General features: G+C 57.7%; 60 protein-coding genes and 1 pseudogene (2 of these 61 only partly in view). 39 read left to right on the top strand and 22 right to left on the bottom strand.

Annotated features, from left to right (window positions below):
* From AB4090_RS05300 to istB, 3 genes are all read left to right on the top strand, one after another.
* On the top strand, nt 1–544 hold the 3' portion of the coding sequence (locus tag AB4090_RS05300; protein ID WP_369572823.1) for a hypothetical protein. It extends 212 nt beyond the left edge of the window; only the last 544 of its 756 coding nucleotides appear in the window; its start codon lies off the left edge, out of view; its stop codon occupies nt 542–544.
* A gap of 65 nt (nt 545–609) precedes the next feature.
* On the top strand, nt 610–1,023 hold the full coding sequence (locus AB4090_RS05295) for a hypothetical protein (RefSeq protein WP_369572822.1): 414 nt from the start codon (nt 610–612) through the stop codon (nt 1,021–1,023).
* A gap of 10 nt (nt 1,024–1,033) precedes the next feature.
* Complete coding sequence (gene istB / locus AB4090_RS05290; protein ID WP_369572821.1) at nt 1,034–1,831, top strand: IS21-like element helper ATPase IstB; 798 nt, start codon at nt 1,034–1,036, stop codon at nt 1,829–1,831.
* Nucleotides 1,832–2,360: 529 nt separating this feature from the next.
* Here the strand turns inward: istB and AB4090_RS05285 are convergent.
* The 14 genes and pseudogenes from AB4090_RS05285 to AB4090_RS05220 form a co-directional block, all read right to left on the bottom strand.
* Nucleotides 2,361–2,942 (bottom strand): hypothetical protein, encoded by a 582-nt coding sequence (locus tag AB4090_RS05285; protein WP_369572820.1) that lies wholly within the window; start codon nt 2,940–2,942, stop codon nt 2,361–2,363.
* Nucleotides 2,943–3,153: 211 nt separating this feature from the next.
* Nucleotides 3,154–3,510 carry a hypothetical protein gene (locus AB4090_RS05280; protein WP_369572819.1) on the bottom strand — a complete coding sequence of 119 codons (357 nt, stop codon included), beginning with the start codon at nt 3,508–3,510 and terminating at the stop codon, nt 3,154–3,156.
* Between the two features lie 561 nt (nt 3,511–4,071).
* The gene (locus tag AB4090_RS05275) at nt 4,072–6,255 is read right to left on the bottom strand and encodes a phage/plasmid primase, P4 family (protein ID WP_369572818.1); all 2,184 of its coding nucleotides are present in this window, start codon (nt 6,253–6,255) and stop codon (nt 4,072–4,074) included.
* A gap of 101 nt (nt 6,256–6,356) precedes the next feature.
* Nucleotides 6,357–6,680, bottom strand: a pseudogene (locus tag AB4090_RS05270) (HipA N-terminal domain-containing protein); the annotation flags it as partial.
* Nucleotides 6,681–6,692: 12 nt separating this feature from the next.
* A complete protein-coding gene (locus AB4090_RS05265) occupies nt 6,693–7,064 on the bottom strand; it encodes a helix-turn-helix transcriptional regulator (protein ID WP_369572871.1) in 372 nt (123 codons plus the stop codon).
* A gap of 161 nt (nt 7,065–7,225) precedes the next feature.
* Nucleotides 7,226–7,516 carry an HU family DNA-binding protein gene (locus AB4090_RS05260; RefSeq protein ID WP_369572817.1) on the bottom strand — a complete coding sequence of 97 codons (291 nt, stop codon included), beginning with the start codon at nt 7,514–7,516 and terminating at the stop codon, nt 7,226–7,228.
* 78 nt (nt 7,517–7,594) lie between these two features.
* Nucleotides 7,595–8,464 carry a hypothetical protein gene (locus tag AB4090_RS05255; protein WP_369572816.1) on the bottom strand — a complete coding sequence of 290 codons (870 nt, stop codon included), beginning with the start codon at nt 8,462–8,464 and terminating at the stop codon, nt 7,595–7,597.
* 150 nt (nt 8,465–8,614) lie between these two features.
* On the bottom strand, nt 8,615–8,845 hold the full coding sequence (locus AB4090_RS05250) for a hypothetical protein (protein WP_369572815.1): 231 nt from the start codon (nt 8,843–8,845) through the stop codon (nt 8,615–8,617).
* Nucleotides 8,842–9,864: a hypothetical protein gene (locus tag AB4090_RS05245; RefSeq protein ID WP_369572814.1), complete on the bottom strand. Its 1,023-nt coding sequence runs from the start codon at nt 9,862–9,864 to the stop codon at nt 8,842–8,844. Before AB4090_RS05245 ends, AB4090_RS05250 begins: the two co-directional genes overlap by 4 nt.
* Entirely contained in the window at nt 9,861–11,348 is a 1,488-nt protein-coding gene (locus tag AB4090_RS05240) for a YqaJ viral recombinase family protein (RefSeq protein ID WP_369572813.1), read from the bottom strand. The genes AB4090_RS05245 and AB4090_RS05240 overlap by 4 nt, the downstream gene beginning before the upstream one ends.
* 3 nt (nt 11,349–11,351) lie before the next feature.
* On the bottom strand, nt 11,352–12,077 hold the full coding sequence (locus AB4090_RS05235) for an acyltransferase (RefSeq protein WP_369572812.1): 726 nt from the start codon (nt 12,075–12,077) through the stop codon (nt 11,352–11,354).
* A gap of 14 nt (nt 12,078–12,091) precedes the next feature.
* The gene (locus tag AB4090_RS05230; protein WP_369572811.1) at nt 12,092–12,823 is read right to left on the bottom strand and encodes a hypothetical protein; all 732 of its coding nucleotides are present in this window, start codon (nt 12,821–12,823) and stop codon (nt 12,092–12,094) included.
* 58 nt (nt 12,824–12,881) lie between these two features.
* A complete protein-coding gene (locus AB4090_RS05225) occupies nt 12,882–15,566 on the bottom strand; it encodes an AAA family ATPase (protein ID WP_369572810.1) in 2,685 nt (894 codons plus the stop codon).
* Nucleotides 15,557–16,408 (bottom strand): hypothetical protein, encoded by an 852-nt coding sequence (locus AB4090_RS05220; protein ID WP_369572809.1) that lies wholly within the window; start codon nt 16,406–16,408, stop codon nt 15,557–15,559. Before AB4090_RS05220 ends, AB4090_RS05225 begins: the two co-directional genes overlap by 10 nt.
* Before the next feature lie 83 nt (nt 16,409–16,491).
* Here AB4090_RS05220 and AB4090_RS05215 point away from each other — a divergent pair, with 83 nt between their 5' ends.
* The 17 genes from AB4090_RS05215 (at nt 16,492) to AB4090_RS05135 (ending at nt 35,353) form a co-directional block, all read left to right on the top strand.
* Nucleotides 16,492–17,145, top strand: coding sequence for a hypothetical protein (locus AB4090_RS05215; RefSeq protein ID WP_369572808.1), 654 nt, complete (start codon nt 16,492–16,494; stop codon nt 17,143–17,145).
* A gap of 1,109 nt (nt 17,146–18,254) precedes the next feature.
* Nucleotides 18,255–20,150 carry a hypothetical protein gene (locus AB4090_RS05210; protein ID WP_369572807.1) on the top strand — a complete coding sequence of 632 codons (1,896 nt, stop codon included), beginning with the start codon at nt 18,255–18,257 and terminating at the stop codon, nt 20,148–20,150.
* A gap of 20 nt (nt 20,151–20,170) precedes the next feature.
* A complete protein-coding gene (locus tag AB4090_RS05205) occupies nt 20,171–21,103 on the top strand; it encodes a hypothetical protein (RefSeq protein WP_369572806.1) in 933 nt (310 codons plus the stop codon).
* A gap of 36 nt (nt 21,104–21,139) precedes the next feature.
* Nucleotides 21,140–21,640 carry a hypothetical protein gene (locus AB4090_RS05200; protein ID WP_369572805.1) on the top strand — a complete coding sequence of 167 codons (501 nt, stop codon included), beginning with the start codon at nt 21,140–21,142 and terminating at the stop codon, nt 21,638–21,640.
* A 76-nt stretch (nt 21,641–21,716) separates the two neighbouring features.
* Nucleotides 21,717–22,994, top strand: a complete 1,278-nt coding sequence (locus tag AB4090_RS05195; protein WP_369572804.1) for a DotH/IcmK family type IV secretion protein — start codon at nt 21,717–21,719, stop codon at nt 22,992–22,994.
* On the top strand, nt 22,994–24,202 hold the full coding sequence (locus AB4090_RS05190) for a DotG/IcmE/VirB10 family protein (protein WP_369572803.1): 1,209 nt from the start codon (nt 22,994–22,996) through the stop codon (nt 24,200–24,202). The genes AB4090_RS05195 and AB4090_RS05190 overlap by 1 nt, the downstream gene beginning before the upstream one ends.
* Nucleotides 24,199–25,335, top strand: coding sequence for a hypothetical protein (locus AB4090_RS05185; protein WP_369572802.1), 1,137 nt, complete (start codon nt 24,199–24,201; stop codon nt 25,333–25,335). Before AB4090_RS05190 ends, AB4090_RS05185 begins: the two co-directional genes overlap by 4 nt.
* Before the next feature lie 16 nt (nt 25,336–25,351).
* On the top strand, nt 25,352–25,885 hold the full coding sequence (locus AB4090_RS05180) for a hypothetical protein (protein ID WP_369572801.1): 534 nt from the start codon (nt 25,352–25,354) through the stop codon (nt 25,883–25,885).
* 28 nt (nt 25,886–25,913) lie between these two features.
* Nucleotides 25,914–26,291 (top strand): DUF6750 family protein, encoded by a 378-nt coding sequence (locus AB4090_RS05175; RefSeq protein WP_369572800.1) that lies wholly within the window; start codon nt 25,914–25,916, stop codon nt 26,289–26,291.
* Nucleotides 26,292–26,294: 3 nt separating this feature from the next.
* On the top strand, nt 26,295–27,065 hold the full coding sequence (locus tag AB4090_RS05170) for a hypothetical protein (protein ID WP_369572799.1): 771 nt from the start codon (nt 26,295–26,297) through the stop codon (nt 27,063–27,065).
* On the top strand, nt 27,062–28,513 hold the full coding sequence (locus AB4090_RS05165; protein WP_369572798.1) for a hypothetical protein: 1,452 nt from the start codon (nt 27,062–27,064) through the stop codon (nt 28,511–28,513). The genes AB4090_RS05170 and AB4090_RS05165 overlap by 4 nt, the downstream gene beginning before the upstream one ends.
* Nucleotides 28,506–29,168, top strand: coding sequence for a DotI/IcmL family type IV secretion protein (locus AB4090_RS05160; RefSeq protein ID WP_369572797.1), 663 nt, complete (start codon nt 28,506–28,508; stop codon nt 29,166–29,168). Before AB4090_RS05165 ends, AB4090_RS05160 begins: the two co-directional genes overlap by 8 nt.
* A gap of 59 nt (nt 29,169–29,227) precedes the next feature.
* Complete coding sequence (locus tag AB4090_RS05155; protein ID WP_369572796.1) at nt 29,228–32,254, top strand: hypothetical protein; 3,027 nt, start codon at nt 29,228–29,230, stop codon at nt 32,252–32,254.
* 297 nt (nt 32,255–32,551) lie between these two features.
* The gene (iscB, locus tag AB4090_RS05150; RefSeq protein ID WP_369572795.1) at nt 32,552–33,964 is read left to right on the top strand and encodes an RNA-guided endonuclease IscB; all 1,413 of its coding nucleotides are present in this window, start codon (nt 32,552–32,554) and stop codon (nt 33,962–33,964) included.
* Nucleotides 33,964–34,239, top strand: a complete 276-nt coding sequence (locus AB4090_RS05145) for a hypothetical protein (protein ID WP_369572794.1) — start codon at nt 33,964–33,966, stop codon at nt 34,237–34,239. Before iscB (AB4090_RS05150) ends, AB4090_RS05145 begins: the two co-directional genes overlap by 1 nt.
* A 102-nt stretch (nt 34,240–34,341) precedes the next feature.
* Entirely contained in the window at nt 34,342–34,833 is a 492-nt protein-coding gene (locus AB4090_RS05140; RefSeq protein ID WP_369572793.1) for a hypothetical protein, read from the top strand.
* A gap of 19 nt (nt 34,834–34,852) precedes the next feature.
* The gene (locus AB4090_RS05135; RefSeq protein WP_369572792.1) at nt 34,853–35,353 is read left to right on the top strand and encodes a hypothetical protein; all 501 of its coding nucleotides are present in this window, start codon (nt 34,853–34,855) and stop codon (nt 35,351–35,353) included.
* Nucleotides 35,354–35,396: 43 nt separating this feature from the next.
* Here AB4090_RS05135 and AB4090_RS05130 read toward each other — a convergent pair whose 3' ends face one another.
* Entirely contained in the window at nt 35,397–37,520 is a 2,124-nt protein-coding gene (locus AB4090_RS05130) for a hypothetical protein (protein WP_369572791.1), read from the bottom strand.
* Between the two features lie 287 nt (nt 37,521–37,807).
* On the opposite strand from AB4090_RS05130, the gene AB4090_RS05125 reads away from it, so the two are divergent.
* The 8 genes from AB4090_RS05125 to AB4090_RS05090 all read left to right on the top strand — a co-directional run bounded on the left by AB4090_RS05125 (nt 37,808) and on the right by AB4090_RS05090 (nt 42,619).
* The gene (locus tag AB4090_RS05125; RefSeq protein ID WP_369572790.1) at nt 37,808–38,266 is read left to right on the top strand and encodes a hypothetical protein; all 459 of its coding nucleotides are present in this window, start codon (nt 37,808–37,810) and stop codon (nt 38,264–38,266) included.
* A 6-nt stretch (nt 38,267–38,272) separates the two neighbouring features.
* Entirely contained in the window at nt 38,273–38,611 is a 339-nt protein-coding gene (locus AB4090_RS05120) for a nucleotidyltransferase domain-containing protein (protein ID WP_369572789.1), read from the top strand.
* Nucleotides 38,612–38,705: 94 nt separating this feature from the next.
* Nucleotides 38,706–39,014, top strand: a complete 309-nt coding sequence (locus AB4090_RS05115; protein ID WP_369572788.1) for a helix-turn-helix transcriptional regulator — start codon at nt 38,706–38,708, stop codon at nt 39,012–39,014.
* Nucleotides 38,998–40,326, top strand: a complete 1,329-nt coding sequence (locus AB4090_RS05110; RefSeq protein WP_369572787.1) for a type II toxin-antitoxin system HipA family toxin — start codon at nt 38,998–39,000, stop codon at nt 40,324–40,326. Before AB4090_RS05115 ends, AB4090_RS05110 begins: the two co-directional genes overlap by 17 nt.
* A 343-nt stretch (nt 40,327–40,669) precedes the next feature.
* Complete coding sequence (locus AB4090_RS05105) at nt 40,670–40,894, top strand: hypothetical protein (RefSeq protein ID WP_369572786.1); 225 nt, start codon at nt 40,670–40,672, stop codon at nt 40,892–40,894.
* Between the two features lie 172 nt (nt 40,895–41,066).
* Nucleotides 41,067–41,606, top strand: coding sequence for an HNH/ENDO VII family nuclease (locus AB4090_RS05100; RefSeq protein WP_369572785.1), 540 nt, complete (start codon nt 41,067–41,069; stop codon nt 41,604–41,606).
* A 3-nt stretch (nt 41,607–41,609) separates the two neighbouring features.
* The gene (locus AB4090_RS05095; protein ID WP_369572784.1) at nt 41,610–42,092 is read left to right on the top strand and encodes an SMI1/KNR4 family protein; all 483 of its coding nucleotides are present in this window, start codon (nt 41,610–41,612) and stop codon (nt 42,090–42,092) included.
* A 176-nt stretch (nt 42,093–42,268) separates the two neighbouring features.
* Nucleotides 42,269–42,619, top strand: a complete 351-nt coding sequence (locus AB4090_RS05090; RefSeq protein WP_369572783.1) for a hypothetical protein — start codon at nt 42,269–42,271, stop codon at nt 42,617–42,619.
* A gap of 339 nt (nt 42,620–42,958) precedes the next feature.
* On the opposite strand, the gene AB4090_RS05085 is transcribed toward AB4090_RS05090, so the two are convergent.
* The 6 genes from AB4090_RS05085 to iscB (AB4090_RS05060) form a co-directional block, all read right to left on the bottom strand.
* The gene (locus tag AB4090_RS05085; RefSeq protein ID WP_369572782.1) at nt 42,959–43,399 is read right to left on the bottom strand and encodes a hypothetical protein; all 441 of its coding nucleotides are present in this window, start codon (nt 43,397–43,399) and stop codon (nt 42,959–42,961) included.
* On the bottom strand, nt 43,396–44,166 hold the full coding sequence (locus tag AB4090_RS05080; RefSeq protein ID WP_369572781.1) for a hypothetical protein: 771 nt from the start codon (nt 44,164–44,166) through the stop codon (nt 43,396–43,398). The genes AB4090_RS05085 and AB4090_RS05080 overlap by 4 nt, the downstream gene beginning before the upstream one ends.
* Nucleotides 44,167–44,237: 71 nt before the next feature.
* Complete coding sequence (locus tag AB4090_RS05075) at nt 44,238–45,182, bottom strand: nucleotidyl transferase AbiEii/AbiGii toxin family protein (RefSeq protein ID WP_369572780.1); 945 nt, start codon at nt 45,180–45,182, stop codon at nt 44,238–44,240.
* 61 nt (nt 45,183–45,243) lie between these two features.
* Nucleotides 45,244–45,684: a DUF6088 family protein gene (locus AB4090_RS05070; RefSeq protein WP_369572779.1), complete on the bottom strand. Its 441-nt coding sequence runs from the start codon at nt 45,682–45,684 to the stop codon at nt 45,244–45,246.
* Between the two features lie 82 nt (nt 45,685–45,766).
* Nucleotides 45,767–46,900, bottom strand: coding sequence for a hypothetical protein (locus AB4090_RS05065; RefSeq protein ID WP_369572778.1), 1,134 nt, complete (start codon nt 46,898–46,900; stop codon nt 45,767–45,769).
* Nucleotides 46,887–48,134, bottom strand: a complete 1,248-nt coding sequence (iscB, locus tag AB4090_RS05060; protein WP_369572870.1) for an RNA-guided endonuclease IscB — start codon at nt 48,132–48,134, stop codon at nt 46,887–46,889. The genes AB4090_RS05065 and iscB (AB4090_RS05060) overlap by 14 nt, the downstream gene beginning before the upstream one ends.
* Between iscB (AB4090_RS05060) and AB4090_RS05055 the strand changes: the two genes are divergently transcribed.
* From AB4090_RS05055 to AB4090_RS05010, 10 genes are all read left to right on the top strand, one after another.
* Nucleotides 48,123–48,350, top strand: a complete 228-nt coding sequence (locus AB4090_RS05055; protein ID WP_369572872.1) for a hypothetical protein — start codon at nt 48,123–48,125, stop codon at nt 48,348–48,350. The genes iscB (AB4090_RS05060) and AB4090_RS05055 overlap by 12 nt on opposite strands.
* A gap of 516 nt (nt 48,351–48,866) precedes the next feature.
* Nucleotides 48,867–49,913: a hypothetical protein gene (locus AB4090_RS05050; protein ID WP_369572777.1), complete on the top strand. Its 1,047-nt coding sequence runs from the start codon at nt 48,867–48,869 to the stop codon at nt 49,911–49,913.
* Nucleotides 49,910–50,485 (top strand): hypothetical protein, encoded by a 576-nt coding sequence (locus AB4090_RS05045; protein ID WP_369572776.1) that lies wholly within the window; start codon nt 49,910–49,912, stop codon nt 50,483–50,485. Before AB4090_RS05050 ends, AB4090_RS05045 begins: the two co-directional genes overlap by 4 nt.
* Nucleotides 50,486–50,555: 70 nt before the next feature.
* Entirely contained in the window at nt 50,556–51,146 is a 591-nt protein-coding gene (locus tag AB4090_RS05040) for a DotD/TraH family lipoprotein (RefSeq protein WP_369572775.1), read from the top strand.
* Entirely contained in the window at nt 51,146–52,099 is a 954-nt protein-coding gene (locus AB4090_RS05035; RefSeq protein WP_369572774.1) for a type IV secretory system conjugative DNA transfer family protein, read from the top strand. Before AB4090_RS05040 ends, AB4090_RS05035 begins: the two co-directional genes overlap by 1 nt.
* 66 nt (nt 52,100–52,165) lie before the next feature.
* A complete protein-coding gene (locus AB4090_RS05030; RefSeq protein ID WP_369572773.1) occupies nt 52,166–53,392 on the top strand; it encodes a type IV pilus twitching motility protein PilT in 1,227 nt (408 codons plus the stop codon).
* On the top strand, nt 53,392–53,676 hold the full coding sequence (gene icmT / locus AB4090_RS05025) for an IcmT/TraK family protein (RefSeq protein ID WP_369572772.1): 285 nt from the start codon (nt 53,392–53,394) through the stop codon (nt 53,674–53,676). Before AB4090_RS05030 ends, icmT begins: the two co-directional genes overlap by 1 nt.
* Before the next feature lie 73 nt (nt 53,677–53,749).
* On the top strand, nt 53,750–54,598 hold the full coding sequence (locus AB4090_RS05020; RefSeq protein WP_369572771.1) for a toxin co-regulated pilus biosynthesis Q family protein: 849 nt from the start codon (nt 53,750–53,752) through the stop codon (nt 54,596–54,598).
* The gene (locus AB4090_RS05015) at nt 54,595–54,729 is read left to right on the top strand and encodes a hypothetical protein (protein WP_369572770.1); all 135 of its coding nucleotides are present in this window, start codon (nt 54,595–54,597) and stop codon (nt 54,727–54,729) included. The genes AB4090_RS05020 and AB4090_RS05015 overlap by 4 nt, the downstream gene beginning before the upstream one ends.
* The gene (locus AB4090_RS05010; protein WP_369572769.1) at nt 54,722–55,135 is read left to right on the top strand and encodes a hypothetical protein; all 414 of its coding nucleotides are present in this window, start codon (nt 54,722–54,724) and stop codon (nt 55,133–55,135) included. The genes AB4090_RS05015 and AB4090_RS05010 overlap by 8 nt, the downstream gene beginning before the upstream one ends.
* Here the strand turns inward: AB4090_RS05010 and AB4090_RS05005 are convergent, their stop codons facing one another.
* Entirely contained in the window at nt 55,136–55,540 is a 405-nt protein-coding gene (locus tag AB4090_RS05005; RefSeq protein ID WP_369572768.1) for a hypothetical protein, read from the bottom strand.
* Nucleotides 55,541–55,630: 90 nt separating this feature from the next.
* Here AB4090_RS05005 and AB4090_RS05000 point away from each other — a divergent pair, with 90 nt between their 5' ends.
* On the top strand, nt 55,631–55,704 hold the 5' end (the start) of the coding sequence (locus AB4090_RS05000; RefSeq protein WP_369572767.1) for a transglycosylase SLT domain-containing protein. The gene runs 637 nt beyond the window's last position; the window shows 74 of its 711 coding nt (coding positions 1–74); its start codon is at nt 55,631–55,633; the stop codon falls past the right edge of the window.

Below are 55,704 nucleotides of genomic sequence, written 5' to 3'. Positions count from 1 at the left end.
TGGTTTGCGGATCGATGTCACCAGCCAGACGACGCTGTTCGGACAACTGGATATCCGTGATATCGAAAAAGACGCACAGGTCATGGAAAATGTCGAGGTGGAGATGGACGGGAAATCCTTCTCGATCGACATCGCCGCCATCAGCCCGGAGACCCTTTTCGTCATCAAGGCCAACACCATGCGGGAGAAGGACCGGGATGACCTGCCGGCAATCCTGGAGAAGACCTCGCCGGAACAGGTGTTTCAGCGTCTGGAGGTGCTGTTGTCCCATGCCAGCTCCTGGGGCGCCCGCCGGGATCTCCTGCTGAATGTCGCAAACGAGATGCAAATCGTCAGCTCCAGGAGTGGGTTCTGCAGGTCGGCAACCGGGTGCATGGCACCACCCAACAGCGTCCCCTCAACCAGTTCACGACGGTCGAGAAGGCGCTATTGCAGCCCTTGCCGGATGCCCCGGTCCATCTCTCCGAATGGACCAAGCCCAAGGTTCATCGAGACGCCCACGTCCAGTACGCCAAGAGCTATTACTCCGTCCCCTACCGACTGATCGGGCAGACTCTGTGGCTCCGGTCGACCGACACCACCATCCGGATTTACCAGGAGCACGCGCTGGTGGCCACCCATCCCCGCCTGTCTCAACCCGGAACGTTCTCGACCGTCGCAGACCACCTACCGCCGGAAGGACAAGCCTGGCAGAGCCATGACCTGCAATGGTGTCTGCAGATGGCCCAGGCCATCGGACCGCACTGTCATGGCGTCGTCCACCAACTCTTTATCGACCGCGTGCTGGTGAACCTGCGCACCGTGCAGAACATCCTCCGCCTGCGGGAGAAGTACACCCCGCAGCGTCTGGAGGCCGCCTGTGAACGGGCCCTGCGCTTCGGGAATCCGCGCTATGGCACGATCGCCCAGATCCTGAAGAAGGGGCTCGACCAGGAGGCTTTGGCGCCCGTCGGTCCAGAAAACGGGAGTGTCTACACCCGAGACGGCCGCTTCCTGCACGACACCGCCAAGTTGTTCCATTGAGGATTTCCCCATGCATACCCAAGAACTCAGCAACACCCTGCGCGCTCTGCGCCTATCCGGTATTCTCGACTCCCTGGAAGCCCGCAACCGGCAGGCCGTCGATGGCCAGTTGGCCTATACCGAGTTCCTCGCCTTGCTCCTGCAGGACGAGGTCGCCCGCCGGGATCAGCGCAAGTTCGATACGCTGATGCGCCAGGCCCAGTTCCGCAGTCACAAGACGCTGGAGGACTTTGCCTTCGATCGGCTGCCCGGACTCAATCGCTCGCTCGTGCATGACCTGGCAACGGGACGTTATCTCCAGGAGAAGGCGCCGGTCCTCATCGTCGGTCCCTGTGGGACTGGCAAGAGCCATCTGGCGCAAGCCCTGGGTCACTGTGCCATCCGCCAGGGAGCGGACGTGCTCTTCACTTCGCAGAGCGATCTGGTGGGCTCCCTGCACGCCGCACGCGCCACGGGCAGCCATGACCGTCGCTTCCGGCAGTTGGCCAAGGTCACGCTATTGATCGTCGATGACTTCGGGCTCAAGCCCTTGCGCCCGCCCCATGATGAGGATTTCCACGATCTCATCGCCGAGCGGTATGAACGGGTGACCACCATGATGACCAGCAATCTGGACTTCACGGAATGGGGGGATGTCTTCCCGGCGAACCGCATGCTGGGGGCGGCGACGCTCGATCGCCTACGCCACGGTGCCTACCGTCTCATCCTCGAAGGAGAGAGTTACAGAGCCCCCAGACCGCTTCCAGAAGGGCCACAAAACACCCCAAAAACTGGGGTTGCGAAAGGGGGTAAAATCGCCCATTCTTGACCCCGTTCGAGAGCCCATTTCAGGCAGTTTGAAGTGGCGCCATTATGCCGACCCTGGGTGGCGCCATTAGGGTGGCCCGTGACACCTGCGGTATTTGGCTTATAATACCGGAATCCGATACCCCCCGGCTTCCTGTAGTACACAAGTTTTACCGGGAGCTTGGCGGCGTCCACTACCTTGTCTTGACTTCTATATTTTGCGAGGAACAGAACGCAAGTGTTTTGCTTATCAGGATTGTCTATGCGCCCCACCAAACGCTCCAGCTTTCTGATGATGTGCTGCGCGGGTCCGCTCTCGTCGAATAGTGCAACGAAAATAAATAATCGGTTGTCAAACTCACAAAATATCGGTACCCGCATGTGCTCACATTGTAGCGTGCTGAAGTCTATTGTCTGACAAAATCGAGAAAGGTTGTAAATCTCGCTCATGATGACTGCCCCTTCGTAGGATATAACACCGCGCAATTTCTCTCGTTGCTGCGCGTGGCTGGCACACAATGTGCAGCCTACCTACGTGTATAGCGGCTACGCTACTGAACACATTCACCTCTCAAGATGTCCTCAAAGTACGGCGTTTTCACCGTGGCATAGCCCATCGCCTCCGCGACCGGCTCTGGCAGAGCTATACGAACGCGCGGCATGGGGTCGTCGTCGATGATGAACCACAAATAAACCCCTTGTTCAACTACACAATTCTTGAATTGGCGGCGCGCGGATGGGCTTTGCTCGGTCAAGCTGGAGAAATAATCAAACGCCGCCGCGGCAATTTGCAAGGGTGCACCTTTTTCAAAGATGTCCCGGTACCCTCCTGGCCGCTTGTCTGGTGGGGTGTGGTCGTCGTCCGGGTCGGTGGCGGGTATCCAAGGGGCGTCGACGCGGAACGTGCTTCGGGAGAGGTCCAGTCCGGTGAACTCCAGATTTATTTCTGCAGAAGCTAAAAGTTCCTCTCCGATTTTTTGGATATGGTCTGGGGAGCTTGTACGTGCGGTGAGTGGCCAGTCACCCTCATCGCTGATGGTCCACTCAAGCTGTTTGATGAGTAGGCCTGCCCAGGGGAGAGGGAATACTTCGCGGGCAAGCGGAAGTGCTTGCAGTTGCGCTTTTTTGGACATGACGGTTGCTCCTTCTGTTTCGTCGACAACTGTGTATAGCGCGGGTCCGTGCAAAGCCGCCCCGGCACTACCTGTGCAACCTCTCTCGGTGAAGGATGGGTTACGGGCATAAAAAAGCCCGCACGAGGCGGGCGAGGATGAGAGGTGAGAGAGTAGCGGGGAAGCCACTCGAAGGGTAATAGCTAGTGCGGCGGAGATGTGCAGCCAGCGGCTATCTGTGGTGCATAAACCACCGGAGCAATGCGGGGTTCCCGACTATCTTGAGGTTGCAGCTCCTGCGAATGACGCGGCCACTACGATAAAACTCCTGCGGACGGAACCCGGGGACCGCGTCGGGCAGGGCATCCCAAAACGAAAGCACGCTTTTCACTGGGATAGAGCCACGCTCCTGCGCCCATCGAGAATAGCTGCCATACGCGACACTGATAGGCGTGAGGGCGTCAACAGGAAGCGCGGTGATGCCCTCATCGGAAATCCAAAGCTGCAAAGTCGCCACCAAATTTCTGCGCCGGGTTTCCGCTGCTTTCATCGCCTTGGGGCTGCGGCTGCGCTCGACTGGTTTTGCCATTGGAAGCTCCTATGAGATAGAAAGTTATATCGAATTATGCCGGAAATATCAGGGAAAGGCAACTGTAAACAATGGGTTGGCTAGAGAATGTGGCGGGTTGTGGCCAACTGTATGCGGGGCATGAGTATAAGCATGTGCTAATATACAAGACAGGTAAGACAACCCACCTGCGAGCCTGTCTTGTCCCTGTCTTGTTATATCCTATTGTTTATGCTGGCGTTTTTTCTTACAAGACAGGCAAGACAGGTAAGACAGGGTTTTTATTATCGCGTAGAAAAAAAATAGTTGGTGGTCCTCCTCCATTTTTCTAGTATAAAGTGCTCAAGAGCTTGTCTTACCTGTCTTGCCTGTCTTGTTTCCAAAATAAGATTATGAATCAATGAGATACTCTGGCTTTTGGACAAGACAGGTTCCCCAAGGGGCTGTCTTACCTGTCTTGTATATTAGAGACTTCTAATAGTGTGCACTGCTATTGGCGAGCTGCGGTTGCATTCTGGAAGGGACCGGGACAAAAAAAGCCGGTTCTGTGACCGGCTTGTTCCGCTTGGAAAGTGGCGCTATCTATCGTGCTGGCGGGAGGGCGAGCCGAACAACGGACGCGCAGCGCTCCTGGCTGGCCTGTCCCGCACCGTCTGCATCCATCACCCTATCCCCAAAGACGACATTCGCAACGCGGACCTGCTTCGACATCCCGGTAGTCTCATCCGCCCGGTAGATGCGGGTGCGCTCCACGCCGGGCAGGTGCATAGACAACTGCGCCCAGAATTTTTCAACAGCAACTGGGAAGTAGTTGGATTCATCACACCAGTCTGCATATGCTTTGTACACCCGTACTACTTCCTGGAAATCCTCCTGCCTACTGACAACCTGAACTTCGCAGTTGGATATCCATGCCAGCAGAGAGTTGGTCTCTGTCCGCATCTTCTGCATGCGCTCTTCCATCGCCTGTGGGATTTCCACAAAGCCCCCTGCTCGCAGCAAATCTGACAAGTGATGCAGAATCTGGAACACCACGCCAGACAACTCTTCTTTGATGATTTTTCGGGATAGAAAAGGGTCGCGCTCTTCCACTGGAATGGTTTGCTGGAAATCCACCACTTGCAATCGCCGCCAGAACCCATCACTCTGGTCTGAAACACTTGGGGCGCTGTTGCCCAACAAAACCCACTTTGCTGTTGGGCGTACCGTGGTTACAGCCTTAAATTTACGGTTAATCGCCACATTACCGCCGCTCACCATCTTTTTGAATGGTTGTTCGTCAATTTTGCTCGGCACCTCATCGACGTGGACGAGGCTTGCCCCGATTAGTGATTCCACCTCAAAGCCATGCAGCTTGTCGAGGTCCAGTGATACTACTCGGGAATGCAGGGCGCAGACCACCTCTGCCAACGCACTCTTCCCGTTGGCCCCACTACCAATCCAGAATTGGCAAGTTTGGAACCTGGTATCGGGAGATAAAGTATACCCGATATATTGCAAAACTGCCCGGCGAACGTCATCTTCCGGCAAAATACGCTGCAAAAACCTATCCCAGAGCTCCGTCGGTTGTTCCCTATCTGCCCAATTTGCGTTGATTTTATGTCGCAAACCGTGGTGGCGGTCACTCGGCACAGCTCTTATTTCTCCGCCTGGGCTTACTTCCACCACGGCATCCTGCAACGCCACGCGCACTAAACCATCATCAGGAACATCTGGAATATTGAAAATTTCTGAATCACTCAGTAGTACACGGTAACAGCTCTTGAAAATCCGCTCTCCAAGCTTGGCTTCTGCCACGCTCTTGATAAATGCAGAGATTGCGATATCTACTTGAATGTCGGGAACCACCTCCCACGCCGTATTTTTCCAGAAATATAACGTGTTCTCATAGCGCCCGACGCTCTCGCAATCGATGAGCTGCACAAATGCGGCCTCCGGGGCTTTATCCGCTTTGTGCAGCGTGTTCGGGTCTGCCCTTGCACCAAAAAGCTGAGATGCTTCAAGCAGGTCACACATCTTATAGAGATTGCTTCCCAGTGCCTGCACCCCGCTCTTCACCACGCTTGCCCCTGCCTGCACAATCCAATCATCAAGTCCCTGCTTATAGAGCTTGACCAGATTTTTAGTCTTCCCCTTCTCGTCTTTGTGTTCCTCTTCTTCCTCGTGGAATGGACAGTAAGCATCGGCGACGGGCAGGCGCAGTTCACTATCGAGCTGTCTGCGCAAACTCTCTGCCAGGCTCCACCCAGCGGAACGGACGTTTACGTTCAGAACATACATCTTCTCTTTGGTTGCGCGGTGTATGAGTACTTGCAAGTCGCTTTTATTGCGGGGCAAAACGATTTCGCCTTTCTCTATGCCTCTCCTTTGCGCTTCAGAGAACTCAAGTCCGTCGCAGTCAAAAAGAACGAGCACACCGACCAAAGCAGGCCGCAATTTTTTTGCTTTCTCGACGATGGAGAGGAGTTCCTTAGCAACCGGGATTTCATTGTTGTTTGCAAGCGTTCGCTGGATATCATGCTCATTATAGCCCTGTTCGGCCAGGCTCTTTTTTATGTGTTCTTTGGCTGCTTGGTCACGGAACATCCAGATGCCAGGCAGCACAACGCAAGGAATCCCCGCCTTGCAGGCTGCTTCGGCTTTCTTCTCACCCTCTGTGACGACGATAAAAGGTATTTCCGATTCCCGCAGCACCTGCTCGAATCTTTGCGGCACATACACATGCACACCGCCTGCGGGGTCGTTCGGCGATGTCCAATAGCGCATCCCCGCCTCTTTTGGGTCGGAAAAGCGGAGCGGGCATCCTGCAAAATGGCATCACGAATCGACACCGGTGCCATGGACCTTTTTCCGCCGAATGTCACCCGCCCGACGCCGTTACGCCCAACCAGTCTGAGCAAATCGAACGGATCATCCAGGTTGAAATCCTTTTTATACAGGCGTCGCAATCGTTCCAGCACCACGCCTTCTGGCAGAGAAACCTGGAACGCCGCCGGAAGCAACCCGAATTCCATATACGCATCCGGATCCCCGATGACGGGCATAGACAGGCTGACAGCCTGACCGGAGTCTGCCGCATCGTAATACCGGAAGCCGAAAAACTGCTCTTCGTCCCGATGCAATACACCAACAGGCACATCGTTCACGAAGACTTCCAGCGGATCCCCTCTCTCTCCAACAGAAAATATCATCGCGGCAAAACTTCAGACAGGCAAAGACGGAAGTCCGTCCACGGCAACCCGCGCCCGCTGGGCACGCTGCTCTTGCCGAATCCGGGCCTGATTCATCAACTGCCGGATATTGGGGCGCTCTCCGGGAACCGGAAGATCCATGCTCCGCTCACGGGCAATGGAACCTTTCTCCCTCCGCGGCAAGTCCTCCGGCTCCAGGGTCAGCTGCATCCGCAGCGTCGCGGCAATGCGCCGCAAGGAAGAAAGGCGACATTCCCCGGTAGACTCCAGGGAAACGATGCTCTGCCGGGAGACACCAGAACGCAGAGCCAGAACCGCCTGGGTCATACCCAACGCTTCCCGCCGGGATCGAATGTTTTCCGCCAGATCCATCAATGCCACCACCTTTATCAACCAATCTCCGACTCAGGATAGCATCACTGACACCAAAATGTCAAGTTATCCTTACACCGCATCCCCATACAGGACGGGGCGACTGACAATCGCCCCGCGCTGTATGGTATAGCGGATACGGCGGCATCCAGCCACCTACCCGCCGCGCACCGTCAGGCCAGACGCGCTTTCACCGAAGCGCTGGCGCGGAAACGGATCTTGCGCTTGGCCGGAATATCGATCTGCTCGCCCGTCGCCGGATTCCGCCCGGTGCGCGCGGCAGACTCCACCACATCAAAGGTTCCCAGATCCGACAGACGCACCACGTCGCCTTCCAGCAGGCAATCCCGCAAAAAGCCCGTCAGGCTGGCGATCACCCGCGAAGCCTGCGCCTTCGTCATACCCTGATCTTCCGCCAGGAAATCCACCAGAATCCCCTGCCCCACCACTTTCTTTTCAGACATGAAAACCTCCAGAGAAAAACAAAACCCCCAGAGAGATTACCTCTCCGGGGGGTTGACCGCATTATACCCAATTACCGCTCAATCCCAGTCGGCGCCAGCCACCTGATCGGCGCTGGGGAGGGCGGCTTCCTCTTCGCCCAGATCATCCATGAACCCAGGCGCCTCTTCCTCTTCAGCGGCTTGCGCAGCCTTGGGAGCATTCTCCGCTTCCTCGGCATGCTCCGCCTTGCGGGCCGCCTTGTACGCCTCACAACGCTGGGTAATCACCTCGATCTGCGGCAAGGTCTTCTTGTATTCTTCCTTGAGAATCGCCTTGGCAATATCCTCGGGCTCTTCCCCTTCCGCCTTCATTTTCTCCCGGATAGCCTTTTTCTCATCCAGGGTAAGAGGGTACACCGCCTCGACCTTTTCCCCATTCTGCGACAGCCCCACGGTATGATTGGCATACACCTGCCCATTCGCCTTGACCTCGCCCATCTGGGCAAACATCGACAACTTGGTTTCTTCCCCGAACTTCGCATTCACAAACTTGTGAACCAGGTTCAACCCCTCCTGGCTGCGCAACGGAACCGACAGGAACACCATCGTCTCGCGAGCAGGAGCGCCTTCCTTGTTCACGCCGCCTTCCGGGACTTCCGTGCGGATGCCAACATTGACGTATTCCCGCTCAATATCCTTGCCGTCCTTGTGCTTGGTTACGGCAAAATGGCCCAGCTTCCCTTCCAGGGAACTGGAATACAGCGCATTGACAGCATCCAGATCTGCCTTGAGAGCGCGAGACCCGCGATCCGTGAAACCTTCCCGCTTCATTTCATCCGGGAGGTTTCCCATAATCTTCTTGACATCATCTTCATTGCTGCCATTGGTAATGTAGATCTGACCCAACGCCTTGCTGTACTTCGCATTGTACGCCTTGCCACCACCGCGACGACCACCGAAAACCGCCATGATTCACCTCACTTGCAAGAGATACCGGGTTGACAGCCTCTCTGTCATCCTCGATAAGATATACTATACCGTTCTTTTCCTCGCGGACGAAATTTCCTTTCCTTTCCTTTCCTCCCCGCATACACGGGGTTGGGAGATTCAGCCCGCGGGCTACAGCAACACCGACTCCGCCTGCCCCAGAATTGCCTGGAGGTCTTCCAGTGCGCCGCCTTTCTCCCGCTCCTTCTGGACCAGCGCCAGCACCTTCGTGACCTGTGCGGGCTTGCAGTCAAAACGCCCCGCCACCCCCTTGACCGACTCTTTCAACTGCTCCTGCATCCGGGCAATCTTTTCCTTCTGCACCAGCAGATCCTGCATGGCATCCCGAAATTCCTTGCTCACTTTGCCTCCTTGTGGGGCTTCCACCCCGCTTGAAACGACTCCAGTATCCGGTTGAACCCATCGGCATTCGGATACCCGCTCAGGTAATACACATGCCCATTCGCCGCCTTCCAGACCAGCAACGGCGTCGCCACCGCAATATCGTTCGCCAGGGAAATCTTCTGCATCCACTGGGTATTGGCGTTGGCCAGGGAAATATTCAGATGACTCGCACCCTGATCCGGCAAGCCACCCTCTTCCGTATCCACATTGAAATGGTCTTCGTCCTTCCGCAGGGCCTGCCACCCACCCGCAATCTCCAGCGCGGCTTTCTGGATGGACGACTGCTTCAGAATCGCCACCGGAACATACTCCACACGCACACCGGCTTTCCGCAACGCCCCCAGGTTCTCCCGAACCTCCTGATACAGGCGATGACAGAAAATGCAGTTGGGATCAACAAAGGCATACAGCACATGCGTCCCCGAAGCGGTGTCCGGATCGGCGATCGTCGAAGCCGGCGGATTCTCCACAAACTGGCGCAACACCGTTTCCCCATCGGACGCGGAGGTGGTGTCGGCAACCGGTGTCGCCTGGGCAACCGGCGCTGCCTGGGCAGGCGCCACGGTCGGGGCCGCACTCCCACCACCCTTGCCGTCACCGCCGCCCACCACCCGATCCATCGCCGTGTTCCGCAGCACCCGGGAAGCCTCGATCCGGCTCAGGTTCTCATTCTTCCGGTTGATGACATCCCCGATGATGATCGCGGAGCCGCTGTCGGTCATCCACGCCAGCATCGGTCCCCGGCTCCCCTGAATGACGATCCCGGTCAAACCGGCAGGGCCGGGAAACACTTTCGACACCTTTGCCCGATGGTCCGTCAAGCGGGACACCATCTGACTCGCATCAGACAGGGAAACCGCGGAAGGCGCGGAAAACCACCAGGAAAACCCACCACCCAACACCGCTCCAGCTACCACCATGCCGGATCCATACAGCACCATGGGCCGTCGCGCGAACTTCTCCAGGAAACGCTTCACACAACCTCCAGCCCGGCAACACCGGGAATATCGTCAAAATCATCCAATTCTTCCCACTCCTCTCTTTCATCCCCGCATACGCGAGAGAAACGATCATGCCGTCCATCCTTTTGCTCACCCGCCTGGACGTCCGCAGGCGCATCCGGCAACGCCTCTTCCGTCCACGGCGATTCCTTCTCCCGCCAGGGATTGTGAATCTCTTCCGGACTCAGCTTCGCCGGCACCACAAACGTCAACGATGGCTGCACCATCTTCTGCTCCACCAGATAAGACAGGACTTCCGGATCCCGTTCCGCCCAAGCGGACAAATTGACGCCCTGTGGCACTTCAAAATCTTTCAGCGAGCTTCCGTGCGCCTCCAGAAATGCGGCGATCTTCTCCATGTCGGGCTTTCTCTCCACCACCTGTTGCAGAGACTCTTCGTCAAGCGTTTGCCGGGCAACCTCCAGCAATGCCTCGCCTTCCCCTTTCGCAGCCTTGTAAGTGGTGCGCACGGAAACCTCCAGGCCCCACGTATCCCCCGAAGCCTTCTCTCCAGGGGACAGCAGCGGCAGGGAAAGCGCCGCCATCGACTCCCGAACCGCCTTGATCTCCCCGTCCAGATCCTTCTGCCGCACGGACAGATCCACCAGACGAACCTGCTCGTCCGCGATCTTCTCCAGAATGCCCCGGACCTCTTCCGGAGTCTTTCCCGGAATCTCCGGTAATGGACGGATACCCTCGTGCAATTTTTCGACAAACGCCTGACAGTCTGCATAAATGGCATCCGTCAGGTCGTCATCCTTTTCGATATCGAAGACCACCAGCGTTTCCGATACCGGACGCGCAAGATTCCCCGGATGATCCAGATAGCACAACCGCATATCTGTTACCGGAATCCCGGCATCCAGGCAGACGGATGCGCCATGGTGCAGCTGTACCACATAGGAAAACTTCGGCACGTCCGGCTCCCCGCGAAGACCCGGAACCTTCCCGGCCCATGGCGACTTGTAATCCACCAGCAGACTGGACAGCACTTCTCCCCGCTCCCCCTTCCGGACAAACAGGTCATCCGGAGAAAACGCCATGGCCCCCTCGTTTTTCTGCAGATGAGCGCGCAAGATCTCCAGCCCTTCCGCATCCCGTTCGTACCCCTTTGCGGCCATGCGCTCCTCATACAGCCGCCGGGCATCCGGCTCATGCTCGTGCCCGAACGCCATGGCCACATTGCTGGACAGGGGAACCCGCATCATCTTCCGGTCAAAAAGGGCGGACGGCGTTTCCCCAAAAGGTGCCGGTTCCCCATACCGTCCCGCCACCAGGATGGCGGATTCCGAAGCTCCGACCCGAGAAAGACGGGACAGGTGCCAGTCCTCATCGTTCACCGGATCGGCATCCAGGGATTTCCACCAGGCTTCGGCATCCTCTTTCCGGATATGCGGAGCCTGCGGCAGGAGGTCTTCCACCTTTTTCCAGAAATCCGCAAAATTCTTGCTGGTACGCATACATCACCTCATGAAAACCGAATGCGATACAGTATAGCGTATTTTCTTTCCGGCGACCGAATCCTCCCAGCTTTCCAGCACCTGCTGCAAACCGGATACCAGCACCTGAATCCCCTGCCAGTTGGGATGGACCCCATCCCCCCAGAAGTACGCCATGTTCTCCCGCCCATCCGGCAGATCACTCAGACGGTTCCAGTATTCCAGACGGATATTCGGATACTCGCCAGGCAACCGGGAATACAGGCTCTGCACCTCCCCTGCCCAGGGTCTTGGAACCTGCGGCACGATGAACACCACCCGCCGCTGCCCGGCCAGTGCCATGAACTCCCTGATTTGCCGAGGATATACCGGGCCATTGGTACCCAGTTCCACGACCACCGTCTGGATGGACCGGATGCCCGGATACCGCAGCAATCCGCGGTAAACCGGAATGGCGGAAGAAAACTGACGCCCCACCCGCGCATCGATGACTGCACGCGGGAACACCCGCAGAAGATACCCGGACCAGCCGTCAAAGATGGAATCCCCCAGGATCAGCAGATCCGGATGCCAGCTGCGATACCGAAGGCAATAGGGGCGGTCCCAGGCATAGTCCGCCTGGGGCGCGGCTTCCCGATTCTGCGCGATCCGGCGCATCGCAACCGCGTCGCTCGTGGCGCCGGCACCCCACGCCGGAAGCGACAACGCCAGAAGGAATGCCGCCGGGAAAGCCTTTTCCCTCCACCGCACGGCGCGATCCCCGATCAGGAGGAGTATCCAGCCGTGCGGCGTACCGCGCGAACATTCAGGGAACGAATGCGAAACCGGGGAGAATGCCGGCTCTCGACATGCTTGCCGCTCCCGTCACGCACCATCGAGAACACCTGCCCGGACTCCTGCGCCTCCTGCTCCCCAATGAACCGCTCCGCCACACGATGCTCTTCCTTCTGCGTCTCCAGAAGGGTCAGCATGTCCCCAATGGCATGGCGCCAGACCGGAATCAGGCGATAGGCGGCACTCATGGACTGGGACCAGTCCGACATGCTGGAACGCACGGCGGAAACGGATTCCTGACACCGCTTCAGGAGATCCCGCCGCTTGCGGGCAGACTGACCGGGACGAAAAATCCGGGTTGCCAGGGGATCCTGAAAATCCGCGAGCTTCGCCATCTCCACATCCATCCGCATGCGGGAGTCGAAGAACACCTGCTGCGAATGCTCGATCTCTTTCACCGTCCGCAAAAACCGCTGACCCAGGTCTTCGATGTTCTTGCGATGAATGTCCAGCGCCACCTGCACCCCCGCCCGACGCGACTCCGGCACCTGCTCCAGATAGGAGTTGGCCATCGCCATCATCACCCGCTGCTGGCGGCGCAGAGAAGAAAACTCCTCCCCCAGCGCCTCGATGTCCTTGTTGCGAGCCCGGAAAAACAGATCGTAATCATCGTTGTCCACCAGGGACGAGGGTCCATCACCCAACCCCATCGCTTTCGCCATGTTACCCCCCAAAGATTCAACAGCCACGCCAACGAGTATAACATGGCGTTACCATCTGTCAAGAGGCATGCCGCAAAAAGTGGCGCAACAGGGTCAGGCGACGATTGCCGGGATTGCGCGCCGCCTGCCGTACCGCCTTGCTGGCGCCCAGCACCAGCAGCCCCTTCTTCGCGCGCGTCATGCCCGTATACAAAAGAGGGCGATCACAAAGAATCCAGTGCTGCGTGTGCAACACCAGAATCACATACGGATACTCGGACCCCTGCGTCTTGTGGATGGTCAGCGCATACGCGGGCTCCAGATCCCCGATGCTGTCACGATTGAACGCCATCAGCACACACGGTTTCCCTTGCGCATCCCGCGCCGGCAGGCTTTGTGATTCGGGTAGGGACTCCAACACGTTCAGCCAGTCCTGCTCCCCCATCGGCACCGCGAAACGCACCAGCACAAAGGGAGAAAAGTTGTCCCGCGTCATACCCAGATGTCCGGCGACAACCGGCGGTACCCGGTCCCACCTGGGATACAGCCCGACCACCGTTCCCGCGTCGCCGTTGAACACCTGAAAATCCCGGTAATTCCGACGCAGAATCAGCCGATCCCCCATCCGCCAGGTCCACGGCTCCACCCCGTTGCGCGCTTTTCCCAGCGCAAGCCCCGGCCCTTGCATTCCGGACGCATTCAGGATCGGTTGCAGGATGCGGTTCAGATCCTCGACCCCCAGCGCGTGACGACGCATGGGCGACAGAACCTGCAAGTCTCCAGGGTCGACCCCCCGCGCCAGCGCATGACGGACGATCTCCCCCAGCTCATGGGCAGTCACATTGGCATCCAGGGCATCCCCCTCATGATCCGTCGCATACCCATGATACCCGGCGAAGCTGTCTGGCTTTCTGCCGGGCGCCCAGGGTTCCAGCACCCCTTCCAGGATACCGCTGCTGACCCGGTGCGCCGCATCCGGAATCTGACCGGCTACCGGATCTTCCCGCTGCCGGAAATTCTCCGTCAGGATACCCACCCGGAAACGCCGGGACCGCACCAGATCGGACAGCACCTGACCAGGCCCCACGGACGGCAGCTGCCAAACGTCGCCAACCAGCAGCAGACAGGCATCATCCGGCAACGCCTGCAGAAGATCCGCCATCAATACGGTATCGACCATGGACACCTCGTCCACGACGAACAGTTGCGCGGGGTACGGATTCTCCCGGTTGTGGACCGCCGCACAGCCAGGACGCTTGCCAATCAGGGAATGAATGGTGCTCGCCGGCATCTCCGCAACCAGCTTCAGGCGGCTGGCGGCCTTGCCGGTCGGCGCACAGAGCGCGACCGACACCCCCTGTCGCGCCGCCGCGCGCAACACCGACTTCATGCAGGTGGTCTTGCCCGTCCCCGGCCCGCCGGTCAGCACCCCTACCCGTCCCCGCAACGCTTCCGCCAATGCCTTGCGCTGCAGGAAAGACAATCCGTCCCGCGTTGCAACCTCTTCCACGAGAGACAGCGGCAACATGGGCGAGGAACCAGACAGGGACAAACTCCGCAATCGCTCGACAATCTGTTTCTCCGCCTGGAAGATTTTCCGATCCGCAACATAGCGAACCGGCTGCCCGGTCTCCTCGGTGCCCTCCCAGACGGACACCTTGCGATCCGCCACGAGCTGATCCATCGCCACCTGCAACGCCTTGCGGAACCTGGGCTGCTCGTCTTCCGATGCGTTCAGCACGACTTTCCCCAGGGCGACCTCCGGCCATTCCGAAAAAGGAATCGCGGTATCGCCCTGATCCAGCACCTTTTCCGCCAGAACGAAGCGCAAGGCATTGCGCATCCGCACCTGGCTGTCCGGGCTCATGCCGGAACGCAGCGCCATCGCATCGACCAGGAGAAACCCCAACCCGCGCACCTCCAGCATCCGGTACGGGTTTTGCCGGTACCGGGCGACGATCGCCGCAACGTCCCATTTCCCCGGCTCGAAAACCGCATCGTAATGCCGGATAATATAGCGGATGATTCCCTGCCCGCCACCCAGGCGGGAGATGAACCAGTACAACGGCTCAAACCGTCCGCGCGCAAGATAGGCGCTGACCAGGTTCTCCGCATGTGCCCTGGGCAGCTTCGGGAAAACCTCCAGAATCCCCTGAACCTCCCCCATCTTCTCCCGCAACCGCGGACCATGCGCTTCCCACAGCCTGGCAAAACGCTTCTCCGTCAAATGCGGCAGGGAGCGCAACGAAGCGAACACCCGTTGCGGGTCATCCCATGCAGTGGCTTCCAGCATCGTCTCGGTCAACAGGCGGGCATCGAATTGCAGGCCATATTTTGGATCCCGGATAAATTGTCCGAAGCCTGTGACATCCATTCCCACGCGGGCATTTTCCAGCACTCCGCGAACCGTGTGCAAGGCATCCTGCGCATCCCGCAGAAGAAAAATACCCCAGCAGGAATCTTCCTTGTAATGGCGGATGGTCTCCAGAACCCCACTCAGGGAAACAGAATCCGGCTCATTTTCCACGTCCAGCTTTTTTACCAGATTCCCTTCAACGAAAGAAAGGGAACCCTGTTGTTTTGCGGCAGCCTTTTTCTTCGTGCCACCACCAGACCGCTTCTTGTGCTCCATAACTTTACGCGCCTCCTGGGCCGGCGGGCGAACCCCGAAAACCGCACGCGCCACCTCTGGCTTTTCCCTGGAAACCGGTTCCGCAAAGCTCATCTTCTTCCCCCATTCCCCGTCCTGCAGGGTTACACCCATGGCAGATAAAACCGCCCTTTTTCTTCTTCCGAAAGATTGGACCACCGCTTCTCCGGAAGTTTCAATTGCACTTCCGCATTCAGTTTACCATATCCCGGAAAAAATACCTCCACAGATTCTACAACGGAAAGATGACAAAAGGACACAGCACTCAATCGCGGGTATTCCTTGCTGAAAGCCGCGGTATCCCAGGATATCAGCCGCAGGTTCGGCAGCGCCAGAAATGCGGTCTCACCAATCAACCCGGGATCTTCCAGAAACAGATCCCGGAAATTGACATTCCCCAAAAGGGATTTCGACAACCCCTCCGCCAAACGGGGATGCTCGCGGGAAATTCGCGCCAACTGCTGACGAAAAACCTCGACCAGAAAAAACCGGTTTTCGACATTCATCCCCTCCACCGCCAGGAATTCTACGGACTCCCATTCCTGGAAGGTTTTCAGAATGGGAAGATAATGCGTCAGCCTGGCGCTGCAACTGATCTGCACCATCAGAGTTTCCCACCCACGTTTTCGGCCTTCGACAATGGCGCGTTTGGCAAAACCATTCCGCACATTGAGATCCCCGCCATCCTGCAGTATCCAGAAACCGAGGTCCGGGCCGCCACCCGGAACCTCGACCGGAAGCACGACCAGAGGCATCTCCGGGCTCCAGGCGCGGGGATCGACCCAGCACCAGACCACGCCACGCAGGGTATCCGACACCCCACGCTCCGGCATACCCTGCGCAACATCCTTATTAACTTCCTGATTTTTCAAAGATTTTTTTTTGCCAGCCCGTCCGGGATTTGTGGTTTTTCCCGCAGCGCCACGAGACGCCCGCTTCCCTGTTTCCTTCTCCATTCCACCCTCGCGCATTGCAAGACAATATAATGCTATGTTATATAACTTACCTTCGCTTTGCAATTTTTGAACGAGGTATTCCTGTGTCTGACGAAAAAACCTCCTGGCTGCGCCCGAAAATCCTGCGCACCACGGATCTGCAGGCGTTGCGATACAGTCTTGGCATCCCCTTTCGGGAGATGTTTTATCTGCTGGGGTTTCCCAAGGCGCTGGAACGAAGCAGGGTGTCGTCCACCCATGAGGAAGGCCCCACCCTGGCGCCCTCGCTGGCGATCCTCGTGCGGATGCTCTGGGAGCATCCGGAAGACAACCCCTTCCCCACCGAGCCCGATTTTCAGGAGATCCGGAAAATGTTTGCCACCGTCTGCGACCGGCGGGGAAGGGACGGTCTCGCATCACAGGGATGGCTCTCCGTCCTCCTGGGCTTTCGCAAGAACAATGGGAACGAATGGGCCAACGGCAACATTCCGTCCCCGGTGACCCGCCGCGCCTTTCTGCTGCTGCAATACTACCTGGAACGGCACGGCGCGGAAGAAGCAATGCGGCGCTGGGAGAAGGCGGCAGAAGAGGAAGCCCGTGCGCGGGGAACCACCATCGAGGAGGTCTTCAAAACCGGACGATGGCCCCGCACCTCCGAAGAGAAAATCGCCGGCGGAAGCAAGGAGCATCCTGGCCGGTACAACAAGGGGCGGAGGAAGATCAGGCCGCCGGAAGAGGCGGAAGACGACGGGGAATAACGGTTAGCGAAACGGTTTGCGAAACCGTTTCCGCAACCACCTGGCACCCACCAGAAAACAGATCCCTCCCGCCACAACCGGGGTTCCCGAAACCGTTTCCATAACCCAGGCAACGGGAACCTCGACAACGAGCGGAGACGAGCGGAGGAAGGTCAGACCACAGGAAAGGACGGAAGGCGACGGAGAGTGAGCGGGCCGGAACGGTTCCCGAAACCGTTTCCACAACTCCGAACAGCAGACTCCGCACCACGGGCTTCGCAGTATCCGAAACCGTTTCCACAACCACCAGGCGCCCACCAGAAAACAACTTCCGCCCTCCACCAACTGCGGTTCCCGAAACCGTTTCCACAACCAGCTACGTTCCCTCTCCCGCCACCACTCACCACGCACCCTGCGTTGCCGGAAACATCGGATCGGAGCCGTTGTCGCCTTCCAGCTTCCGCATCGACATCAAACACGAATCTGCACTTTTTCCCGCTTTTCTGCACTTTTCCCGTTCCGGCACCGCCTCCTATATATATACTATATCGTTTTTATCCTATCCTATTTTTTTTAAGTTAAACCAAGAAAAGTATCAGTCTACTGGTAGAGTATCAGTCTACTGGTAGAGTATCAGTCTACTGGTAGAGTATCAGTCTACTGGTGGAGTATCAGTTCATCCGAAGGATCCCAGTTCATCCGAAAGATCCCAGTTCATCCGAAAGATCCCAGTTCATCCGAAAGATCCCAGTTCATCCGAAAGGTCGTGGTTCATGGGAGAGGTCCAGTGTCACAGAACTTGCCAGATTCATCAGATTCCGCCCAGGGGCAACGGGATGAAGCGTTCGCGCTCAAGCCCACAGCCTCCGCAGCCTGTTTCCGTGAACGCCAGACGCGCAGCGATCTGTCCGCATTCGATGACTGGCTGGCAGCCCGGACACCGCCACGCTGAAAGGCGATGAGCCAGACTGACCCGCTTGGCTCGCAAGAAGTTTTGTGGTTGAATGGTGGGTACGGGCCATGGTAGCGTGGGCTTGACATGGTAACGCCATGTTATGTATTATCTCGTACATACGGAAGGACGGCATGGCAGAATTTTTTTCATCTTCTTGTTTTCTGGGGGGTTTTATATGAGCGCCAAACTTCGCAAATCCGTTTCCGCCAAGCCGTCCTACCGCTCGGCTTCTCTTCCGGCCAAGATGATTCAGCTGTATCTGGAAACCTTGCCGGTGCCTGCCGGCGGCATCCAGAAACTCTCCTGGGGCATGTTGCTGGAAGAGCTTTCCATCCCCCTGCCCTGGCTACGGGTGGCGTTGCGGGAAATCTCGGATTCCGGCGTCCTTCCCCTGTCGGGGCTGTTCACCTTTCTGCCCAAGGGGCTGGACCGGGTCAATAATCCCAACATGGTGAAATCCGCCGTGCGCCGGATCGACCGGCTGGATGCGCAGTCCGGACCCATCCCGGCGCCGGTCTGGGAGCAGGCCATCGCCCATGCCCGCACCCTCCTGGAGGAAAAGCCCTACCTGCGGGAATACCTGGACTTCTGCGTTGAACGGCGGCAGTCCGCGCCGGAAAGCGTCGAGGACTGGGATGCCGGACTGGACTGGCAGGACCGGGATCGCTGGGCGCCCCTGTTTGCCGGAAACCCGGCGGCTACAGGGTTGGACCAGGAGCAGATCGTGGCGATTGTGGAAAGCGTGTTACGGGCGACCTTCCCCGCGTTGATCGAGCCGTTATTAACCACGCTGCGGCAGATGGCCCCCTCCATCGCCGCGGCGTGTCCCGTGCCGCCCGGTAGCACACGGGAAGCCACTGAATCCGCTCCACCCACACGGGTAGACGCTCCCGCACAGGATGCCGCAACGGCGCCCACGCCAAAGCAGGGAGGTCAACAGGGAATCCTTTTTTTTCCCGTCACGAAGGACAGCAAGGGCGACCAGATGCCGTTGTCCGCATCGTTCATTGACAACCTCTCCGCGCGTTTTCCCGACTTGGACATCCCCCAGGAAATCCGTGCCATGGTGCGCTACCTGAAAACGCACACCCGCAAAATCCCCGCGCGCAGCAAGGCTGCCCAATACATCAGCAAGTGGATGAACCGCAAGGACGAGCAGAATCGTGGTATCCGGTCGATGGATGACAAGCCGGACGAAACGGTACGGAAGGTAACGCAAACGGATACCACGTCCCGTACACCATTCGGGGTGAAGCCTGCTGTGGCAAAGCCGGTGGAGGTGACCCAGCCACCGCTGCAGAATGCGCCGGAGGAACCGGTCCCCGCAATGGCGCCGGAAACGGCTGCGGAAGATGCCACTGTGAAAGCCTCGACGAGACCAGAGGATGGCAGCGATCTGGACTTCCTGTTCTTTGGGGATGATCCGCAAGAACGCAACGAAGCGGATCTTCCGCCGGAGGATCTGCTGGCGGAGGAGGCGGAAAAAACGGAAGAAGGTGCGGATGCCGGCGAAACTGTGGAAGCACAGGAAGTACAGGAAGCGTCCGGGTACCGGGCGAAGCCACGCGCCACCGTGAAGACCGACGAAATGACGCCGGGCTTCATCCGCTTCTGGGAAGCGTATCCCCGCCGCGAGGCGCGCAAGACGGCGCTGCAGTCCTGGCACCGGAACGGCTGCGAAGAACAGATTGAAGCGATACTGCAGGATGTTGAATGGAAAAAGAAACACCAGTGGAAGGAAGTCAAATATATTCCCATGCCCACCACCTACCTGAACCAGGAACGCTGGACGGATGAGAAGTCCGACGTGAAGAGAATCGGCGCAAAGAGAGCCGACGAGGTCACAAAGGAAGAAATGGATGCCATCCTGGAAAAAGAACGTCAAAGAGAAATTGAGAGGGAAGCGCGGCTGGAAAAGCTGAGGGAGGAATATGGCCCGCAATTTGGCCGCAAACCGCAGGAATATGGACCTTTCGTGCAGGCGAACATTATTGACGTAACTCCCCCACGGCAAGGAGGCGGAATGGTCGAACCCCCTCTGGTCATGTTGGGTCACCACCATCTTTCATAGCTAACGTAAAGGAGACCGCGATGTTTTGGTCCAATGAAGATAGATTGGCATTTTCTGATGAATTGGTAAAAATGATGCGGGATGTGTACCGGATCGCGGAGTTCGATTCGGGCTACGCATCCACATGGATGTCCTCTCTGATGTCTCGCCTGTCGTTCAATGCGGCGATCGAGGCATTGGAAGCGCACCCTGCCAGCCCTCATGGTCGCTTCCCCCCCAAGCCCATCGATCTGATAGAGATCGTGGAAGCCTTGAATGGTGGCGGCAAAAAGGATCAGGAAGAACTCCTGAAGCAGCGAATCGCCGCGTTCCCCACGCCGGACATGGCCTGGTCGTATGCGCAGCGGGCATTCAATGAAGAAGACTCCATTCTCTGGACGGACGAGATCCGCAGGGCGTATGGAGAGGTTCGGCACATGGACGACCGGATTGCCCAGCGTCGCGCTTTCCTGGATTTTTATACCGCGGCGGTTCGGCAGAGCGCGCTTTCCGGACGGATGCCGCGTTGGGACGTTTCCCTGGGCTGGGATCGCAGCCTGCAACGGGAGCGTCTGCGCGAGGCGTTGCAAGGCGGGCTTCTGGAGCGTCGCGACCTGAACGCTGCCCAGCTTCAGGTTCTGGAAGACGGGCAGCCGATGTCACAACCCATGTCCAACCTGCTGGATGCGATGAGTGGCGAGGCTCGCCTGACGGACACGGCTTCGCCGCGTGCGGCATCTGGTGATCGGGAGGCGGATCGGGATGAGGCCATGGAAACCCGCAACTGGAAGGCTTACAGCTACCAGGAAAATCTGGAGTTTTTTGCTCGGTGGATGCGGAAGATGCAGGCATCCGGGGAGCAGGTGGCGCCCCTGAGCGGGAAGCAAAAGCGGGAGATCGCACAGGCGGAGATGCTGCGCCGTGTGCGCGCGCATCAGGAGAAGATCGCAGCGGAATCAAGTAACTCGTACTAATTTTTTGATTTTCCGTTTTGTCAGGAGAGGTTTTTCATGGTTCGCAATAAAACAGATTTATTGGCCGCATTCTTTCTGTCCGGCGAGTTCGCTACCGAAGAGCAGGTGCAGTCCCTGTACCTGCAGGTCTATGGGAGAAACGATCAGTGTGCCGATGTGATGGAAGGCGCTGAAGAGCGGCTTGCGGACCCGTCATGTTCCAGGGAAATGCTGGCCTGCTGCCAGCGCGGTATCCGTCTTGCCATGCGGCGCGCGGGCTGGTTCGGCTGGCGGTTCGGCGAAGCCTATGAAGACTGGTTGGGGCAAACCTGGGAGCCGTTGATGGACGAGGAAAATGGCTATGCCATGCGTTGCGGGGAGGAGATGGTGTTGCCGCAGGTCACGAATATCGCGGAAGACTGGGATGAATCCTGGCTTGCGGCGTTTCTTTCCGGGTTTCTGCGCGCCACGCAGGAACTGAAAGCCATGCGCCTCCCGCCGCAGCCACGGGAGATCTCCTGGCCGCCTGCGCGAAACCTTGCGGATACCGCGGCCTGATCTGCCGGCTGAACTCGAAACTGCCCGTGAATCGGGCAGTTTTGTTTGCGTTGGATATCCTGCTATCATATCAAATATGGCGTTATTGAATGGGAGTCGTATGGATCGCTTACCCCTGAACCGCAAAGGTGTGGTGGTGATGGTTTCCCTGTTTTGCGGGGGGGTGTTGACGGGTATCGAACCCGCCTTCGCCGGGGTGGTGACCGCGGACACGTCGTCATCGCAAGGTGGGGGGAAGGCTGCCACTGCGGATGCCCGGGGAGAACCACAGGTATCCCCGGAGCGCGCGCAGACCTCCCTGGATGGTGGTCAGGGCATCTATTTTCTGCCGCCGCTTCCCGGGCGCCCAAAGGATGTCCGTCCGGGTGTCGATATGGAATACCAGTCGGCTTCTCCGCTGTCCACCAGGGAGATCCAGTGGGTGAAACAGCAGATGGCGGACTCGCAGTATGCGATGCACGAAACGAGCCCCCTGCGGATCGACAACCCCATCCTGACGGTCAACGTGGGGCCGGGGAGCCAGGTTCCGGTGATCCGGCTGGCGCGTGGGTACGTCACCACCCTGTCGGTTGTCGATGCAAGCGGCAACCCCTGGCCGGTGACCGCGTATGTCGTGGGTGGCAACGATGGCTCCGGGTCCGCCGGATCCGGGATGTTCGCCATCCAGGCGGCTGGCAATGTTTCCCTGAAGGTGGCTGCGACAACCGCGAAGAGCGGAGCGAATCAGGAAAGTGACGCAACGCTTCCCCCCAATCTCATGACGATTTCTCCCAGATTTTTTGGCGCGGCTTCCAATATGGTCGTTACTCTGAAAGGCATGAGTACGCCGATCATGCTGGATCTGCGTACCGGCAAGCCTGACGGTAAATCCGTGGATGGCATGGTGACGTTGCGGATTGACCGGATGGGGCCGGACAGCCCGACCCCGGTCATGCAGGCGCCGCCGCCCAGCCCGGTGGAATCCAGCCTGCTGCTGTTCCTCGCGCAGACCCCGCCGAAGGGGGCGGTGGACCTGCATGCGAGTGGTGGCTATGGAGTGGTTGCCTGGAAGTGGAACGGCAAAACCATCGTGCGCTCCCGGATACCTCTCGCCATGCCGGCATGGACGGCAGAGATATCCCAGGACGGTGTTCGGGTGTATAGCCTCCCGGAGACACGGCAACTGTTGTTGCGCGCGCCCTCCGGAATGGAGCCGGTGACGCTGAACGAAGCGGGGGAAGAATGGCGGAATCCTGATGCCAACTATCTGTTGTCCACTCCCGCGAAGCCCACGCCACAATCTCCGCCGCCTGCCCCTGCACAAAAGTCCTCGGCTCGCATCGTCAAGTTGAATCTTGCAAAAGGAAATTCCTGATGGCGCAGAATTCCGGTACCGGAAAAAGCTTTGCCGGGCTCACCCTGCACCTGTCTGGTGCGCGCTGGGTCATGGTGGGCGCGGCGGTTCTGGTAATCGCCGGAGCGGTGACGTTCATCCTCGTCCGGGACTCTTCCGGCAGCCAGTATCAGGGAGCATCCGTGAATACGCAGGCGCCCAGCGTTCACAACACTCCCGGCAAAAGCTCTCCGCAGTACGCGAAGGAAGTGGATTCCTATAACCAGCGGCAGGGACAGGCGGCGGAGAATTCCGGAAAATCCTTTTTCGCCGTGCCTGTGACCTCCGTTACGTCCGCATCCTTTTCCTCATCGGCGCCGGCAACGGCGAAAACGGATTCCTCGCAACGGGCGCAACAACAGGCGGCGATGAACCGGTATAACCAGTCGTTCTCCGGCCCTGCACGGAACCCGGCGCAGCCCGCGCCAGAGGACGCCGCGGTGGCACAGGAGATCAAGCTGATTGGCGAGACCTTTGCCAGGGGTGGCGGTTCTCCGGCGCTGGTTCCCGTGATGCAGCAGCAGGGGGGGATGGCAGGCGGTGCGGGAAAGCTGAACTGGCAGGGTGCCGGGCAGGCTTCCGCCGGGCAGGCTTCCAGCCCCAGCAAAAAGAAAACCTATGCTGTACCGGATGCCGGTGACATCATTTATGGGGTGATGGATATGGAAGCGGACAGTTCCGTGACCGAAGCCCCGGTGATGGCAACGCTGTTACAGGCCCCCTTCCTGAAAGAGAAAGTTCTGGGGAAGATTACCAAGCCCAAGGGTGTCAACCGGCTGGTGATCCGTTTCAACACCCTGGTGCTTCCGGGCGGGCAGACGCAGGGCATCGATGCGTATGCGGTGGCTCCCAAAACCACGTTGCCGGAGATGGCGACCAGTGTGAACGAGCATATCCTGGCGCGCACCGGTGCTTTTCTGGGGTCCGTGTTCCTGTCCGGTGTGGAAGGCTACGGCCAGGCGGTTGCGCAGCAGGGGGAAACGGTGAACAACGGGTTGATCGGGACATCCACCACGTACAATTCCAATCTCTCCCCTGCCCAGTTGAACGCAATCGCGGCGGGCTCCGCGGCAAAGGATTTGCAGCCATTGAACCAGGCATTCTCCAACACGCTGACGGAGCCGAATACGGTCAAGGTGGCGGCGGGAACCCCTTTTGATCTCTTTGTGGTGAAAGGAGCAGGCAAGTGAGTCAGTATCCAGAGGAAAACGGATGGGTAGAGGGGGACGGTGACTCCGGGCAGAAAGAAAAGCCTGCCTCCGGAAAGTCGCGGGTTGCGCCGGAAAGCTCTGAACCAACTCCGAAAGACGGCATGGACCGGGTCGAGCCGGTCTTTCTGGTGGACGCCGAAGTAGCTGACGTGGCTGACGGGAAAAAGGGAAAGCGGCAGAAGAAGCCAGGGAAGCCCTCCTCTGGTGGCGGCTTGTCTACCCGAAAGATTCTTCTTGCCATGGGTGGAGTCTTTTTGCTGGGTGGTGTTGGCCTGGGTGGCTTCTGGTACCTGCATCAGCCTGCCGGAGTGGAATACCAGCAGCCTGACCAGCAAGCGTCGGGCGGACCTCGCGGGTACCCGGCGGGTGGCCGGGAAATGACCATGCAGCACCATTCATCCGGCGATGCCATTCCCATGGATCACGGGGATCAGACTCCGCCCATGGCTTCGACGGTGTCGCCAAAGGCTCCGGATTCCGCAGGTGGTTCTGACGAGGTTTCCGGGATTTCCGGAATACCGATGCCCTCCCTGTCCGGTGTTACGGCGTCTTCCGGATCGGCTGCCAACGCTGCCGCTTCCCTGCCGGACCTGCCGCCTGCCACGGGCGCTTCCGGGTCGGCGTCTGCGGTATCGTCGTCCGTGGCGTCTTCTGTGGCGGCGCCGGTGACATCGGGTTCCGCCGTGCCGGCTTCCGCTTCCGCTCCGGCAACGTCTGCGGTGGCACCAGCGGCAGAAAGCTCTTCCGGCGAACGGAAGGCGGCACTGATGAAAAAGCTGGCCCAGACCCGGCAGGAACTGGCGCAGACGGAAAAGGAACTGGCGAGCCTGCGCGCGTCGGAAAAAACGCAGGACGCCGCCACACCAGCGCCTCGGGTGATCTATCGCACGGTGGTACGCACCATCTACCGGAACCCACCGCATCCGCCTGCGGGCAAAGCTCCGGCGCCTTCCGGGGCATCCGGGATGCCGGACGGCTATCGCATCGTCGGTGGTGCCGGGGACCGTGCGGTGTTGCGGACTCCATCCGGTGCGTTCCTGACCATCCAGGCGGGGGACCGCGTGGATGGGCGCATCGTGCAGTCCGTCCGTAACGGACAGGTAACCTGGTAAGCGCCGGGACTGCAGGATGAACTCGTCCGCACAGGATCAGATGATCTCGAACCTGACCGGCATGGTCACTTCGTTGTGGCCGCTGCTCATTTACGTGATCATCTTTACCGGCATCCTCCTGTGTGGCTGGTCGATCTGGATGTTCATCCAGGCGCAGCGGGGCGGGAACGGAGGGAAAGGATACGTTGCGACGTTTTTTGCCGGGGTGTTCATGACGAACATCAACGCGATGCTGAATACGGCTTCGGAGTCGTTTTTCAACACCAGTTCCCCGGCGTCGCTGACCCTGCACATGACCTCTGGCGCCAGTGGAGAGTATGGGCAGGTGGTTTCCCTGCTCTTCGATTTTCTGGCGCTGATCGGGCTGTATGCGTATTACAGGGCGTTCCTGCTGCTGCGGGAAGCGGGAGAGGATCGTCATGCCATCGGGCCTGCCCTGTGGCATTTTGCCGGTGGGGTGGCGATGGTCAATGCCCAGACCCTGCTGCAGGTTCTGGGGGTCAGTGTGGGTGGGCTGTTTCAACAGGTGGTACAACATATCCTGGGTTGATTTTCTTTGGAATGGAAGGAGTAACGTAATGGAATATCGCAAGAAGTCATTCTGCGGCAAGGTGGCGCTTTCTGGCTGGGGTGCGGGGATCGTCGCGATGCTGGCGCCAGCCCTTGCCCAGGCAACGGTGAGCTTTTCGCAAATCGCGAACAACGGGCAGAGCACGGTGCAGTCGTTCAGTTCTCTGGCCGTGTATTTCTTCATCTTCATCGGCATCGTCATGGTGGGTGGCGGCATCGTGATGTGGATTCTGGCGCACAAGCGGCAGCAGCCCACCTGGCCCGGCATTGCCATGATCATCGGTGGCGTGTTGCTGGTTTCCCTCACCGCGTTCATCTCTTCTGGAAGTGACACGGTGTTTGGCAGCGACCAGAGTCAGATGTCCACCGTGGTCAGCGGGGGGTAAGCGATGCTGCTGGGCGTTAAGCACGGGCTTTTTCGCATTCACGATCCGCAGGTGGAGGAAGCCGACCAGGAATACCAGACGATCCGGTATTCCGTGTTTCGGCGGGACCGGTATACCTGCAGGTTCTGCGGCATGCGCACGGTACCGGCTTCGCCCAGCAGTTTTTCCGGATTTTTCGAGATCCATCATGCCGATGATGATCACCGCAACAACGATGCGGATAACCTTTTGACCGTCTGTCCGTTCTGCCATTCGGTTTTCCATTGTGGAAACGCGGGGCACCGGGAGTCCGGCAGCATCATCTGGCTGCCAGTCGTCCGGCAGGAAGATCTTAACCTGGCGGTGCATGTTCTCTTCATTCTCCTGTCCTACGGGGAAGAAGGGAATTCGTTGCTGGAGAACGCGAGGAAGGCCAACAACCAGAACTTTGTCGATCAGGCACTGAATATGGCGTCCCGGGCTGCGGAGCTGTACGAAACCCTGCGGCAGTTGATGGACGATGCGGATCGGGAAATCGGCATGGGAATGTCGAACGCTGCGGTTTTGGGGGAGTCGCTGACCATGCTGTATCGGGATGACCCAAAGCTGTATGACCAGCGTGCCGCATTCCTCCACGGAGCGCGGTTCCTGCCGGATTACGACTATTACCGGCAGGCGAGCGCCTATTGGGCCGCGGCCAATACGCACAAGAATGGCGGCGGCGAGGTCATCTCCCCACAAATGCTGGTTTCTCATTTTCAGCAGTTACAGCGAGTGATTGGGAAAACTTCATGACGAAGAACGGGTTCGTCCTCTTTGATGACGAAACGGCCCATGATACGGGGTGGGTGCTGGCGGAAGGAGAACCGTTACAGCGCATCTCCGGAACGGCGGAACTGTCATCGGACACGGTCTGGTGGACCAACCTGTCTTACGAGACTGCCAACCTTTCCGGTTTGCAGGGAGCGCGGTTTCGCCGGGGCACCTATTTCTCTCACGACATCCACCGGATCTGGCAGGAGCTTGGAGTGGATGAGGGTCCAGAGCAACCGATCCGGGTGCGCTGCGACAGCGTTTTTGATGGAGCTTGTGAAAGCAGCCTGCATCTGCGCCTCCATCTGGCCAACTGGGTTTTCCGCAAAACGATGGAAGTGACCAGCGACTTTCTGCCGTTGACCGTGCCGCCGCTGAACGATCTGGCCCATGGCATCCGGGAGCGCATCTTCCCGGACTGGAACCGCTTTTTTGTGGATGAACCACCGCCTGAGTTCTATCGGGATGCCCTGGAAGCCGCCAACAAGGCATATCAGCCGGTCCCCCGCATGGTGATGCAGGAATCCGGGGAATCGATCCTGCCGAAGACGCTGCGGCTTCCGGTGGACCGCGCGTATCATGCCTGGATGCTGTTGCACATGCCGGTCCCGATTGGTGGCTGGCGCAACCTGCAGGATGGGGTGCGGATCCTGAATCGCAAACCCGATGGATTTGTCCGCCAATGGTTGCTGGAGAACCCCGGCGCACTGTTGCGGGTGACGATGAAGCGATGTTCCGAAGAGATGGAGCCCATCGTCAATTATGGTGCCAATATCGACCGGAATGCCCGATCCGGACACTGGCTGACTTCGGTGGAACTGGAATCCCTGATGGACCATTGCGAGTTCAACCTGCACGAAGGGGTGCTGGCGGAAAAGGTGCTGTCACCTCTGGACTTCCTGGAAAAACAGGGTCTGCGACCGGAGCATCTGACGGAAGAGATTCTGGCGGCGCGGGCGCCTTCCTATCCGTTCCACCTCTTCATGGACAACCTCTGGCGCGCCTTCTGTGGCCCCATACCGCGGGCGCCGAAGGGGCAGAAAAACCCCTTTGCGGCCTTTCTCCGCTCCGCGGATCGCATGGTGCTCATGCAGCGGGCCGCGATTCTGCACCGGAAGGGAATCCAGGTGGTCGGTTATGGCTCTGGCGGCGTGTTGATTCAACCGCCGAAGTCCGACCCCAGGAACTGGGTGGCCGATATCCTGTCGGCAGGGTTGTTGCCACCACTTTTCCCTGCCGGGACTTTCGCGCTGGAGGAAGTGGAGGACATGGTGGACCTGTACCAGCCGGAGACCGGGCTGTTCTCCAACACCTCTTTTTTACAGACCTGCCTGTTGATGGGCGACCTCAACAGTCTGGTGTATCTGGGCGAGGAACTGTCGCTGTTCCTGCCAGAAGTTCAACCTATCGAGGAAACCGCCAATGGATGATCAGACAGGAAAACAGGACAGGGAAAAACCGGAAGGTGGCGGCGTCGTATTGATTGAGGAGTCGCGGGGATTTTATCGGGATGGCTACCGGAAAATCCTCCGCCTGCTGACCATCAGCGCCACGCTGAATCTGGGGCAGATCGTGGTGCTGGCGCTGGTCATCTATTCGGCGATGCACGTCAAGCCAATGGTCGTTGCCGTGAACCCGTCCATGCAGGTGCAGCCGGTGGTGCCCCTGTCGGAACCGTATGTGTCCGATGCAGGGGTGTCCGCATGGGTCACGCGGGCGTTGCAGAACACCATGGACATCTCCTTTTCGCAATGGCAGCAGAACCTGAGCGCCGCGTCGAAATACTATCAGCCGGATGCCTTCAAGGCGTTGATTGCCGGGCTGAAAGCCAATGGAACGCTGCCGAAGATCGTCAACAACCGGCTGAACACCGTGTTGATGCCGATGTCGGCTGCCTATGTGCTGAAGTCCGGAAGAATCGACGGCGTGCCGGCCTGGATTGTCCGCGGGAAGTTTCAGATCACCTATCAGGGGGCGACCGGTAACGAGGCCACGCAGATCATGGATACGCAGGTGATCGTGCAGCGGGCATCCCTCCTGCAGCACCCATCCGGGCTGGTCATCCGCAGTGTGGTCATGAAATAAGGGGGCAGCATTTGGGCATGATCGATTTTCTGGAAGAGGTTTCCCGCACCTTTTCCGATATGACGAAAACGGGGTATACGAAATACCTGACTGACCTGGAAACCGCGGATGACGACACGACCTTCGCGCTCAATGACAGTTCTCTCAGCACGCTGATTGAAGTATCCGGGTTGATGACCCTGGCGGGACGGGAGGAATTCCAGAATATCTCCCGCATCCTGACGGAATCCCTGTCCCTGCTCATGAAGACGCAGGGGATTACGGTGGCATTCTACTTCCAGTATGACCCACAGGATAAAAGTCTGGTCCACAAGAATTTCGAGGGAATGCGCAATACCGCGAAAAGCCTGCAATTCGATATGGATGACGTATTCTCGGACTGGGAGCGTGCGATGTCGAGGTATGTACACGGGGAATCCGTATACATCGCGCTGACCACACGCCTGTCGAAGCTAGTCGGTTATCAGAAGAAAAAGGCGAAGGCCGCGATCCAGGAGCAACAACGCAAAACCCTGCCTCTGCGGGAGTCGGTATGGGCCTCGCAATCCATGGACAAAGGGGCGGTGGAGCTTCGCAACAGCCATGCGGCCATGGTGGCTTCTTTTGTGCAGAATCTGGGGCGGGCAAGGATTTCCGCCCGCCCCTGTGAGGTGCATGATGCCATCCGGATCATGCGTGGCGCCCTGTTTCCGGTCGGAGAGCAGTATCGCGCCCTGCTCCCCGGAGACCGGCTTTCTGTCCGGTTCAAGGACAAGCTGGGCACGATGTATGGGCCAAAGGATACACTGGAGATTCACTATCCCTCGTTGCACAGCCAGATTTTTCGGCAATCCATGGAGCTGGAGGGAGGCGCCATCCGGATTGGAGACCGCTGGTTTCAGGGGATCACCATGTCGGTTCCCCCGGAAAACCTCTCTTCCATGACGTTTAACACACTGTTGCAGCGGATCAACGGCGCGCCGGACCCCTTTCCCTGGCGAATGGCGATTCATCTGGATAGCGGTGGTCTGGATCTGCTGGGCATGCGGGACACTCTGGCAACCTTGTTCGCAGGCACGTCATCCGTCAACCGGAGATACAACCGGGCGGTGAAAGAACTGCGCTCGCTGTATGAGGTGGAAGGTACGGCCATCGTGCGGTTTCGTTGCACGTTCTCCGTGGAGGCGTCCTCGCGGGAGGAACTGGCGGATCGCTCCAGCCGCATGATTGCCGCCATCAACGACTGGGGTAACGCCGATGCCGCGAAACCGTTGGGCATGGGGCAACCGCTGGCGCTTTGCGCGACCATTCCGGGGCTTCTGTCGAAAAGTCCGGCCCCCAGTGCCGCAGCGCCCCTGTCGGATATTCCCCGTTTCGTGCCCCTGCTGCGTCCCGGACAAAACTGGGAGGACGGTATGCCGCTCCGCAGCCCGGATGGATGTTTCCTGCCGTATCGCGAGGGGTCCAGCAAGCAGGCTTCGTTCATCGAGGTGGGGATTGGGCCATTGGGATCGGGCAAATCCGCTACCCTCAACGTGATCAACCTGTCATTCCTGATGGCAGCCGGATTGCCGCGCATGCCCTATCTTTCGGTGGTGGATATCGGCCCCAGCTCCAAGGGTGTCGTGAGCCTGATTCAGTCCGGGTTGCCGGAAGACCAGCAACATCTGGCGGTGTACAAGCGCATCCAGATGACCCGGGAGTACGCGGCAAATCCGTTCGATACCTGGACGGGATTCCGCTATCCGACATCGTCACAGAAATCCTTTCTGGTGGGGCTGGTTACCCTGATTGGCACCCCTGTCGGGTATGACCAGGCGCCGAAGCATCTTCCGGACCTTGCCAACCTTCTGGTGGAAAAAGCCTACAGCCGGTACGCTGATGACAAGGATAACGCACAACCCAAACTGTACCGCCCGATGGTGGAGGCGGACAACTATGATGTCGAGGTTCTGGACAAGGCCATCCAGGAAGAGGGGATTCCGGTAGACAGCAAAACGACCTGGTGGGAACTGGTGGACGCATTCTTTCTCAAAGGCATGCGGCACGAGGCGGAAATCGCCAACCGGTACGCGGTCCCTACCCTGAAAGATATCGCCGCGCTTACCAGTGAGCAGGATGTCGTGGCCTTTTTTGGAGAAGAACTGACTCGCGCGCTGCGGACCTCACTGATGGGCGCCATCAGCCAGTATGTTATCCTGTCGGAGCCGACCCGCTTTACGTTGCAGGGAGCCAAAGTGGTGGCGCTGGATCTGGATGAGGTGGCGAAGAAAGGCAGCGCGGTGAGTGACCGTCAAACGGCTGTGGTATACATGCTGGCGCGTCATATCGTGTTGAGCCGTTTCTTCTTTGAGGAAGGGGATATCCGGGGCGCGCCCAAAGACAGGGCATACCAGGAATATTACCAGAAATTCTATGAGGATTTACGCATCGATCCCAAGCGCATCTGTTTTGATGAGTTGCACCGGATCACCAAAAACTCCACGGTGGCCGGACAGATCGTCTCGGATGTCGAAACCGTGATCCGGGAATCCCGAAAGTGGAACATTCATATTGGACTCTACTCCCAGTCTCACGAAGATATACCCAAGATTATGCGGGATCTGGCAACCACGGTGTTCATCTTTGGCGCGAATGATGCGAAGGTGGCGTCGGAGTCCGCGGAATGTTTCTCCATGGGAGATACCGCAGCGGAACGCATGCCTGGCGACTTGCGAAAACCTTCCAGGGAAGGCGCAACGATGATGGTCAAGTTTGTGCTGGATGACGGAGTATCCATACAGTCGCTGATGAATACCGTGGGGCCGATCACCCTGTGGGCGATCTCCAGCACGTCGGAAGACAGCAGCCTGCGTTCGCGCCTGTATCGGGATCTTGGGCAGCGTCCCGCGCGGGCGATCCTCGCGAAGATGTATCCTGGTGGCACGGTGAAGGACACCAAGGAGTCCCTGCAGCGCAGTCTGGCGGACCCCAGGCATATCTGGGGGGAACGGTGGGACGAACACTACCGGAAAGCGAGAGCCATCGCCGGAGGAGACGCCGTCGATGTGATGGAGATGATTTATCTGGATGTCATGAAACGCGCGCGGGCGGAAGGGTTGGTCTGATGGGTCAACTACCCCGCCCTGAAGGGCGGAGCTTGCAAGGTGGTACGCAGGCTGGGTTGACCAGGGGGCACGGGTAGCACTGTGCAGACGTTTGTGACAGGTCGGTAAGACGCACCGGCGAATGCTTCCTCAGTTCGCCGCTCTGCAAGGCCGGGATCATGCTGGGCAAAGGGAAAGGCCCGAAGGTTCCGGTCGCTGCGGGAAACCGCAGGAGCCGGTTGCAAACCGCCCCGAGGGGAGATGGGCAGAAATGCCCACGTCACAAGTGGTCCGTAAGGGCCGGGTAAGGAGGTAAGGATGGCGGTATTTGTGTTGGACAAGCGAAAAAAGCCACTGATGCCATGCTCGGAGAAACGGGCGCGGTTGCTGCTGGAACGGGGACGGGCGCGCATCCATCGGGTGGTGCCATTCACCATCCGGCTCATCGACCGCAAGCGCGAGGATTCTGTGGTGCAGGATTGCCGGGTAAAGTTGGACCCAGGCAGTAAAACTACGGGCATCGCCGTGGTGCGGGAGAAAGAAACGGTGGATGCGGCTACAGGCGAAATCCTCCGCACTCTCACGGTGCTGATGCTGCTGGAACTGAAGCACCGGGGGCGCGCGATCCGCGATGCCCTCACCCAGCGCCTGGCGTTTCGACGTCGGCGTCGCGGGAAGCTGCGGTATCGTCCAGCCCGTTTCAACAACCGCACGAGGCCGGAAGGCTGGCTGGCGCCGTCCCTGCTACATCGCGTCGATACGGTGCTGGCATGGGTAAACCGGTTGATGCGTCTGGCGCCGGTGACGGCGCTGTCGCAGGAACTGGTGCGGTTTGACACCCATGCCCTGCACAATCCGGAAATCGCAGGCAGCGAGTACCAACAAGGCACCTTGGCCGGATACGAGGTCCGCGAGTACCTGCTGGAGAAGTGGGGCCGCCAGTGCGCCTATTGCGGAGCGGAAAACGTGCCGCTCGAAATCGACCACATCCACCCCAAAAGCCGTGGCGGCAGCAACCGTGTGAGCAACCTCACCATCGCCTGTCGCGACTGCAATCAGGCCAAAGGCAATATGCCATTGGAACAGTTTCTGGCGAAGGCTCCGGATCGAGTCCGCAAGATACTGGCCCAGGCCAAAGCGCCGTTAAAAGATGCGGCGGCGGTGAACAGCACTCGCTGGGCACTGTTCCAACGCCTTAAAGCAACGGGTCTGGACGTGGAAGTCGCCAGTGGCGGCAGAACGAAGTGGAACCGACACCAGATGTCCATTCCCAAAGCCCATTGTCTCGATGCGGCTTGCGTGGGGTGTGTTGACGCCATCCAAAACTGGCAGCAACCAGTTCTCGGCATTAAAGCCACCGGACGCGGCAGCTATCAGCGCACGCGGCTGACGAAACACGGTTTTCCGCGCGGGTACTTGACCCGAAGCAAAAGCGTCTTTGGTTTCCAGACGGGTGATCTGGTGAAAGCCATCGTCACGACCGGAAAGAAAACGGGCACCTATCTGGGCCGCGTCGCTATCCGTGCCAGTGGCAGTTTCAACCTCCAGATCGGAAACGGTCTGGTGCAGGGTATCCATCACCGCTTTTGCGCGCCGATTCAGCGGGCGGACGGTTATGGATATTTGTGGACCAAGATAGCACTCGACAGAGGAGATGCGGGACTGGGGCAGGCTACGCCTGCCGCGCTATCCCTCCCCGGCAGGAATGCCGGGGTTTCCCGCGCAAACTGATGGATGAGGAAAACCAGAAAGCGGAACGGGTTCTCGTTTTGGGAATGCTGGACGAGGACGGCGAGAACAGCGTCGTGCTGAACCTGTTCTCCTCCAGCCTGTCTCGCGTCGTGGCTGCTGCGGAGTGGGCAAAAGCGCACCCGGAGGTCGAGCATGTCGAAATTGTCCTGCACGGCGAAGAGCCGGACGTGTTGACCCTCATCATTCCGCGCGCCAGCTTGCTGGTAATCGTTGCGGATATGGACCCAGACGGGCGCGGCGTCACGCTGCAGTGAGCCGCTGTTTGACATACTGCTAAAGTAACGCTATATTATAGTTTATACGATTCGCTCCCGGGTGAGATGGGCTCATCCAGTCGGAGGAACCAGGGGGAACCAATGCTTCTCTATCGGCGCGCACCGGATGGTGCGGAATATCACTATCAGTTTGTCTCCATTGTCGGGAACCGGATTCGGTTACATAACCGGTATGGCGGGGAGAGCGAAAGCGATCTCGCGAAGGCCGTTGCGTCCGGGTATGTCCTGCGCTATTGCGAGGGGGAGTCTCCGGATCTGGATTGGCCTGGAGATGTGGAGCGGGTAGCGTCCCCGGAAGAGGCTTTTCTGGAAGTGCCGGCATCCTTCCTGCCGGCGCCGGAAGAACATGGCCTGCCGCCAGAAGAAGGAATGCAGGGCGCGGGGATGTCAGCATCGGTTCTTCTCGACAAATTTCGTGATATCCATGGTGGCGATTGCGAGGTAACCGTGGTGGATGTTGGCAGATCGACGTTTGCGCCGGATTCCGGGACAGAAGAGAAGCTGGACGCTGGAACAGAGAAGCCAGAACGGAAACCCGATAATGGGTCGGATCTGGATTATTTGTTTTTCTAATGCTGGATAGGGGGTTCATGTGTTGAGTATCGAGGAACGGGAAGCGCGGCTGGATGAAAAAATGGCTTCTCTGCAGGCGGCCTTCGCGAAGAAGATCCAGAAATACCAGGGGCAGGTGGAAGCCTTGCAGGAAGAAAAGCGTCGCCTTCGGGATGCGGAGCGGTCCGGGGAAATCGAGGCATTGGCCCGCGCCGTTCGGGAAAATGTCCCTGCGGACATTCCGGTTGTGCAACTGATGGGCGCGATTCTGAATTTTCGTGATCGGTATCCGCAATCCAGCCAGGAGCAGCGGGACGGGATGCGGGACAAGGGGCAGGAGTTGTTGCGGAAATACCTGGGAGGCGGTTCCGGGAAGGATGCCGTGACCGGGAAAGAACCTGCGGAAGCGCCGCTGGAAACGGAAGCGGAAAAGGATTCCCGGGAAAAACATCTGGCTGCCGTTCCCGTGGACGACGACGGATTTGATGACCTGGCGCCTGCAGAAAACCAGATCGGTTCCGCTGGTGAAGAAAGCTGGTAACGGGAATATCTTGCGTACAGGTTTAGATAGGATCATCCATGAATTAAGGATTCGGAAAGCTGTCACTGTTTTCCATTGCGCTGCTTTCCGTCTTTTCAGGATCCAGACACGTTGCCCACTGTGATGCCAGATACTCTTGCACAGCTTTCTTGGGAAGTACCAGTTTGCCTACACCAGGGATGCTGGCAAACGCTGTAACATCATCAGGCAACGGTTCCGACTCGGGTAGTACGCGCACCGAGTCTTTGATCGGCAGATAAAACAGTCCGTCGATCTGTTCATGGTCCATGCGGCAATCGATGTTTTTGGCACGGAGCGCCGCCGTCAAATCGCAAGCGGTATCCTGTCCCTGACGCTGCAATTCCCTGACAAGCGTTTCCATTTCCGCCTGAGTCGCCGATGGCTTGTCGATCTGATACTCGGAAAACTGCAATTCTGCTTTTTTCATTGCCGATGGCAAATCGCTGGAACTGTCGATGGCCAGCGCAGCTTTCAGGAAAGTCTGGAATCTCTTGTCTTTCAGAGAAATCCACTGCCCATTATCTTCATTGCACAGTCTTTGGTAAACGGCGACACCTTTCTTGTAACTCCCTATGGTGCGGTATCCTTGCTGTATTTTCTGCAAAACGCAATCCTTTGCAGAAATCGACTGGTCATCGGAAACCTGCACATAGAAACTGGATAAATCCGAAAAAGCCTTTTGCAAATTTTCCCGCAGCGACTGAGCCCGCGCCTGTTCCTCCTGCGCTTCGCGTTTTGCCTGGATCGCCTCGACGGCATCCGTGCCAACCCAGTCTTTCAGTTGTTGCAAGCGTTTCTTTTCGGTATTCCCCAGGTTAATCCCAGTCAATCGGGAAAACGCTTCTTGGGTAGCTACGTTGCTCTTATTAAGCACCCATTGTTCCAGCGTTTCGTAATCCCGGTTTTCAACGGCCTGCAGTATCTTGTCGATCATGGGGCCGGCATGGATACCGTGTTTCCAGTAGCAGGCCGCAACCAGTTTTCGCTGGTCCAGCTTGTCTGCGTTTTCAGGCTGTAACAGTTCCTGCCCCTTCTTGCGCAGGTTGGTCTCAATAATCTCCTTGTTGATCTTCCGCATGCCCGCTTCCAATATTTTGCGTTCCTCCTGGATGACGCGCAATCCCTCCTGTTGAACGCTATCCTTTTGTTCGTCTGTCAAACCGTTTGATTCTTCCAGACTCTTATAAACCTCCGGCATCAGGGGATGTTCATCGGACAAGCCCATTGTTGCTCTTGCCTGCGCCTTGGATTCCTTGACGGCCTCGGCGAAAGCTATCTCGTCCGTGGGGTCCAGAACCGTGAAGCGATTTTCCATCTGCTGCAAGAAACCGGCAACCTTTTCCGGAAGCTCCTCGTGGAAGCTCTGAAACGCTTCCTCTGCGCTTTGCTGTGTTTTCCTCACAAATCCGTTGGCCTGCTCCAGCGGGACTGCCCGGAAGTCGTTCTCCCGCCCATAAAATGTCGCCTCCATTCCCTCATCAGGCCCTGTCTGTGCTCGCAAGTGATACCGGAAATCTCCGCCGCTGGTATCCAGCTTGGCGATGACGCGGCCAGCAAACGGCGTGCGCAAGTGGTCATCCCCTCTGGGGTCGGCACGAACCAGATCACCGATCTCCGGATTCCGGGCACGCTCCACGGCTTTCGTCATGTCGTTCGCCATGCGGGTCAGTATGTCCGGGGAAATTCCGGTTTCCCCGGAGTACGCCTGCACGGCATCACGCAAGGCGTTTGCCCAGCGTTCTCCCTTTTCTGGATCACGCATCACCTCTTGACGAGTGAACTCCTCTGATCGAGTAATTTCCGCCCCGCCACTGTGCCGGATCTCCTGACGTTTCTTGAGGTGTTCCAAAAGATCAGGTTCTGTTACATTCGACAACTGTCCTGTTATCTGTGTCTGGGATTGCAAAGACCGATCAATGTCCACCCAACGCAAGGGAATCTCTTTTACAGGACTTTTCTCCCAGGGAATTGCCCAGCTTTCTCCTTGGTTGGCTCGAAAGGGAATCACCTGTAGCCTGGCACCCACCTGCATCGCCAGGGATTCCGAAACGGTTTCCAGCAAGGGTACGGATTCGCCGCTGCGATGGATGCGCAACTGTGCCAGTTGTTCTTTGGTGAGTCCTGCGAAAACGTCCGGGAGAAACATGGCAATCACCTGTATCCATTGCAACGGTATAGTGGATACTATAGCAGGAAATCGGCTACTTGCCGAACGCGCCCCCTTGACAAAACACGCCAACGGAGATATGATAACGTCTCATCATGCGGAAACGGGAGCCATCGTGTGCCCCAGGAATACCTGATCGAAGTGGCTGAAAGGTATCGGGTATCCGCAGCGGTTTTTTGCTAAACTGATCGCCAGAGGTGATCATCAGCACTGCATTGTACCGCTGAAAAAGAGTATTACCACCGTACTGCCCAAAAGGAGTCATCATGCGTCAGATTCTGGCATTGGTAACAACGGCTTTTGTTCTGGCTCCGGCAGTCTCCCTGGCGGGGATTCCTGCGGGAACCTATGTGGGTGGCGGTGATGGCGCGATCACCGTCCTCCATGTCACGCCACAACAGTGGGTTATTCTGGGCGCCTTCGGGCAGATGGGTTCCTCTGGGGGTTCGGTACAGTCCGCCCTCGCGCCGGACAACGACCCATTCCATGGTGTCCTGCGTTCCCTGGGTGCGGACCAGTACGAGATCCGGTTTTCCGTCCCGTATGATCACACCCACCCCTATTGCAAGGTGCGGGTACGCTATGACGCGCAGAAGCGGGCCATCCTGTCGGTGCCGCCCAATCATCCGGTGTCGCAGGCCAGCATGGCGGCCTGTGTGCAGATGCACGGTGCCAACTGGGGATATGGCTTCTCTTCTACCTCGACGTATGTTTTGCGGAAATAGAGATAGATGAAGCACATTGACCACGACACCGAGGAAGCCGTCTATCGCTTTCTTGCTTTGGTTGCCAATCGTTACGACATGGACAGAGCCATTGTCTATGGCAGCCGTGCGCGTGGCACGCACCGACCGGATAGCGATGCGGATGTGGCTGTGCTGTTGCGTGGTGAGCATCAGCGCTTCCTGTCCGCAAAGTTGGACATGGCAGATATCGCCTTCGATGTGCTGCTCGAAACGGGCATTCTCATTTCGCCGCTGCCAATTTGGCTTGCTGAATGGGAGCACCCGGAGAATTACTCGAATCCAGCATTGTTGCGCAACATCGACCGGGAAGGAGTCCGTCTTTAAGCAATCACCAGCTTCACCTGCGGGCTGAGGATCTGGCACGCCATAATGTCCGCCAATCTGGACATTTTATCGAAAAATCGGTAAAATGTCCGCCATGACAGACAGAAACGGCAATACACCTTCGCCATTCCCCCTGTTCACCACGCAAGATTGGGGAGAAGCCATCCGCAAGGAACGCCGGGCGCGTGGTTGGTCCCAGGCGGAGTTTGCGCGGATGTGCGGACGGCGAAGGCAGACCATCATCGATCTGGAAAAGGGGCGGAATGTCAGTCTGTATACTTTTCGCATTGCGCTGATCACTCTGGGGAAAGGCATTCGTATCGAAACGATAGGCCGCGTGGAGCTGGAAAGGCTTGCGGAGATTCTGCGGGACGATGATGACGAAGATGACCTCGAAAGTTAAAGAGCTTTTGGTTCACACCCCGCAAGGGTATGCGGGGCTACTTGCCAAGGAAAGCCGTTACGCCTTCACTTACGACAGGGGCGCACTCCTGGCATCGGAAGTTTCTCTGGTGATGCCGTTTCGTGCGGAGAGCTATGCCGGCAGCGTAATGCCGGCAATTTTCGCGATGAATCGCCCGGAAGGGTGGTTGGAACAGGAGTTGTTGCGTCGCATGGCGCGGCATGGGCCGGTGGATGAGATGCGGCTTCTGTCGCTGACAGGGGAACACCAGATCGGGCGACTTTCTTTCTCCCGTCCGGAGGGCGAGGAGAGGAAAACTCCACAGCGCATCGCCTTGCGGGAAATCCTGCAGGGACACTCATCCGCGGAAGTCTTTGCTTTTTTGGTGGATCAGTACCTGGAATCGGGAATCTCTGGAGTGCAACCCAAGGTTCTGGTTCCTGACGCGGAGAATAGCCGCTATACCGGGCAGCTCCCGGATTTGATCGTGAAATCTGGCGGTGATGAGTACCCCGGTCTCGCGGTCAACGAATTCCTCTGCCTGTCGGTTGCCCGGAAGTCCGGACTGGCTACGCCGGTGTTTCACCTGTCAGAGGATCAAAACCTTCTGGTTCTGGAGCGATTCGATCTGTCCGGTGACGGGGATTCGACATTTCGCATGGGATTCGAGGATCTGTCGGTCCTGCTGGGAAAAACAGCAGACCCGTATGGAGCCTATAAATACCAGGGAAGCTATGAACTCATTGCAAAGACTGTGGGGCTGCTTTGTGGCGTTCATGCGAAAGAATCCCTGGCTGAGTTCTTCGCTTCGGTGGCGCTATCCGTCATGGTTCGCAATGGTGACGCGCACCTGAAGAATTTCGGGCTGTTGTACGACCATCCGCACGGGGAACCGCCGAGGCTTGCGCCGGTGTACGACGTGATCACCACGACCGTGTATCCGTACTGGAACCACCGCACGGGAATGGAGATGGTCGATCGCACGCTGGCGCTGAAAATGGGAAAAAGAAAAGGATACCCTTCCCGCCAGGAGTTGCTGGATTTTGGGAGAAATTATTGTCAGGTGGAGCACCCGGAGACGGTTTTGGAGAAACTGGCGGACAGTATGGATTTTGTGCTGCGGGAGTCTTCCGCGATGTTGCCCTCCTCGTTGCGGGACTCTTTTCGTGCGGAATGGGAAAGCGGAATGCGGATGTCTCTGCGGAACAGATTTTCTTCCATTGCAAGTGACGCTGTCGGGTTTCTGGAAGACACGCAGGCGGAAGAGAGCTTCCCTGCCCCTGCCCACAGGCGCGAAGATGGTTGCCTGTGAGGCTGGATTCGGTGCAAGTCCGTCTTGACTCCGCCCGATTGCAACGCTATACTATCTTCTATTGCGGTTCGTTTCTCGTTTTTGCCGCTTCCAGAAATAACCGCTTGACACGCACGCCGAGGTTGGGTATATTGACAGACAGGTGCTGAAAACACCTCGAAGGCGGACATCCGCCCCGTCAGACCAGCGGTATTTTTTGTGCCTGTCGTTCAGGCATTTCCCTCTGGCCGGGGGTGGACGAAATACAAGACCGGAAACGGAAATACGTCCGGTAGCCCTTCGACTACTTTTCAGCCCCCGGCCGCCTGGGTCTTCCAGGCTTGTTTCGCAAGAGGGCTTTTCCATGGAATATCTGATTGAAGTGACCAGACCTGTGGTCGAACGCATCAGCGTGAGGTTGCGCGCGCCCGCCAATGCCGACCCCAAAACCCTGCAGGCGCTGGCCCTGGAGGTCGTTCGTGATGAAGAAGCGCAGGAAGACGGTGAGTGGGAATCGTTCAGCCGGGATGTGATGGATGGCTACGAGGTGTCCTGCATTTACGATCGCCGGGGGGTGCGTCATGTCTAACAAGGTAATGGGGGTTGCGCGCGGTACCGCAACAGGAGAAATTCCTGACGTTAGGCGGCAGTGTATGGCTGCTGGTGATGATTGACTCATAATACATTCGATTCGTTATACTGATGACCCTAAACCGGAGCGCGTTATCGCCGATGGTCGGGGCTGAGTAATAGAGGATATCATGCGTTTCAATTGGAAACTTATTCTGGCAGCGGTTTTGTCGTTTAGCATTGGAATTGGCACCGCTGACGCAGGACTGTTCCATGACATGGAAGATGTTGGAAAGGGGATCGTCGTTGATTCGGCTGTCCACGAAGGCGAGAAGATAGTTGCGCGTGATGCTGAAAGAAAAGTCGTTAAAGAATCCGCTGGCAAGATTTACTCTAAACATTCGATGGTTGGGAGGACGGCATACAAAAACACACAGATAAACCCCAGCTTAACCGATGAAGATGGGCTCTCAAATATCCAAAGGATGCAAAAAGGAAGACCGCCAATAGATGAAGTTGGCAACCCATTCAATATTCATCACGTAATTCAAGAAGAGCCAGGACCGATTGCCGAGATAAAAGCCAGGACACATCAAATATACCATAAAGCGCTTCATGGTCTCAAAGACAGCGGGGAAAGCTTCAGAAACAGCAAAACGCTCAATAACGATTTCAAAAAGTTTAAGAGCAGCTACTGGAAACTTAGATCCCGGGATTACACGGAGAAATAAATCATGAAGTCACGCGAAGAGATTGAAGTTAAGATAAATTCTGCAATGACGGATAAGGATTTTATTGATCAGAAGTACGTTGCTTCTGACGAGGACATCCACACCATTGAGTATCAGCTTGGCTTCAGATTGCCGCAAAGCCTGGTCTGGTTCCTGAAAAAATACGGATCTGGTGGTGTCAATGGTTCTGAGATTTACGGAGTAGGACTGCCAGAGTACCATTATACTATTGTCAACAAGACCAAGCGATTCATGACCGAGAATGGTCTTGACAAGCGTTGGGTATTGCTTGGAACTGACGAAGATGGATGGGTATTCGTCATGGATGCAGGCAATGCCGATAGCAATCTTAACGACGCGCCAGTTATCGCGTACAACACGTTTTACGCAAAAGAAGAGCGCCTGTCTAATAGTTTTTATGACTTTCTCGACTATCATTTTGGTTTTGCTGAACTCCCCGCAACTGAAGAGGGAGTCAAGCCGTGAGCCATTGGAAAATCTGGTGTAACGGCGCTTGATCCAGGCCATGGGCACCTCCCCTTCTTGCGCCGTTGCGGTGCTGGATGATACGGGACGGATTCGGGGTATCCGTCTCTCTTGCGGCTGATCGTTATTACCGCTATACTGTATCTTATTGCGATCATGCTGCAGGAGGTGTCCCGGTGTCCCGTATCGCTCCCGATGTGTTGACGGTAAAAGAGTCCGGGATGCTGGAGCTGTATCGGCAATGGCGTCTGGCGACTGATGAGGGCCGGAATGGTCCGAAGGTCTGGGCGGCAAAAGGCGTGACGGACCCGCTGGGACGCTGGTTGAACGACCAGCGTGCGCGGTACCGGGCGGGAACCATTCGCCCGGTGGTGCTGGATGGTCTGCAGCGGCTGGGATATGACTTTGCCGTACCGAATGACGGCCCGGCCAAACCTTTTCTTTCGGGAACGCCGCCTGTTCATTGCGATCGTCTGGAAGTCCTGAACGGTTTCCGTAGATCTTCCGGTCCATCATCGAATCGGTGACTGTGGGGCTGGAGCCGCGTCTGGAGCTTTTTGGTCGCAGAGCGGCGCCGGGATGGACGGTCTTCGGGAATCAGGTGGAAGAGGATCTGCTTTCCGCGACCGCCTGCCCTGTTGTGCCGGGTGGGATTTCCGGCGCGGGCGGGAGGATGGGGACTGCGGATTTGTTTTCGGCGGGCGGCTAGAGTTCGGGACGGTTCATTGCGAGACGCCGCCGCCGTCAACAGCACTCGCTGGGCTTTAAGAGAGACTCTAGCCACAGAGAACAACTCGTTGGCTCACTAGAGTGCTTCGGGTTGGTTACCAGGCTTAGAACACCGGTATCAAGCAGAACGACATGGTTCAAGGGAATAGCTTGCGATCCGAAGAACGGTCTTGGTCTAATGACTGTTTCAAGTAGTCGAGCGTTTGACGTTGCTCTTGAGTATCAGACTCATCGTTACGCCATTTTCTCAGCAAAGCTATTGCGGCTCGTTTGCGTCCGGTAAACAAGGGGTTACCAATCGATACACTCCCTGTAGTTTGCCAGCTAGCGAGCTTTCGCCAATCTAAATAAATCGGATCGGTAGCGCTACTGCTCGGTAACTCGATAATCTGGGCTAAAAGTGCCTTCGCATCCCATAGCTCAGTTTTTGTTGGTAACGTCGATGGGATGTCTTGAAACTCTGCCCACTGTATCCGTGTTCCACCCGTGGTGGAGTTCTCTGCTTCTAATATGGTTTTCCCGGCAGATATCTGAACATAGGTCGGTGTAGTGCGTGTTTCACAACAATCATTACTCAAGGCAGGTCTCCGTAGTTGGCAATCTCTTTGCCAAGATCAATAAGTTCGTCTAGCACCGATGGTATGCTCCCAGTCGGTATTTCATCGACAAATGCCGCATCAGTATTGATATCCAGTTCAAGACGACAAGCGATAGATGTTCGCCCAAGCGCCGGGCTAACGGCTTGGCCTGGCGAGATAGCAATCGTCATCCCAAGCACTTGCGTAACAGTCCAGCGAGAGAGCCTGTTGACCTTCTCTATCCCGGGAAAGCATTTTAGGCTCCTGGGGCGATTGATCGAATAGCTGAAGTCCGTCGAGCTATCCGGGTCTAGTTTTACGGAGGGAAGGTAATTGGATATTGACTGGTAGCCACTACGTATATCTGACACTTCGGCAAGTAATACCACCCCAAATGCAATTCTTTTAAGTGGTGGAGCTACCTGCAGCCAATCGCCAAGCGCGCGCCTGAATACATCTGCAGCCTCAGAAAATGCGCCGCAGGTTGGCAACCCAGCTTGTTCGCGTTCCAAAGGCCCCGTTGCAAACAGCCAATCAACCCTGTCCCTCAAGCAACTGAGGGTCAAAGAAAAGCGCCCATCGCAGATACGACCAGCTTCCTGTACCAAGCCTATGCGAGGCTGGACAGTGCGCGATTCTGGCTCTTCATCAGCGACAGTCCGCCACCATCCCGTCTCCTGGCTCTCCAAAGGCAGAACCGGGAATACCGTTACCCGCAAGGTCTCGGCTTGCCAGAGAAGTCCACCTAACTGTTTTTGATCATCCATGATCGTAGTATGTACTGTCCAAAAGTGGCGTGCAACGTGAAGACTGTGGATTTGTTTTCGGCGGGCGGCGGCTAAGGTGCGGGACGGTTTCCGGAATCTCCTGCGGTTTCTCCTTCTTCTGGCTCCAGCCACCTTGTCGGTTCCTGCGCCAGCAGATCTCCGGTAAAGTCGTAGAAGCTCCGCGCGGCATCCTGAAAACCGGGAATCTTCCCATAAATCATGCTGCGGCAGAAAGCTTCATAGCGGTCTTTGGTGTCGCTATCGAATACACGCTCGCGTTCCTCACGGAGAACAGAAAACGGGTCTTCCTGAAACGCGGGGAACTGGTTGCCATAGGTTTCCCGATCCCGCTCCACCGTATCGATGAATAGCGGTCCCACGATGTCCGACAAATCTCCCTTGGCCTGCAGGATGCAGTGGGTGTCATAGATATGCCGGACCAGACGATCGTCATAGGCTCCGCGCCCCACTCCTGCGCGGTCGGCTGCGGTGCGACGCAGATATCCCACAGCCTTGTCGGCCAGCGTGTCCTGGATGCTGACGACGGGCACTCTGGGGGCATCCGGGTCTGCCGGACGGTTCAGCACCTTGTCCACGATGGTCCGCAGCGGCAGGTACTCCACCTGGGAGATGGGATCGAATGCCGTGATTTCCAGCTTGATATTTGGGCGCAAGGCGTCGGATACCGGGAATCTTGCCGCATAGGCGAAGTTCCCCATCATATAGGCATTCCCGTTCCTGGCTTTCAGTTCCCCATCGATGGGAAAGCCTGTCTCTGCCATGGTGTTCAGCAATTCCTCTTTCAGTGAGGAAAGAAACTTGCGGCGTTGCCCCTGGCTGATGGCGTCCGGCGGCAGGACGATGCGGAAATCGGCATCCTCGGACATGCGCTGGATGACCTGGTGCGCCTGCGACAGGCAGGTGCCGCCGGCGAAGATAATCTGGGCGCCACGGTCCCGCCCAACGCCACAGACAGCACGGATGGCGTCGGCCACGAGGAGGTCTTTTTCCAGCATGTCTGGCTTGATCGGTATTGTTTTGTCAAGCCAGATTTTCTTGATTGTGTCTGCCTCCTGTTCAGAGACGCATCGGCACCCATTTTCCATTTCGTTCATAGTTCACCATACCTTTTCTGAAGTATATCTTTCTCTTGATGCGGCTGTTCCCGATCTCGTATGCTATCCACACGGGGATTTGTGTGCTTCTTCCTTTATTATATGCCACCACCGCGCTATTGGGTTTCGTGTCAACGCCCAGCTTCCGCAATACCTCTTCTGCTACTGTTTCTAACCCGTCTTTTGGGTTGTAGCGATCAAACAGATCGTTGTACTCGGCGCGGGCCAGCACCCCATATCCGCAACGGATCAGCTTGTTTTCCTTCACCAGCTTGCGCAGCGCCTTGTCCACGCCGGATCGGCTTTTGGCAAAGCGATCGAATTCGGAGCGCAGAAAGCCGGTGTCTGGGCTCCTTTTCAGGAACCGCAGGATTTTCTGCTCGACAGTGGTTCTCTTTTTCACGGTGGCCTCCAAACGCAAACACTCTGTCTGGACATATTTTAGCGATCCGCTTGGCCTCTGTCAACCATTTGTTTTCTATTGCTTATCTTTCGTCCTTGCGGGCTTCCTGGCGAAGGCTTTTCGTGGCCTCCGGCGTCGCTTGCGGGGCACTGTTTTCGACAGTCTCCGCAGCTTGCGGCTGTCCGTTCACCTGGATGCCTTGTGCATGTACGGGTCCGTGCCAGCCTGCCGGCCTGCCCGCGGTTCGGCGACCGTAGTGCGACTGCGCGGTATTCGTGGATCTGTGGCCCATGGCGTCGGCCAGCATTCCGGGTGGCCAGTGGCTGGCTTTGGCGTTGGCGACGAACTGATGGCGGGTGCTGTAGAGCGTGTAGGTTCTGCCGCCCAGTTCGTGACGCACCTGGTTCATCCGCATCATCATGCCGTTCTGGATTTCCTTCCAGGTGAGTCCGGAGGCCAGCAGGCGATCCCGTTCCTCCAGCAGCGCCCTGCCCTGCTCCAGCACTTGCGGCGGGATTTCCAGAACCCGGTGCGTGCCGTTCCCGCGTTGCTCGTTGACCTTGCGGTTGCGGATAACCAGCACTTCCGGCCCTTGCGGGTCGAGTCTGGCGATCTGTGCGTCTCCCGGTTCTGACGGGCGCAGTCCCACCTGCGGGTTCCATTGCAGGAAGCGCCAGAGGATTTCGTCGAACATCCCGCGATGGCTGGGCCGGTTCTGCAGAAAATCCAGATATCGTTGCAGGTCTTCCGGGGGGAAGCGTTTCACCCTGCCGGGGTCTTTGCGGGTTCCCCTGGGTGCTGGAGTCCGGTATTCCGCACGGTAGGGGGTCTGGCGTATCCCGTCCAGCAGCTCCCTGGGGGCGCCCTGCTTCTGTAGCAGGTACAGCAATCCGTACCGGCTGGCCTTGAAGGTGTTCTTGCGCCAGCCTGGGGTCTGTTCGATGAACCAGTGAAGCAGATCCATCGGGTTTTCCTGCCAGGTTTTCCCGGTCTGGTTGCCGTATTTCCGCAATACCCGGTTGCCGTTTGCGAGGTAGAAATTCCGGGTGCGCGGATCGGTTGAGCGGGAAGCCGGATACCCATGAACGGACGGGGTGGACGGTTCTTCCTGTGGGTCTGGCTCTGTCAAACCATCAGAATTCGGCGCGGGTACTCCAGCCAAAGCGCAGCGCGTTTGGCTGGTGCGGAAGCGCCCTCGTTGTTTAGTGATATGCATAACCGTCACTCCTTTGCAGTATCGTGAGATATTTGGGATGCGTGTCGAATGGCTTTTCAGCACCTTTTGCCTGAAGCGCAAACGAGGGCCGGAACCGGATGGCGATACGCCCGACATGCATTCCTGCGTGCTTGCCCTTGGGTATGGCGGCCCGCACCAAATCCCCGGTCTGGAATCCCAGAAAGGATTTGGCTCCGGACTTGTGCCCGACCGGGAAACCGTGTCGGTTCAATCTGGCGCGCTGCCGCTCTCCGTGTCCCATCGAAGTGATTTCCAGTGGCTGGCGTTCCGGACAGAGCCGAACATTCGCGCCGGATCCCCCAACGCAGGACGCATCGATCCAGCGCGCTTTCGGGTACCCCTGCCGTGACCGGTTGTACTTCGTCCGTCCGCCGCTGGCGACTTCCACGTCCAGACCCGTTGCCTTGAGCCGTCCGTACAGCGCCCATCGGGTGCTGTTGACGGCGGCGGCGTCTTTTAGCGGCGCCTTGGTCTGTTTCAGTATTTTTTGAGCGCGTTCCGGGTCTTTGCGCAAAAACTCCGTCAATGACATGGCCCCTTTGCGCTGGTTGCAGTCATGACAGGCGATGGCGAGATTGCTCACGCGATCGCTGCCGCCTTTGCCGCGAGGATGAATGTGGTCGATTTCGAGTGGCACGTTTTCCGCCCCGCAATAGGCGCATTCCCGTCCCCACTTCTCCAGCAAATACTCCCGCACTTCGTAACCAAATAATGTGCCTTGTTGGTACTCGACACCGGAGATCTCCGGATTCTGCATGGCCTGCGTGTCGAACCGCGCCAGTTCTTGCGAAAGCGCCGTCACCGGCGCCAGTCGCATCAACTTGCTTACCCAAGCCATCGTGGTATCCGCCCGGTGTTGCAACGACGGCGGCAGCCAACCTTCCGGCTTCGCGCGGTTCAAAAAGCGCGGAGCGCGGTACCGCAATTTTGCCCGGCGGAAGCGCCGGTGCCCACGTCGCTGCTCCAGCGCCTTGCGAATGGCGGACCCACGATGGGTGAGTTCCGCCGCCCACAGCACGGCAAGTCCATGCCTGGCGAATGTGGCCACCAGGGCGATACCGGTCTTCTTGCTGCCGGGGTCCAGTTTCAGGCGGGTGTCTTGTGTCTCTCCGCCCTCCCTGTGTTTCAAAATAACGGTGAATGGAAAGCGCCGGAACACCGCCGCCTTGCCCGTTTTCAGCAAGGCTCTGGCCCGCGCTGGATGGCAGGGCATGAGATGTTGCCGATTCTTGTCCAATACCAATACTCTATTTTGCATATCGCTACCTTTTCAGTCTCGGCTTTCGCCGGTAAAGTGCGCCTCGGCAAGGTTATCGGGGCTTGTCATGGCAAGGACACTGGTCATGCTCCCGAATCCCTGTTTAATCCTTGCCGACAGAGCCTGGAACTGGCGCGCGCATTCCAGGGTGTCATGACCCCAATAACGTAGTCCCGTACTCCTTACAGGGACTGAGCCTGGTCAACCGGGAGCCTGCTTTTCGCAAGCTCCGCCTATAACCCGTTAGGGTTTAGGGGGAGTGGTTGACCTCTCCTGAATGTCTGATCTCTCTGAGTATACCGGGTTTGGCCTGCCCAACCGAAACAAAAGTTGGTTATTCCCTGAAAAATGATCGGTTTCCGTTGGTGGTGTTTTGGCGCATAAATGGTGTCATTGAGGTGTATGGCGTCATCCTGGTGGCGTAATGGTGTCATTTTGTCTCCATGGTCGATCCGTGATCTTCCTGTTTTCTGGTGATGGTGGCGTATTGTCACCAAAATGGTGTCATTTTCCGCAATGGTGTCATTTTGGTGTCGAATTGGCAGGGTTTCCCTGTCTTTATGGTGGCGATCTGGTGTCAGGCTTTTCTCTGTCATTATTGAGTATTTCGCTGGCAAAAAACTTTCTGATAGACTACTCTTGTGCTGGTCTCAAGGGCCTTTACGGATTGGCGAAGAGGGAAAGCGGATGGCAAACGGAGTGTCTCGGAAATCTTCTGTGGTATCGGTGGATGTCGGCAGCGGGTATGTAAAGGCGGCGTCGCATCTGGAGAATGCGGATGCGCGCGTGTCGTTTCGCTCGCTCGTCGCGGAGGTGCCTGCGGATTTTCACCGGAACTTCCATGGGGAAGAGGTGAAGACGATTGAATATCGCGGGAAAAGCTGGCTGACGGGTGAGGATGCCGCGCGGTTTGGGGCGGGCCTGGCTGACACGTTGACGGATGCCTGGGCGGGCAGCGAGGGCTGGCTGGTATTGTTGCTGAAGGCCCTGTGGGAGTTGGGGATTACGCAGGGAGATGTGCATCTGGTAACGGGGGTTCCCCAGGCGGTGTACCGGGATCGTGCCGTGGACATCCGCTCTTCTTTGGTGGGGAAGCACAACGCGACCATATATGGTTTCCCGGTTTCCGTAACGATTGTCCCTGCCCGTGCGATGGTGTTGCCGCAGGCGGCGGGTGGGTTGTACTACTGGGTGGCGGCGGAACCTTCCCTGCAGGAGGTTGCCGAGCATAACGGGCTGATTGCCGGGGTGGATGTGGGGACGTACACCACGGGATATGCGGTGCTGGAGGGGCGTTCCGCCCTGTCTTCGTTGAGCGGTGGTGCAGAGATTGGCATGTCCAATGTGGCGCTGGCGCTGTCGAAGAAGATTTACAAGAAGTTTCGTGTACAGCCGGATCAGGAGCGCGCCATGCGGTATCTGGAAGAGCGTAAGAAGGTCTTTTTCAACGGGGCTCTGCATGATATTTCCGATCTTGTGCAGGAGTCCGTATCCGAGGTGGTCAGCCCGTTTTTGCTGGAGCTTCGGTCCACCTGGGGCAGTCGCGCCGGGAACATGGCGATTGGCGTGTATGGCGGGGGTTCCGAGGATTTTCTGCCGATGATTCAGGAGACTTTTCCGCATGCCCAGCGGGTGCGTGCAGAGGATGTCGGCGGTGCGCGGTTTCTTCCCGCTCTGGGGATGCTGGTGTTCTTTGCCGGCGCGAATGACCTGCTGGATCGGGTTTCGTCGTGAACGGGGAGTGGGACGAGGCGGAAGGCGATGGATTCTCCGAGGAATCCCTTGCCGGGCAGGATGGTCTGGATGCTGGGGTGGACCCGGAAGATACGGTGGACCCGCTGGAGGTTTCGTATCGTCTTTCGGTACGGATTTCCCCGACCAATCCGTTTCACCAGCCGATTGTTGGCTGGCTGTCTGGTTTTTCCAGGGACAACCGGGGAATGCGGGACATTGGCGCGCATCTGGTGAAGGCGTTGCTGTTGTATCTGGAGGTTGATGCACGGGGTGGTTCCGCTGTTCTGGGGCGGGGAACCGGGCCGGAGCGGTTTGCCGGGTCGAGAGGTTCCGCGGTTTCCCGTAGCCGGTCTTTGCCTGTGCATGTACAGCCTCCCCTGTCCAGAACATCCGCTCCTGTGCCTGCTTCTTCTGATTCTGTCCCGGTTTCCCCTGCTGCTGGTCCTTCTTCTGATGAATCTCCTGTTCGTGAGGGTTCCTCTGGTGGGAGATCGGCTGAATCTCCTTCTCGCAAGTACGGCTTTTTTGCGGGTGGAGGCGATGGTTCCGGCGATGCTGGTGGTGGATGGTGAAGCTTTTCTTTTTGGTTTCCCCGTTCGTTGTGTTTATCTGGGATATTTTTTGTATCGAGGAAAAATTGGCATGAAAACTTTGGTAATGAAAAGGGCGTCCCGTTCTTTCGTTCCCCATTCCCCGCGCCGGATTCTGGGGTTTCTGGTGGTTTCCGTTCTCGTTCCTGCCAGCCTGTCCGCCTGTGCGATGCCGCCCTCCCCCCAGGCCAGCGCCACTCCGCTGTATGATTCCGCATCGATGAATGCTGACCTGTTGAAGAGTGTCAACCAGATTGCACAGGTTACCGACAACATCCGGGCAGCCTCCGGCACTTCCTGGGCGCCTGGGTATGATGGTTTCCCCATGAACAAGGGCGATCTGCGCCCGCATGGAAGCACGGCGGCGTCCATGGCGCCCTCTCTTCCGGCGGGCAGCCCGTTATCCCGGAAGGTCTATGTGCAGTGGAGTGGATCGGCTGCGACATTTCTGCAGTCGCTGGCCGGGAAGATGGGGGATCGTTTTGTCGCGAGGCTGGGTGGTACCCCGGTCCCTGACGTTGCCGTGTATTCCCGCGACCAGAGCGTTGTGGAAATCCTGCGGACGGTTGCCCAGCAGTTGCCGGATAATTATGTAGTGCAGGTGAATCCGGGGGAGATTGTCCTGAAGGTGGAGGGCTTCTGATGGGTGTCTGGCGAGCGGGTTTCTGGTTTTGTGCCTTGGTGGTGGTTTCACCCTTGGCGTTTGCGGATTCCCCTGCGGGAGACGCGCTGCCATCGGGTGGATATTCGGAACAGCAGTTGCTGGCCATGCAGGGTGGGGACGGTGCTTTTGTGCAGGATCAGGTGGAGGCGCCGTTCCGGGATGCGCGGCAACGGGCGGTGGAGGCTGCCGGGGAGACGTTCGCCTCGCAGGAGGCGTACTGTGCTGGGGTGAGCTACTGGAATGATTGGGCGAACGGGCATGCGGACATTCTGGATCGGGCATTTCGTTTTTCTTCGCTGTTGCTGGATGCCGGGCGGGTATTGCCGCCGGTGATTCTGCAGGATGACCGTTCTTTTGTGCAGGATGGCGATGCGATGGCGGTAACGGCGCAGACGACCTGGAAGATTTACCGGGAAGGGAAGATTGTTTCGACCGCGCCGAACTGGCGTGGGTACCTTTTGCAGAGTTGCGGGAAACCGTTGCGTCCGAATCCGGTGTTATTGCCGAAGGATGCGAAGGATGAGATGGCCTGGAAGGAAGGGGTGCGGGAGGGCTGGAAGCAGGGTTTGCGGATGGCGAAGGATGGATTCCTGCTGGGTCTGCATCGCCTGACGCGGGACTATGGCGGAATGTTGCGGTTCTGGTGGTTGAGTCAGCGCGGGATTGTGCAGGCGCCGATCCTGTCGACGGGGGATGTCGGGATTCGGGTGGATGGCCGGACCTTGAGTGTGGGCGAGCGGATTTTCCGTTTGACGGATTCCGGATCGTTTCGTCCGGGCTCGAAGTGGGCGACGGTCACGCAGGCGTTGGACGATCCGGGCAAGGGCTTGCCGGTCATTCGTCTGGAGGGGGCTCCGCAATCTGTCAATGGTGGCAATACGGCGCCGGATTGGCAGCATTCTGGCAACGTGATTCGGATGGCGCCGAAATGACACCATTTTGGCGTCAAAATCGTGAGGGCGTGAAAATGGCGCCATTTTGTCGCCAATGGTGGGAAGGTGGCGAAATGGTGTCATTCAGCCACCAATCTGCTGTGTGCGCCTTGGTCCACGACAGGTGATCCGGTGAGCGTGGAAGATTTGCGTTTTCCTGACGAGCCATCTTCCGGTGGCTGGGGTGACACGAATGTGGTGGGCCGGCTGATTCGCTGGGCGGGGGAACTGGGCGCCAGTGACATCAAGGTGGTGCCCACGGGTCCGGTAGCGATTCGGGTCCATGGGAACTACCATCTGGTTACCCGGGAGATTCCGTCCCGCAATGAGATGTCGTTATTGCTGGAAGGAATGACCAGCAGCCGGGCGACGGCGGCTTCGGCTTTGGGTGGTTCGGTGGAAAATTTCTCGTATCAGGTGCCACGGGTATCCGGGGATCGTCGCAGTGGGTTCTGGCGCATGCGTTGTGTGGTGACTTCGGTATTGATGCCGGAGGGCGATGAGCTGGGTCTGTCGTTGACGATGCGTTTCATCCCGGATGTGATTCCGGATATCGAAGAGTTGGGCATTTCGCCGGATCTGCTTTCGATGTTTCTGATCCAGCATGGTCTGGTGAGTGTGGCCGGGGTGATGGGCAGCGGAAAATCGACGACGTTGGCGTCGGTCATCGCGCATGTCCGGCGCACGCGGCGGGATGCGGTATTGTCGCTGGAATCGCCGATCGAGTTTGACCAGGCGAACGTGCCGGGAGCCATTGGTGTGGTGGAGCAGATGGAGGTTCCGCGCATGGTGAAGTCGTTTGCGCTGGGCATCGAGAGCGCCACACGTAAAGCGGTGGATGTTCTGCTGGTGGGTGAGACGAACAACCGGGAGACGATGGCGGCGATGATTCAGGCGGCGGAAATCGGTATTGCGGTGTATCATACGATTCACACGTCGTCGGTGGCCGCGATTCCGGCACGCATCATCCACAGTTTTTCCGCGGAAGAGGCGCCGGGCATCGCGGTGAGCTTTTGTGGTTCCGCGCGGTTTCTGCTGCAGCAGCGATTGCTGCCGCGCGCGGGAGGCGGTCGGGTGGCGTTGCGGGAATGGATTTCGTTGACGGAAGATCATCGTCAGGCGCTGATCGACACTCCGCATGACAAACTGTTTGCCGTGCTGGAGGGTATGGTACAGAAGGATGGACACAGCCTCCTGCAGGATGCGCGGGAGATGCTGGAGCGGGGCTGGATTGAGGAATCGGTATTCCGCAAGGTGGAGACGGAAAAAATGCGTTTGGCGGAGGTGCTTTGATGGCGATGTGGAGTGATACGGCGAAGAACCCGCAACTGTTTTTTCTGGATGCGCGGGTGGCGGTGGTGTTCATGGTGTTTTTTCTGCACATGAGTCTGTGGACGTTTGTCTTTTCCTTTGTGACATCCCTGGTGCTGTCCATCCTGCCCTTCTTTGGGGTGGATCTGAAGAATCTCTGGCGACAGGTGGTGATCTGGATTGCGGGGAAGCGGTTGCAGGCGGAGACGCCGGAATGGGTGATTCTGCGCCGGATGCGGACCCAGTTCATCGTGCCCAGGAAATAAATTTGGCTTGGGGGAATTTTAACGCTATGATATATTACGTTAGGGATGATCAATGGATGCCGGGAATGGGAAAATGGTAAAACTGCGCAAAGGTTGGCCCTGGTTTGGTGTGGCCCTGTGTCTTTCTTCTGCTCCGGCGTGGGGCGGTGGGTTGCAGATCAATCCGCAGATGGATTCCGCGCAGGGCGTGCCGGCGCAGTCTGCCGCCGCGGTTTCGTCGCACGCTGCGCCCTTGCGGCTGTCCGGGTATGAGCAATGGAAGTCCCCGCCGCGGACTCTCACCCAGGTAGGGGATGGCTTTCCGGTGGCGCGCAGCTCTTTTGGGATGGGGATGCCGTTGCGCAAGGCGGTTCCGCTCATCCTGCCGGAGGGCTGGAGCATCTATGTGGAAAAGGGCGTGGATGACTCGATTCCGGTGACCTGGAAGGCGAAGGATGTCTCCTGGCTGACTCCGTTACGTTCCGTGCTGCGGCAATCGGGGTTGATCGGGACGGTGAACTGGGCGCATGAGGCGGTGCTGTTGCGGGTCGACCCGGAGGCGGAAAAGGCAGCTTCGGCGCAGGCATTGCCGGATTTGCACGGATACCACCTCCTCTCCGGGGCTGGCACTCCCCCGGATTCCCTTCAGGGGGCCGGTACACCCGCTCCCCATCTGGGCCATCTGCAACCGGTATTCACGCTGAACCGTGGCGATCTGATTCTGACGGACTTGCAGAAGTGGGGTGCGGCTTCTGGCTGGAATGTGATCTGGCAGTTGCCGGAAGACTGGCAGGTACCGAATACCACGACGTTCAGCGGTGATTTCCAGAAAGCGGTGACGCAGGTGATCCGGGCGTTGTCTACCAACGGCGCGAACGTCCACGCGGTATTCCATACCGCCAATAACACCGTGGTGATTAGCGGTGCCGGGGGTGGGGAGTGAAACAGATAGCTGGTGCAGTGGCGATATTTTCCGTGTTTTTGGCATTGGGCGCCTTGCTGGTGTATTGCATGGCGGCCGAACGGTTGGTTCTGATGGGGTTGCACCCAGCAGGGGCGCCGGACCATGTCTGACAGGGCAGTCTTGCGGAAAGTGGGCATCGGGGCCGGTATGACCTCCCTGGCTATTTTGGTGGGTTTGACATTCTGGATGGTACGCATCCAGGAGACCGCCCCGCGATTAGCAAACATCGAGCTAGATGGAAAAATAGAAGGCAAGCCTTTTTTTCTTTTTGCCAGCAGCAGGCTACAGCATGGTATCACGAGCGCAATAATCGTTCAGCATAAACCTTTCTTGGTAGACATCTCCACGAGTCAAAAAGGATCACATACTGTGCTGGTAAAGTTCAGCTATGCCATCCGGCATGGCTATTTTGTGCATGGCGAGGCAACGATACCAACAAACAAAAAACATGGTGTTCGACTTCCTTTGTCAAATTCCAAAGATCATCTGAAAATAATGGTCATGGAACATGACTGATCATATCAGATTCACGGCATTGCATCCCAAGAGGATATTGGCTTCCTGTTTTGTTGTTAGCCCGTCCATAGGTCTGTCTTGTTCCATATCGCCACAAATATTTTCAGCCTGCTTCCATAATAATGAGTTGCTATTTTCTTGCCCTGTCCAAAACTTTCGCACTGAAGAAAACTTTATACTGTCTTCTGGGACGCCTGAACTAAATGCGGATAAAATTCCGGTGGTTCCAAGGGCTGAGGCAACACATAATTTTTTGGCGGAACAATCAGGTGGCAACTTAAGGGGGTTGTTTGATTTTGATTCCGCACAGCCGGAAAGAATCAAAACAAAAAGTATTGGCGTCAGAATGGTTTCAACACAGCGGAAACTTCGGTTATGTCGCCAGACAAGTAATCCTTTTTCCATGGGGGTAATTCCTTTTCGCGAGCACTCGGGTTTGGCAACTTCAGTGTACGAAAAAGGATGCGCCCCCGCCAATTTCCCGCAGGAGTCCGCATGCTCGCCTGCATAGCCGAAGTCTCGACCGCCTACCACGTCCCTGTTCCCGCCATCGAGCGGGTATTGGATGC

It is taken from the genome of Acidithiobacillus sp. IBUN Pt1247-S3 (assembly GCF_041146875.1).
Classification (GTDB): Bacteria; Pseudomonadota; Gammaproteobacteria; order Acidithiobacillales; family Acidithiobacillaceae; genus Igneacidithiobacillus.
This window is presented reverse-complemented; position numbering and strand designations above follow the sequence as displayed.

What these genes read in the sequence shown, in the direction of transcription:
- istB (WP_369572821.1), top strand. Translation starts at nt 1,034, where the DNA reads ATGCATACCCAAGAACTCAGCAACACCCTGCGCGCTCTGCGCCTATCC.
- AB4090_RS05285 (WP_369572820.1), bottom strand. Translation starts at nt 2,942, where the DNA reads ATGTCCAAAAAAGCGCAACTGCAAGCACTTCCGCTTGCCCGCGAAGTA.
- AB4090_RS05280 (WP_369572819.1), bottom strand. Translation starts at nt 3,510, where the DNA reads ATGGCAAAACCAGTCGAGCGCAGCCGCAGCCCCAAGGCGATGAAAGCA.
- AB4090_RS05275 (WP_369572818.1), bottom strand. Translation starts at nt 6,255, where the DNA reads ATGCGCTATTGGACATCGCCGAACGACCCCGCAGGCGGTGTGCATGTG.
- AB4090_RS05260 (WP_369572817.1), bottom strand. Translation starts at nt 7,516, where the DNA reads ATGTCTGAAAAGAAAGTGGTGGGGCAGGGGATTCTGGTGGATTTCCTG.
- AB4090_RS05255 (WP_369572816.1), bottom strand. Translation starts at nt 8,464, where the DNA reads ATGGCGGTTTTCGGTGGTCGTCGCGGTGGTGGCAAGGCGTACAATGCG.
- AB4090_RS05240 (WP_369572813.1), bottom strand. Translation starts at nt 11,348, where the DNA reads ATGCGTACCAGCAAGAATTTTGCGGATTTCTGGAAAAAGGTGGAAGAC.
- AB4090_RS05230 (WP_369572811.1), bottom strand. Translation starts at nt 12,823, where the DNA reads ATGGCGAAAGCGATGGGGTTGGGTGATGGACCCTCGTCCCTGGTGGAC.
- AB4090_RS05225 (WP_369572810.1), bottom strand. Translation starts at nt 15,566, where the DNA reads ATGGGTGTAACCCTGCAGGACGGGGAATGGGGGAAGAAGATGAGCTTT.
- AB4090_RS05220 (WP_369572809.1), bottom strand. Translation starts at nt 16,408, where the DNA reads ATGGAGAAGGAAACAGGGAAGCGGGCGTCTCGTGGCGCTGCGGGAAAA.
- AB4090_RS05210 (WP_369572807.1), top strand. Translation starts at nt 18,255, where the DNA reads ATGAGCGCCAAACTTCGCAAATCCGTTTCCGCCAAGCCGTCCTACCGC.
- AB4090_RS05205 (WP_369572806.1), top strand. Translation starts at nt 20,171, where the DNA reads ATGTTTTGGTCCAATGAAGATAGATTGGCATTTTCTGATGAATTGGTA.
- AB4090_RS05200 (WP_369572805.1), top strand. Translation starts at nt 21,140, where the DNA reads ATGGTTCGCAATAAAACAGATTTATTGGCCGCATTCTTTCTGTCCGGC.
- AB4090_RS05195 (WP_369572804.1), top strand. Translation starts at nt 21,717, where the DNA reads ATGGCGTTATTGAATGGGAGTCGTATGGATCGCTTACCCCTGAACCGC.
- AB4090_RS05190 (WP_369572803.1), top strand. Translation starts at nt 22,994, where the DNA reads ATGGCGCAGAATTCCGGTACCGGAAAAAGCTTTGCCGGGCTCACCCTG.
- AB4090_RS05180 (WP_369572801.1), top strand. Translation starts at nt 25,352, where the DNA reads ATGAACTCGTCCGCACAGGATCAGATGATCTCGAACCTGACCGGCATG.
- AB4090_RS05175 (WP_369572800.1), top strand. Translation starts at nt 25,914, where the DNA reads ATGGAATATCGCAAGAAGTCATTCTGCGGCAAGGTGGCGCTTTCTGGC.
- AB4090_RS05170 (WP_369572799.1), top strand. Translation starts at nt 26,295, where the DNA reads ATGCTGCTGGGCGTTAAGCACGGGCTTTTTCGCATTCACGATCCGCAG.
- AB4090_RS05165 (WP_369572798.1), top strand. Translation starts at nt 27,062, where the DNA reads ATGACGAAGAACGGGTTCGTCCTCTTTGATGACGAAACGGCCCATGAT.
- AB4090_RS05160 (WP_369572797.1), top strand. Translation starts at nt 28,506, where the DNA reads ATGGATGATCAGACAGGAAAACAGGACAGGGAAAAACCGGAAGGTGGC.
- AB4090_RS05155 (WP_369572796.1), top strand. Translation starts at nt 29,228, where the DNA reads ATGACGAAAACGGGGTATACGAAATACCTGACTGACCTGGAAACCGCG.
- iscB (WP_369572795.1), top strand. Translation starts at nt 32,552, where the DNA reads ATGGCGGTATTTGTGTTGGACAAGCGAAAAAAGCCACTGATGCCATGC.
- AB4090_RS05145 (WP_369572794.1), top strand. Translation starts at nt 33,964, where the DNA reads ATGGATGAGGAAAACCAGAAAGCGGAACGGGTTCTCGTTTTGGGAATG.
- AB4090_RS05140 (WP_369572793.1), top strand. Translation starts at nt 34,342, where the DNA reads ATGCTTCTCTATCGGCGCGCACCGGATGGTGCGGAATATCACTATCAG.
- AB4090_RS05130 (WP_369572791.1), bottom strand. Translation starts at nt 37,520, where the DNA reads ATGTTTCTCCCGGACGTTTTCGCAGGACTCACCAAAGAACAACTGGCA.
- AB4090_RS05125 (WP_369572790.1), top strand. Translation starts at nt 37,808, where the DNA reads ATGCGTCAGATTCTGGCATTGGTAACAACGGCTTTTGTTCTGGCTCCG.
- AB4090_RS05120 (WP_369572789.1), top strand. Translation starts at nt 38,273, where the DNA reads ATGAAGCACATTGACCACGACACCGAGGAAGCCGTCTATCGCTTTCTT.
- AB4090_RS05115 (WP_369572788.1), top strand. Translation starts at nt 38,706, where the DNA reads ATGACAGACAGAAACGGCAATACACCTTCGCCATTCCCCCTGTTCACC.
- AB4090_RS05110 (WP_369572787.1), top strand. Translation starts at nt 38,998, where the DNA reads ATGACCTCGAAAGTTAAAGAGCTTTTGGTTCACACCCCGCAAGGGTAT.
- AB4090_RS05105 (WP_369572786.1), top strand. Translation starts at nt 40,670, where the DNA reads ATGGAATATCTGATTGAAGTGACCAGACCTGTGGTCGAACGCATCAGC.
- AB4090_RS05100 (WP_369572785.1), top strand. Translation starts at nt 41,067, where the DNA reads ATGCGTTTCAATTGGAAACTTATTCTGGCAGCGGTTTTGTCGTTTAGC.
- AB4090_RS05095 (WP_369572784.1), top strand. Translation starts at nt 41,610, where the DNA reads ATGAAGTCACGCGAAGAGATTGAAGTTAAGATAAATTCTGCAATGACG.
- AB4090_RS05080 (WP_369572781.1), bottom strand. Translation starts at nt 44,166, where the DNA reads ATGGATGATCAAAAACAGTTAGGTGGACTTCTCTGGCAAGCCGAGACC.
- AB4090_RS05075 (WP_369572780.1), bottom strand. Translation starts at nt 45,182, where the DNA reads ATGCTGGAAAAAGACCTCCTCGTGGCCGACGCCATCCGTGCTGTCTGT.
- AB4090_RS05065 (WP_369572778.1), bottom strand. Translation starts at nt 46,900, where the DNA reads ATGCATATCACTAAACAACGAGGGCGCTTCCGCACCAGCCAAACGCGC.
- AB4090_RS05055 (WP_369572872.1), top strand. Translation starts at nt 48,123, where the DNA reads ATGGCAGGGCATGAGATGTTGCCGATTCTTGTCCAATACCAATACTCT.
- iscB (WP_369572870.1), bottom strand. Translation starts at nt 48,134, where the DNA reads ATGCCCTGCCATCCAGCGCGGGCCAGAGCCTTGCTGAAAACGGGCAAG.
- AB4090_RS05050 (WP_369572777.1), top strand. Translation starts at nt 48,867, where the DNA reads ATGGCAAACGGAGTGTCTCGGAAATCTTCTGTGGTATCGGTGGATGTC.
- AB4090_RS05040 (WP_369572775.1), top strand. Translation starts at nt 50,556, where the DNA reads ATGAAAACTTTGGTAATGAAAAGGGCGTCCCGTTCTTTCGTTCCCCAT.
- AB4090_RS05035 (WP_369572774.1), top strand. Translation starts at nt 51,146, where the DNA reads ATGGGTGTCTGGCGAGCGGGTTTCTGGTTTTGTGCCTTGGTGGTGGTT.
- icmT (WP_369572772.1), top strand. Translation starts at nt 53,392, where the DNA reads ATGGCGATGTGGAGTGATACGGCGAAGAACCCGCAACTGTTTTTTCTG.
- AB4090_RS05020 (WP_369572771.1), top strand. Translation starts at nt 53,750, where the DNA reads ATGGTAAAACTGCGCAAAGGTTGGCCCTGGTTTGGTGTGGCCCTGTGT.
- AB4090_RS05010 (WP_369572769.1), top strand. Translation starts at nt 54,722, where the DNA reads ATGTCTGACAGGGCAGTCTTGCGGAAAGTGGGCATCGGGGCCGGTATG.
- AB4090_RS05005 (WP_369572768.1), bottom strand. Translation starts at nt 55,540, where the DNA reads ATGGAAAAAGGATTACTTGTCTGGCGACATAACCGAAGTTTCCGCTGT.